The organism is Pseudonocardia sp. GCM10023141 (assembly GCF_042653605.1).
The window spans coordinates 1-54,611 of the sequence record NZ_JBHSIR010000089.1 but is presented as its reverse complement, the minus strand read 5'-3'; the positions used below and the strand labels follow the sequence as shown (position 1 = coordinate 54,611).

The window sequence follows — 54,611 nt, the reverse complement described above, 5'->3', positions numbered from 1 at the left end:
GATCTCGTCGATCTCCGGTGGCCGACCACTACGAGACATGTCCTGCAACGCCGCGATCCCACCAGCGTCGTAACGGGCGCGCCAGTCCACCACCGTCGGGCGACTCGTCCCGGTCCGGCGCGCGATCTCAGCGTCGGGCAACCCGTCCGCGGCCAACAGCACGATCCGCGACCGCAACGCGATCCCAGCCCTGATCGAAGGCGCCCGGGTCAGCGCCTCCAGCCGAGAACGATCACCCTCACGCAGCACCAGTGGCGCAGCAACTGACATACCTCATTCTCTCGCACCATCAACCGTAAACAGAGTTGCGATACGCAACACTAGATCAATGGATAGGGTTGATTTGGTGGGGTTGGAGCATAAATTGGCTCAACTGCAATTCCTGTAAGTGCCTCGAACTCGGATATTGCGGCCTGCGGGTCGGGGTCGAGCGAGATAAAGTCGACTGAGCCGGCTTCGGTGCTCGCCGGTTTGGCGCGCAATGCGAGAGTTCGTCCGGATAGTGAGCGCAGAACGATGATCTCGTACTCGACGCCGCCTCGAACGTAGCTGTCGAACGGACGCTCGATCCTTCTACTCACGACAGGCCCAGACAAGTCTATCCGCCCAATCGCCGGCGAGGTGTCGAGTTTTCTTCGCTCGACTCCGGACCTCAGTTGGTGGAAGTCCAGAGTTGGCCAGGGCTTGGGCGATTCGAGAAGGGTGAGTACCTTTCTGAAGAATTCGCGAATTCCAGTATCGCTATGGTTTTCGTCGAATCCAAGGTTGTTGTCCGAGTTGAGAAGGTTGCGCACCTCCTGCCGGTGCTCTTCTGGTGATCCGCGATAGACGCGACCATCGAGCATTGCCTCTGCCGTTCGTCTCGGGGCTTCAGCATCGTCAAGTTGGACGTGCATTAGTGCATAGGTCAGGCTGGTAAGATTCGAGGGTGACCAGTCATTTGATTCGGTCATTGGTGGCCCACTTTCTAAAATCCATCTGACCAGTCGATCTTGGTAATATCGACTCCCCGCTCGCGAAGCATATTGGCGACCTGCTCAAGGTGTTCGATCCCGGGTTGGTAGTGACCGCTCCGTCGAGTAATCGCCTGCGGTACTCCTTGAATGGATTCGATCTCGCCGGCGGAAGCCACCGGACCGCCGCTGAGAAAGCTCGAATGATGCCACCTCCCCTTCTCCTGTTCAAGCGATGAGTAGAGGTTCCCATGCTCGTCCATGACGAACATTGCCTTGTCCGAGGGGCCGTCCCACAGCATGGTGGTCGAGGTGTCGAAGAGCTCGCCCGTTGTCGCCCAACGAATCTGCCCGCCCTCGATGGTGAGTCGGGCGTCTTCAAGGCGCAATGGGCTGAAGTACTCGACCAGGTCTGGAAGGAACGGGCCACCCGTCCCGTCGTGCTCTCCCTTGAACCTGATGTCAAGCTCCCGCTTCTCCAGGAACGGCTGCGCACGTCGCAGCGGCGGAGGCACGGCCCAGGCTGCCGGGTCCGCGGCCGCCACCGGACTGCCTGAACTCGCCGCTCCAGCCGCAGGGGCGATCTGACCGTCGATCGGTCCGGAACCATGAATCACCGGCGCGCGACTCACCGGCGCTGTCTCCCCAACCGCCGTGCGAGCCGGCAGCACCCCAGCCTCATGCACCCGTAACGGATCGATCGCTCGCTCGACCGCCCCCAACCCCTGCCCCGATGCCTGCACCGTATGAGCGGCACTGACGTCGGCCTGTCGCAGTTCGGGCGGCGGCGCGACGGCCGGCTCCGGAGCGGCTGAATGCGGCGCGGGCTCCGGCGGGCGGACCGGTTCGGTCACCGGCGCCACCGCAGGCTCCGCCGGATGCGGTTCGGCCGCAGCGGGCGGCGCGGGCTCCGCGGGCCGCGGCTCGATCGGGGGAGCGGCCGGCGCAGGTGGGTGGGCCAGTCCGGCCTCCCCACCTCGCGCGGCTGCTCCTCGTTCGGCGGTCACGGCGGCATCGCGCGCGGCCGCACCGGCGCCGCGGGCAGCCGAACCACCCGGTACCAGCCCCAGCAGGAGGTTGGGGATGAGGTGGCCCGTGGCCTTCGCCGGGTCCGAGCCCCATCCGGTACCGACGACGTCCTTCACGAGCTGGACGGGGTGGACCACCGTGTGCACGAGGCCGGCGGCCACTGTGGACACGTTGTCGACGTACCGCGCGGGATGGGTCAGGTTGTAGGGGTCGACCGGGTTGACGCTGCGCAGCAGCTTGGCCAGTCCCTCTATGCCCTCGCCGACACCGCCGAGGAGGTGTTCGGTCTCGGTGAGCTGCGATGTGAACCCGTCGGCGAGGTTGGAGCCGAGCCGCTCCCAACCCGACGGCAGCGGCGGGGCAGTGGTGGTGGCCGCGGTCAGCGCGCGGGCGGTGTCGGCGCCGGCCGCGTCGCGGGTGTAGCGGGCGTCGTCGAGGATCTGTTGCGCGCGGGCCATCGCCGGCCCGCCGGGATCGGTGAACGGCGGCGGTGCCGTCGCGCTGGTGCCGGCCGCGGCGGCTGCGTTGTACGCGTCGACCTGCTCGTTGTAGTTGCTGCGCGCCGCCACCGACGCGGCGCGGCCCTGCCGGTAGAGCGCGGCGGCCTCACCCGCCTGGCTTTGAGCCCAGCTCAGGGTGCCGTGGAACCCGTTGAGGCTGGCGGCGGCGGCGCGGAACGCGGTGGCGGCGTCGCTCCAGCGGGCAGGCGAGTCCTGGAACGTGGAGCGGAACGCATCGGCTGCCACCCCCTGCCAAGCACCGAGGTCGATGCGCTGGAGGCCGGAGGCGGTGTGGCCGAACGCCTCGCCGAGCCTGCCGAGATGGCTCGACGTGGACGCGATCCGCTCCGGATCGCCGTGCACCAGCGCGCGCGGATCGTCGGTGTCCTCGAGCGTCGATTCGGTGGCCATCGCGATCAGTCGCCGATCTCGGCGAGGCCGTGGATGTCGTCCACCATGGGCTGAAGCGGGTTCTCGCCGTTCAACGCGCGGCTGATCATGCCCGGCACCGCGGCGTTGCCGGCGTCGGCCACGGTGCTGCTCCAGGTGCTGCCGATGTGATCGCCCGCGTCCGCGAACGACTGTGCCGAGTAGTCCGGGCCGGTGGTGAGGGCGTCCTCCCAGTTGAGGGTCGACGCCGCCGCCGAATCACCCATCGGGTTGCCGGACAGATCGAACAGCGCCCGCTTCATCAACCCCGCCGCGCCGTTCTCCGCCTGGAGGTACGCCACGCCGGAGTCGTTGAGCCCGTCGACGATCTTCTGTCCGGCCTGGACGAGGCCGCGCACGCCCCAGTCCCACCGCTCGCAGAACCCGTTGAACGCCCCGACGACCGCGGCATCGCCCAACGTGGCCTCGTCCAGCGCCAGCTGGGTGATGCCGCGACCGGCCGCAGCCATCCCGACCGTGCCGACCTCGCCCAGCTCGGCGAGCGCGTCCTGGATCCCCAGCGCCGCCTCGGTGAGGGCTTCCGGAGCCGTGCGGAAGCCGTTCGGGTCGGTCATCGGACACCCTGCCCCGGCGCGGGCGGGAAGAGCATGGGCTGCTCACCCGCGAGATCGACCGCCACCCCGAGCGGCGCGTTGCCGCGGCTGTCCTGCAGCGCGGCCCCGGCTGCGCGCCGGAAGGACCACGAGCGGTCGCCGGCCTCGCGCGCCACGGCGAACCGGGCCAGTGCCTCGGTACTGGTGAAGGCGCACAGCCACTGGACGCCCCTGTCGGTCAGCGCCAGCATCGCATCGTCATCGGTGAGCGCGACCACGAGTTCGGCGCGCCGGAAGGACCGCACGAGCGCATCCGGATCACCCCTGCGGGCGTACATCGCCGCGATCTGCTGTCGGAGCTCCATCTCGACCACCCCCGGCGACGAGGTTAGAAGGGCAGCTCGCCGCTGTGGGCCGAATGGAGAAACTCACACGTGGGACGGCTGCGGACGGCGGGATGGGAGGATGTTCTGCGACTCATCCCCCAAAGGCGGAGGTAGGCGCGTGGCTCGCGAGTTCCGGACGGTCGGCGTTGTCGGCCTGGGCACCATGGGTGCTGGCATCGTCGAGGTATTCGCCCGCAACGGCCTGCAGGTGATCGCGGCCGACGTCGATGCCGAGGCCGTCGAGCGGGGACGCGCGCACCTGCAGTCATCACTCGCCCGCGCTGTCAAGCGCGGCAAGCTGTCGCAGGAGGATTCCGACGCGCTGACCGCTCGGGTCACCACCACCACGTCGCTGTCGGACATGGCCGATGCCGATCTGGTGATCGAAGCCGTGCCGGAGAGCCTCGACCTCAAGGCCGGTGTGTTCACCGAGCTCGACAAGGTCTGCCGACCGGATGTGATCCTCGCGTCCAACACGTCGTCGCTGTCGGTCACCGAACTGGCGGTGCGCACCGGCCGCCCCGGCAAGGTCATCGGCATGCACTTCTTCAACCCGGCACCGGTGCAGAAGCTCGTCGAGGTGGTGCGCACGGTCGTCACCGAGCAGGACGTCGCCGAGGACGTGCAGGCGTTCGCGGCCACGCTGGAGAAGGTGCCGGTGGTGATCGGCGACCGCGCCGGGTTCATCGCCAACGCGCTGCTGTTCGGCTACCTCAACCACGCCGCGCGCATGTACGAGTCGCGCTACGCCAGCCGCGAGGACCTCGACGCCGCCATGCGCTTCGGCTGCGGCTACCCGATGGGCCCGCTCGCGCTGCTCGACCTGATCGGGCTCGACACGAGCTACGAGATCCTCGACACGATGTACAAGCAGTCGCGCAACCAGCTCCACGCGCCCACCCCGGTGCTCAAGCAGATGATCACGGCGGGGCTGCTGGGCCGCAAGAGCGGCCGCGGTTTCTACACCTATGCCAAGGCGCACAGCTCGGAGGTCGTGGCCGACGCGCTCACGCCGTCCGGCTCGATCCCCGAGGACGTCGCTGTGCGTGACGTCCAGCGTGTCGGCGTGGTCGGCACCGGCACCATGGCCTCGGGCATCGTCGAGGTGTTCGCGAAGGCGGGCTTGGACGTCGTCGTGCGCGGGCGCAGCGACTCCAAGGTGCAGGGCTCGATCGCCGGGGTCCGCAAGTCCCTCGAGAAGGGCGTGGTCCGCGGCAAGCTCACCGAGGAGCAGCGTGACGAGGCGCTGGCCCGGATCACCGGCACCACGCGCCTGGAGGACTTCGCCGACGTCGACCTGGTCGTCGAGGCCATCGCCGAGGAGCTCGACGTCAAGCGGGCCGTGTTCGCCGCGCTCGACGAGATCTGCAAGCCCGGCGCGATCCTCGCCACCACCACGTCGTCGCTGCCGGTGGTGGAGTGCGCTGCCGCCACCACCCGGCCGCAGGACGTGGTCGGCCTGCACTTCTTCAACCCCGCACCGGTCATGAAGCTCGTGGAGGTGGTGTCCACGATCAGCACCGCCCCCGAGGTGACCGCCACCTCGATCGCGCTGTGCGAGCGGCTCGGCAAGGTGCCGGTGTCCTGCGGCGACCGCGCCGGGTTCATCGTCAACGCGCTGCTGTTCCCGTACCTCAACGACGCCGTCAAGATGCTCGAGGCGCACTACGCCACGGCCGACGACATCGATGCCGCCATGAAGACCGGCTGCGCGCTGCCGATGGGCCCGTTCGAGCTGCTCGACGTGGTCGGTCTCGACGTCTCGTTGGCGATCGAGCGGTCGCTCTACCTGGAGTTCCGCGAGTCGGGCTATGCCCCGGCACCGCTGCTCGAGCACCTGGTCACGGCCGGTCGGCTCGGTCGCAAGACCAGCCACGGGTTCCGGGACTACGCGGCCCGCTGATATGCGTTGACCCTGTCGTGCCTCGATCCTCGCGTCCGCAGCGGCCGTCCCATGTGCCGCTGCGGTCTGCGACGTTCACCCGCGCCGAGAGCAGCACCGACGGCGAGTGGGTGGTGCGCAACGTGCCCGGCTCGGCTTCGGAGCGGACGTACCGGTGCCCGGGCTGTGACCAGCTGATTCCGGGCGGCACGCCGCACGTGGTGGCGTGGCCTGCGGCCGAGTACGGATCCGTCGAGGACCGGCGCCACTGGCACGCTTCGTGCTGGTCGGCCCGCCACCGTCGCCGACCCGGCTGACCCGACCGGCTGACCCGGCTCGGATCAGTTCCGGGCGGCCGTGCTCGCCCCGGTGCGCTTGCGGGTGCGCCTGCGGGCCGGCGGGTTCTGGCCGGGCTCGTCCGACGCCGTCTCGCTGTCTGCGGTGGGTGCCGGCGTGGCGGGCACGTCGACGGTCGCGCCGGACACGCCCCTGGCCGGGCGCGCGGTGGGTGTGGGCTTCGCCCTCGCCGTGGGGCGCGGGCGCGGTGCGGACGTGGGCCGGACCGGCGGGGTCGGGTTCGTGACCGGCGACGCGGCAGGTTCGGCCGGGGTGGCCACCGCTGGCGCCGGAGCTGCGGCGGGCGCGACCGCAGGCGGCTCTTCCGCCGCCGCAGGAGCCGCGTTCGGCGGGGACTGCGTTGCGGCTGCCGGGGTTGCGGTTGCAGGCGTCGCGGTTGCCGGGGGCGGGGTTGCAGCGCTGACCGGCGGGTCTGCCTCCGAGGTTGCGGGCAGCGGGATGGCTGCCGGTCGGGCCGCTGCCGGAGTGACGTCCGCGGGTGTGCGGGACTCCTCTGGCAGCGGTGCCAGCCCCCCGACCACGCGCTCGAGTTCGGCCCGAATGCCCTGCAGCTGCTCGGCGAGCCGACCGCGCAGCGCCGTGAGATCGACGATGCTGCGCTCGGCCTCGCCGACGATGGCCTGGGCCTGCGTCTTCGCCTCGGCGATCTCGGCACGGCTGCGATCGGCGGCCGTCTGGCGGATCGCCTCCGCGGCATCGCGGGCTTCGAGCCGCTCGGCGGTGAGGGACCGCAGCGCTTCCGTGCGGCGCTGGTTCATCGCGATGGTGAAGTCCTCTTCGACCAGCGCCCGGCGGGACTCGGAGTCGGCCCAGACCAGCGAGCGCTGCAGATCGGCCTCCGCGTCGGCCGAGGCGATCTTGAGCGCGGCCGAGCGGCGCTCCTCCTCCAGCAGCTCGCGCTGGACGGCGAGCTCATGCGCGGCGGTCTGGGCATCGGCGGAGGCCTGCGCGCGGTCGTGTGCCGCGGTGGCGTGCGCGGTGGCGATGATCTGGCCGGCCTCGGTCTCGGCCTCCTGGGTGCGGCGCGCCGCGTCGCGCTCGGCCGTTGCCAACATCTCGGCGACCTCGTCCTCGGCCAGCCGCAGCATCGAGCGCATGCGTTCGCTCATGCCCTGCACGCTCTGTGGCGGGCTGACGAGCGTGCGCACCTGCGTGCGCAGCCGCTCGGCACGGGCCCTGGCGTCGTCGAGCTCGCGGCTGAGCTGGGTGGACTGGCTCACCGCAGCGTCGCGATCGGTGGCGAGGATGCGGATCTCGGCATCGATCCGGCGCAGGTGGGCATCCACCTGACCCTGGTCATAACCCCTGCGGACAACGCTGAAACCGGCGTCGGACGGGGGTGAAAAAGGGTCTCCGGCCATGTACTCACCGTACCGGCCTGCCCCGATCGATGACCCTGACGGTGGGGCGTGGTGGGCAGCCTCACGCTCTGCGGAGCCGAACGGTCGGCGCCGTTGGGCCTGGTCCGGGAACCAGGCGCCGAACGGTCGCCGACAGACCGTCAGATGCCGCGGAACCTGTTGATGCCCTCGAGGTGGCGCTCCCGCAGCTCCGGATCGGTGACGCCGAGGCCCTCGCGGGGAGCCAGGGCCAGCACTCCGACCTTGCCCTGGTGGCTGTTGGTGTGCACGTCCATGGCCGCCTGGCCGGTGTCGGCGAGCGGGTACACCTTCGACAGCGTGGGGTGGATCAGGCCCTTCGCGATGAGCCGGTTGGCCTCCCACGACTCGCGGTAGTTCGCGAAGTGCGAGCCCACGATGCGCTTGAGGTTCATCCACAGGTAGCGGTTGTCGAACTCGTGCATGTAACCGGACGTGGATGCGCACGTCACGATCGTGCCGCCCTTGCGGGCCACGTAGACGCTCGCGCCGAACGTCTCACGGCCGGGGTGTTCGAAGACGATGTCGGGGTCGTCACCGCCGGTGAGTTCGCGGATGCGGCCGCCGAAACGCTTCCACTCCGAGGGATCCTGGGTCTGCTCGTCCTTCCAGAACCGGTAGCCCTCCGCGCTGCGGTCGATGATCAGCTCGGCGCCCATCTTGCGACAGATGGCTGCCTTCTCCGGCGATGAGACGACGCAGACCGGGGTGGCGCCGCCGTTGAGCGCGAACTGCGTGGCGTAGGAGCCGAGCCCGCCGGACGCGCCCCAGATCAGCACGGTGTCGCCCTGCTTCATGCCCGCGCCGTTGCGCGAGACGAGCTGGCGGTAGGCCGTGGAGTTGACGAGCCCGGGGCTGGCCGCCTCTTCCCACGTGAGGTGGGCGGGCTTGGGCATGAGCTGGTTGGACTTCACCAGCGCGAGCTCGGCCAGGCCACCGAAGTTGGTCTCGAAGCCCCAGATGCGCTGCTCCGGATCCATCATCGTGTCGTTGTGACCGTCGGGGCTCTCGAGCTCGACCGACAGGCAGTGCGCGACGACCTGGTCGCCCGCCTTCCACCTGTTCACACCCGGTCCGGTGCGGAGCACGACGCCGGCCAGGTCGGACCCCACCACGTGGTAGGGCAGATCGTGGCGCTTGGTCAGCTCGGACATGCGTCCGTAGCGCTTGAGGAAGCCGAAGGTGGACATCGGTTCGAAGATCGACGTCCAGACGGTGTTGTAGTTGATGGCGCTGGCCATCACGGCGACGATCGCCTCGCCCGGGCCGAGCTCCGGGGTGGCGACGTCATCGAGATGCAGGCTCTTGCGGGGGTCCTTGTCGCGCGTCGCCATGCCCTTGAACATGTCGGCCTCGTCGGCATGGACGGTGACACCGCGGTAGTGATCGGGTAGGTCCAGCCCGCTGATCTCGCTGAACTGCTCGGCGAGGATTGCGTCGAGGATCTCCTGCACGGCCGGCCTCCGATGGCTCTAGTCGTGGTGCGCTTGGTATCCCGAAGGTTACTGCGCAGTATGGTACCCGCTCGACGCCGGCTCCACCAGCTCTGCCAGAACGCCGCCCGCGTCCTTCGGATGCAGGAAGTTGATCCGCGAGCCCGCGGTGCCCCGGCGCGGCTCGTCGTAGAGCAGCCGCAGGCCCTGCGCGCGCAGCGCCGCGCAGGTGGCGTCGATGTCGGCGACGCGGTAGGCCATCTGCTGGATTCCCGGCCCGTTGCGCTCGAGGAACTTGCCGATCGGGGAATCCGGGCGCAGCGGTGCGAGCAGCTGGATCGCGGCGCCGGTGTCGCCCGGCACCGACAGCATCGCCTCCTGGACGCCCTGCTCCTCGTTGATCTCGGTGTGCGTGGCCACCATGCCGAAGGTGGCGGCGTACCAGGCGATGGCCTCGTCCAGATCGGCGACGGCGATGCCGACATGATCGATCCCGATGACGGTGTGTTCTCCCATGGCGGGGAATCTAACCCCGGGCCGCGCTGACATGGGGTTGTGCGACGTATCACGACGCCGATCGGGTCTCAGCCCGGCAGCATGACCCCTACCGGCGGGTATCGTCGGGCAACCCTCGCCACCGCAGTCGCTGGAGGAAACGTGTCCGGATCCGTCATCGTTGCAGGAGCTCGCACGCCGATGGGGCGGCTCCTGGGACAGCTCAAGGACTTCACCGGGGCGCAGCTGGGCGGCATCGCCATCAAGGGTGCGCTCGAGCGCGCCGGGGTGGCGCCCGAGCAGGTCGACTACGTGATCATGGGACAGGTGCTGACCGCAGGCGCCGGGCAGATCCCGGCCCGCCAGGCCGCCGTGGCCGCCGGCATCGGGATGAACGTGCCCGCGCTCACCATCAACAAGGTCTGCCTCTCCGGCCTGAACGCGATCGCGCTGGCCGACCAGCTCATCCGGGCGGGCGAGTGCGAGATCGTGGTGGCGGGCGGCCAGGAGTCGATGACGCAGGCACCGCACCTGCTGTCCAAGTCGCGCTCCGGCTTCAAGTACGGCGACGTGACGATGCTCGACCACATGGCCTACGACGGCCTGCACGACTCGTTCGACCAGGTCTCCATGGGCTCGTCCACCGAGAAGCACAACGCCCGCTACGAGCTGACGCGTGCTGAGCAGGACGAGTTCTCCGCGCGGTCGCACCAGCGCGCCGGCCGGGCCGTGGCGAACGGCATCTTCGCCGACGAGATCACCCCCGTGCACGTGCCGCAGCGCAAGGGCGACGCGATCGTGGTGGACAGCGACGAGGGCATCCGTCCCGAGACCACGGCCGAGAGCCTCGGCAAGCTGCGGCCGGCGTTCTCCGCCGACGGCACCATCACGGCCGGCTCGTCGTCGCCGATCTCCGACGGTGCCACCGCGGTGATCGTGATGAGCAAGGCGAAGGCGGAGGAGCTCGGGCTCACCTGGCTCGCCGAGATCGGCGCCCAGGGCATGGTGGCCGGCCCTGATGACTCCAGCCTGCACGAGCAGCCCGCCAACGCCATTGCCGCGGCGTGTGCCAAGGAGGGCATCGCGCCCACCGACCTCGACGTGATCGAGATCAACGAGGCCTTCGCGGCGGTCGGCGTGGTGTCCACCCGCAAGCTCGGGGTGGACCCGGAGAAGGTGAACCCCAACGGCGGCGCGATCGCGCTCGGACACCCCATCGGCTCTTCCGGGGCGCGGCTCGCGCTGCACCTCGCGCTGGAGCTGCAGCGCCGCGGTGGTGGCGTCGGTGCCGCCGCGCTGTGCGGTGGTGGCGGCCAGGGCGACGCGCTGATCCTCCGTGTCCCGGCGGCGGGCTGAGCAGCACCGATGGCACGGCGGCTCGACGTACCGGACCTGGTGGAACGGGCCCGGCGCGGCGAGCCGCTCGCCGTGGGTCGGCTGCTGTCGCTCGTGGAGAGCGATGGCCCGGCCGGCCGGGAGCAGCTCCGTGAGGTGGCTGCTGCGCTCGCGCCACACGCCGGGCGGGCCCACGTGGTGGGCTTGACCGGGCCGCCCGGCGTGGGCAAGTCGACCACGACATCGGCGCTGGTGGGCGCGCTGCGCGCGCAGGGGCGGCGCGTGGGCGTGCTCGCCGTGGACCCGTCGTCGCCGTTCTCCGGCGGCGCGCTGCTCGGTGATCGCGTGCGGATGGGTGAGCACGCCACCGACGACGGTGTCTTCATCCGTTCCATGGCCACCCGCGGCCATCTCGGCGGGTTGGCCTGGTCGACACCGCAGGCCTTGCGGGTGCTCGACGCGGCCGGGTGCGAGGTGGTGGTGATCGAGACCGTGGGCGTGGGGCAGTCGGAGGTGGAGGTGGTGGCGCTGGCCGACACCACCGTGGTGCTGCTGGCCCCCGGCATGGGCGACGGCGTGCAGGCCGCCAAGGCCGGCATCCTCGAGGTGGCCGACGTCTTCGTGGTGAACAAGGCCGACCGTGACGGTGCCGCCCAGACCGTGCGCGACCTCACACACATGCTCGCGCTCGGTGGGAGTGTCGGGCCGCAGGTCTGGCGCAAGCCCGTGGTGCGCACCGTGGCGGCCCGCGGCGAGGGGATCGACGACCTCGTGGCGGCGCTGGACTCCCATCGGGCGTGGCTCGACTCCAGCGGTGAGCGTGAGCGCAGGCGGCTGGCCAGGGCCGAGGCGGAGATCGAGGCCATCACGCTGGACCGGATCCGCTCCCGCATCGGTGACCTGCGTGGGAGCAGTGGGCTCTCCGGCCTCGCAAAGCGGGTGGTGGCGGGCGACCTGGACCCCTACCGGGCCGCCGACGAGTTGGCGGGCAATGTCGGGTCGTAGTGTCGGCGCCGCTGCCGCATGATCAGCGCGCACGGGTTCCCTCTCGATCATGAGCGGGTGGGCGCTCGGCCCCGGTGAGGCGGGCCTCCAGGCGCTTCGCGCCGATCCGGGTGGCCAGCTCCCTGGCCTCACGCCGGTGCCCCGTCGCCGAAGCCGGATCGGACCGCCGCAGCGCTACGGCCAGCTCGGTGTGCAGCGCAGCGCGGTGGCGGATCGACGCCGGTCGGGCCGCCAGCGACCTCTCCAGCAGGCGGGCGCCGGCCTCGTGATCCCCGATCGCCACGAGCGCGCTGCCGTGCCAGCGGTGCAGATCTGCCAGCTCGACGGGCGTTGCGGGCGGCTCGACCACCTCGATCGCGCCCACCTCGATCGCGCCCGGCAGGACGAGCCCGGCCGCTGAGAACGCCGCCCGCGACCGCTCGGCATCGCCGATGGCGGCCTGCGCCGTGCCGCGAGCCGCTTCCCATCGGATGTGCGCCACGGGCCCGGGGGGTGGTGCGGCGGCGAGCAGCGTGAGCGCGGCCTGCGGTTCGCCGGCGTCGACGAGCACCGCGGCGAGGCCGGTGGCGGCCTCGGCTTCCGCCGCGGGGGCCACCGCGACGGTGGCGGCGGCGCGGGACTGGTCGAACCGCAGCCAGGCCTGCTCGTGGTGGGCGCCGTCGAGGGACTGGTGGCCCGCGAGCGCGGCGGCCGCGGCGAGCACACGCGCCACGCCGGGACGTCGCTCCGCGGCGACGGTGTGGACGAGGGTGGTGGCGAGCTGCTCGACCAGTGCGTGCACCACGCCGGCGGCCCCGGCCGCACCGAGCTCGTCGTCGAGCCTGCGAGCCACCGCGAGCTGCTCCCACCAGAGCTCCAGCGTGGTGTCGCCGACGGCGGCCGCCGCCGCGATGCCGGCGCGGAGCCCGCCCGCGGCGGGAGCCTCCTCGGCGAAGCCCAGCTCGGCGGGGGTGCGCTGGTAGAGCTCGCACAGCAGCTCCCGATACTGCGGCTCCGGCACCGCGTGGCCGTTCTCCCATCGCGACAGCAGCGTCTTCAGGCTGGCCGCCGCGGCCACCGGCACCTCTCGCCCGTGGCCGAGCGCGGCGATCTCGCGAGCGGCATCGGACTGGGAGATGGCCCTGATCAGGCGGGCCGATCGCAGGGCGCCGGCGGCCGATGTCGGGGTGGGTGGAGCGGTCATGGATCCAGAATGTCGGTGCCCGGACCTAGTGTCAACGGAGGTGACGCAACAGTGCGTCAACACCGGATCGACGGGGGCAGAAGTGGATCTGACGACATGCTCGGTGTGCGCGCTGGCGGCAGCGCTCGCGGGCGCGGTCGGTGGTTACGGCGCGGCGCGTCGCGAGCGATCGCGGCGCCGGTCGGCGGCGCGTGGCACCCGGGGGCGCACCATGCGCAGGTGGCCGGGCGGGCAGGGGCGCGGGCACCGCGGCGGTCCGCCGGGGCGGCCCACCGACGATGGCGGTCCGTCGTGAGCGTGCGAGGTCAGTCGAAGTCGCCCGCGGAACGGCGCACCCGGCCCAGCAGGTCGGTGAGCTGCAGCTCCTCGTCCGGGGTCAGCCCGCTCATCCCGAACTCGATCGAGGTCACCGACTTCGTCGCCGCGTCGAGGAGAGCCGATCCGTCCTCGGTGATCTCCACCAGCGTGGCCCGGCGGTCGGTGGGGTGCGGGATGCGGCGCACCAGCTCGTCGGCCTGCAGGCGGTCCACGATGTTGGTCACACTCGTCGGGTGCAGCTGCAAGCGCTCACCCATCACCCGCATCGGCAGCCGGCCGCTGCGCGCGAACGTGAGCAGCACCAGTGCCTCGTACCGGGCGAACGTCAGGCCGTGCGGGCGCAGCGCGCCGTCCACGGCGGAGAGCAGGATCTGCTGCACGCGCATCACGCTGGTCACGGCGGCCATCGTGCGGGCCGGGCCGATCCGCTCGTCCCACAGCGCCGCCGCCCGCATGATCGGGTCGAACGGCAATGGCTTGCGGGAGACCATGAAGCACGACGCTAGCAGTGCCGCCCGTGGAGTCGCGTCCACCGTGGGTGCTGAGGCAGTGTGTCGCTCATGCTCATCGCCTTCAGCGTCGCTCCGTCCGGGATCGCGTCCGACAGCGTCAGCCACGCCGTGGCCGACGCCGTCCGGGTGGTCCGCGAGTCGGGCCTGCCCAACGAGACCACCTCCATGTTCACCACCATCGAGTCCGAGAGCTGGGACGAGGCGATGGACGTCGTGAAGCGCGCCGTCGAGGCTGTTCAGGCGCACGCGCCGCGGGTGAGCCTCGTGCTCAAGGCCGATATCCGCCCCGGTTTCACCGGCCAGCTGCAGTCGAAGGTGGAGCGGGTGGAACAGGCATTGGAGGGCTGACCCGTGACACTCGTCGTACTGGTGCACGGTGCGTGGCACACCGGATCGTCATGGGCGCCGGTCGTGCAGGCGCTAGCCGAACGCGGCCGCGACGCGGTGGCGATGGACCTGCCCGGCGACCGACCCGGATCGGGGCTGCTCGACCACGCCGCGGCGGTGGAGGAGTCGATCGCGGCGGCGATCCCGCGGGATTCCCCGGAGCGTGTCGTGCTGGTGGGCCACTCGCTCGGCGGGCTCACCGTGCCCGTGGTCGCCCAGCGGCTCGGGCCGGATCGGGTCGCGGCGATGGTGCTCGTGGCGGCGCTCGTCCCGGAACCGGGTCGGTCCTTCCGCGAACAGAGCCGGGCCGATCCGCACATCATGGCTGCCGGGTTCGGGCCCGGTCAGGTGCGTCACGACGACGGCACCACCTCGTGGCCGGTCGAGGTCGCACCCGCCACGCTCTACCGCGGCGTCGCCGAGGAGAGCTCGGCGGCCGAGGTGGCGGCGGCGATCACCGGCCTGCGGCCGCAGGCGTGGGATCTCCACCGCGATGTCACCCCGCTCGTGCAGTGGCCGGGGATCCCCACCACGGTCGTCGTCTGCGCGGGCGACCAGGTGGTCTCGGCCGACCGGCTCCGCAGCCGCGCGGCCGAGTTGCCGAACACGCAGGTGGTGGAGCTGCCGGGCGGTCACTTCCCGATGCTCACCCGGCCTGCCGAGCTGGCCGCGGTGATCGAGTCCGTGGTGGAGGAGGTCAGCGGCGCCGCGACACGGTGAGGTGGGGAGCCCATGACGTGCACGGGGCGGACGCGCCTCGGGGGGCCACCGCGTCAGCGATGACCCCCCGAGGTGTTGAGCTCCGATCGTCGACCGGGGCTCAGGCCCGGCGGTGCCGGCTCAGCGGTGGGCGACGTTCAGGGTGAAGAAGAAGACGCCGACCAGGATCGCGACCACACCGAGGGCGATGGCGATCTTGGCCATCTTGGCGGCGGCCGGGCGACGGACGGCAGCGCCGCCGACGCCGATGGCACCGGCCCCGACGATCCAGCCGAGGATGGAGATCGGGCTGACGAGGAGCGCGATCACGCCGACCGTCAGCGCGATCTTGCCCAGGCCCGCGCTCTCCTGCTTCGCGGTCTTCTTGCGTGCGTCGGTGAGCAGGCGGTCGGCGACAGTGTTCTCCGTGCTCATGCAGGTTCCTTCGGGTGAGGGATGCCGCAAACGCGGCCGAGTGAATGTCTACAGAGAGCAACGGGCGCGTCACTCACACATCATCAACGAATGGGGTGCGCGAGTGGTGCTCCGCCAGTTCGGTGATCGATTCCGGGCGGTTGGCCGCTCTGGGCCGTCGACGGCTGCGGGCTGTCACCGAAGAGCACCGGATCGGTTGAAGCTGGCCGAATGTAGTTGGACGTCCTACTGTTTTGAGGCATGAGCGCAGTGCAGGAACACCGGGCCCGGCGGATGTGGCGAGCGGTCGAGCCGGTGCATGCCGTCACCTACTTCGCGCCGGAGCCGAAGGCGGCGTGCGAGGAACTGGGCACCAAGGGTTACTGGATGAGCTACTTCGCCCAGCGGGCCGCGCCGCTCGGTGCCGCGCCCCCGGAACTGATCACGGCGCTGTTCTACAACTTCTCGCTGGGGCTGGTCGCCCGAGCGGTGCCCGATGTGTGGGCGCTGGCCGGCCCCGAGCAGTACCTGGAGGTCCGGCTCCGCGCGATGGACGCGGCACTGCACCGGCTCGCGGGCGCGGAGCTGCTGACATCGGCGGGCGTCGCGGAGGCCGCCGAGATCGCGCGGGAGGCCGCGACGGCCGCGCCCACCTCCGGGCGGGCCCTCGGCGCGGCCAATGCGGCGCTCGACTGGCCGGAGGCTCCGCACCTGCAGCTGTGGCACGCGCAGACGATCCTGCGGGAGCTGCGCGGCGACGGGCACGTGGCCGCACTGCTGCTGGCCGGGCTCGACCCGGTCGAGACGCTGGTGGTCTTCGCCGCCGACAACGGCATGGACGGCACCTGGCTGCGGGAGCGCCGGGGCTGGTCGGAACCGGAGTGGGAGGCGGCCGTCTCCCGCCTCACCGAGCGCGGTCTGGTCGAGGACCGGCAGCTCACGGCCGCCGGTGTCGCGCTGCGGGCCGAGGTCGAGGCGCACACCGATGCGCTCGCCGACGCCCCGTGGCTCGCGATCGGCGCCGACCGGGCCGAGCGGCTGGTCGAGCTGGTGGCCCCGCTGGTCCGGGCGATCATCGCGGGCGACGGCGTCAACACCGTCAACCCGATGGGGATGCGTCCGCTCGTCGCCGCCACACCCTGAGATCACCTTTCGGTCCCGCGGGTGGGCATCGGAACGATCACATGCGGACAATGGGCACATGACGCAGGAACCGCCACCGTCCTGGCCGCACTCCGGTCAGGACGGATGGGAGCCGTTGTCGGTGGATCCGATCACCGGCGAGCCGATCACACCGGCCCGTGGTCCGGCGGAGGCCGAGCAGCCGTCGCCCTTCGGTGTACCCATGGAGCCGACATCGCAGAATCCGGCCCCCTACCCGGCCCCTTATCCGGCGGCCCCCTACCCGACCCAGAACCTGCCGGCGCAGGAGCAGGCGGCGCCCTACTTCCCGGCCCCGCCGCCCGGCCAGCAGCCCTACGCCCAGCAGCCCTACGCCCAGCAGCAGTACGGCGCGCCACCGCCGGGATGGGGCTACCCCGCGCCGCCGCCCTACGCCTGGGCCGTCCCGCGCGCCACCAACGGGATGGCGATCGCGGCGATGATCCTCGGCATCGTCTGGGTCTACTGGATCGGCAGCCTGCTGGCACTGGTGCTCGGCTACACGGCGCGGGCGCAGATCAAGCGCACGGGTGAGGGCGGTGACGGCATGGCGCTGGCCGGCATCATCCTGGGCTGGATCGGGATCGGGGTGCTCGCCGCGATCCTGATCTTCAGCGGAGTGCTGTCTGCCACGCGTTATCGCTGATCGGCCTACCTCCGGCCGCGCGCCATGGCGATGAGCCGGTCGAGGATCCGGCCGCCGTCGGCGCGCAGCCCGTTGTGCTCGTACTCGTTGGTGACCCAGCCGCGCAGCCCGCGGACGGCCGCGGCGGTCTCCACCGAGAACGCGTGCTCCACGTACAGGTCCTCGGCGTAGATCGCGGCCGCGCTGGGAACCTCGTTGCCGCCGAGGACGTCGGCGTCGTAGAGCCGTGGCCACTCGTGCTCGGCGAGCAGGTTCGCGGCTTCCCGCAACGGCGCCAGCTCGCTGAACTCGTCGAACATCCAGGGGAACACGTGCTCGCCGGTGAACAGCTCCGGCCGCTCGGCGAACGCGGCGGGCCGCACGCGCTCGGCCGACCACCGGGTGGCGTGCCCGTCGGCGTAGCTCGACTCGTGGATCACCGCGTAGAGCGGGTTGCGCCCGTCGAAGGGGGCCATCGACTGCGCGTCGTGCCGGAACGCCGGTGAGTCGAAGGGCCGCTCCAGCAGGTAGTGCAGGTGCTCGAAGCCGTCGCTCGTGCCGAGGATGTTGCCGATCTGACGCAACCGACGCGACGTCAGCCTGTCGCCGTTCGGGAGCCGGACGTCCTCGGCAGCGAGCCAGGCGTGCAGGTCCTGCACCCGGGGCAGGTCTCCGGGGTAGCGCGCGAAGTAGCGCCGGTTGCGCTCGAGCATGCGGTCGAACGTGGCCGCGTACACCTCGTCGGGGTGGCGTCCGATCGGCGGGAGCCCGCCGGTGAAGAACGCCTCGCGCAGCCCGTCGGGCGCCGTGCTGAGGTAGGCCAGCGTGGTGAAGCCGCCGAACGACTGGCCCAGCACGCTCCAGCGGTCGACGCCGAGGCTGCGACGGATGTGCTCGGCATCGGCCACGATCGCGTCGGCCCGGAAGTGGGTCAGGTACTCGGCCTGCTGCTGCGGCGTCATCCCGGGCAGCGTGCCGACCGGGGTGGACCGGCCGGTGCCGCGCTGGTCGAGCAGTAGTACCCGGTAGTCCTGCAGCGCCCGCTCCAGCCATCCTGGCGCCGACGGGAAGCGCGTCGGTCGCGCGGCTTCGTGGCCGGGCCCGCCCTGCAGGAAGACGAGGAACGGTCGATCCGTCCCACCCGGATCGGCCACCTCCCTGGCGAACACCGAGATCTGCTCGCCCCCGGGCACGGCGTGGTCGAGCGGGACGTCGAACGTGTGCTCGGTCAGGACGAGCCCATGGGTGTGGGTGCGCAACGACATGGCGCCCACTCTGCCTCCCCCACCGCGACGGGTCACCCGGGTGGTCCAGCGCACCTCCGCACACCCGGCCCGGGCACGCCGCCGGGTGCATCCGTGCCAGGATGAACAGCGTGTCTCGACCAGATCCGCGCGCCCGCGCCCAGACGGCTGCCCAGACGTCTGCCTTGTCATCCTCGATGGCAGGCGCGGTCGACCTCGCCGCCCTGAAGGCCCGTTCCGAGGCCGCCGCCCGCCCGCAGGCCACCACCGCCGCCGCGAACGCCAGTGCGTTCGTCATCGACGTCACCGAACAGACGTTCCAGACCGACGTGCTGGAGCGCTCGCTGCAGGTCCCCGTCGTGGTGGACCTGTGGGCCACCTGGTGCGGCCCGTGCAAGCAGCTCTCGCCCGTGCTCGAACGCCTCGCCACGGCGGCCAACGGGGCCTGGATCCTCGCGAAGGTCGACGTCGACGCCAACCCGCGGATCTCGCAGGCCTTCGGTGTGCAGTCCATCCCGATGGTCGTCGCCGTCGTCGGCGGGCAGCCCGTCGACGCGTTCAACGGCGCGCTTCCGGAGCCGCAGGTGCGGCAGTGGATCAGCGCGCTGCTCGACCAGTTGCGCGAGCGGATGCCGGCCATCGCCGAGGCCGAGAAGGGCGCTGGTGGCGCGCCCGAGCCGGAGGAGGAGCCCGACGACCCGCGCTTCACGGCGGCCGAGGATGCGCTCGAGGCCGGCGACTATGAGGCCGCCGAAGCTGCCTACCAGCAGATCCTCGCTGTCGAGCCGGCCAATGAGCAGGCCGCGGCCGCGTTGGCGCAGGTGCGGTTCCTCGCCAGGGCCGAGAACGTCGACCCCACTGCCATCGCCCGCGCGGACGCGGCACCCGACGACGTCGACGCGCAGCTGGCCGCTGCCGACGCCGAGGTGGCCACCGACCAGGTGGAGGCCTCGTTCGCTCGGCTCGTCGCCACGGCGGGCCGGGTGTACGGCACCGACCGCGACCGTGTCCGCGAGCACCTGGTGGGGCTCTTCGAGCTCTTCCCGGTGGACGACCCGCGGGTCATGGCATCGCGCCGCGCACTCGCGCGCGCCCTGTACTGAGCCCATCGCGGCTGCTCAGGCGGGCGGGAAGCAGCTCTCCGGCCCGCCGAGCAGCCCCGAGCGGAACTGCGCCACGCGGTCGTAGCCGCGCTCGTCGGCTTCGGTGTCGCCACGGGCGTCGCGCGCTGCCCAGTCGTCGGCGAGCAGCACCTGCACGGCCTCGTCCAGATCGCCCGGTGAGAGCGCGAAGCCGCCGTTCGGATCGATGAGCCGCCCGGTGTACGCCCCGGCCATGCAGGTGGCGGCGTCGCCGGCAACCGATCCGGTGGTGCGCTTGCCGTCGGCGGCGAGCACGGCCAGGCCGTAGCGGCTCGCCACGAGTACGGCGTCGGCGTAGTCGCCGAGCTTGTCGTGCACCGGCGCCAGCGTCGCCGGGTCCACGGCCACCGAGCCGTCGACGGGGCAGAACGAGGCCGGTCCCTGCGCCGTCAGCTGGCCTTTCGGACAGGCCCCTGTCGGTGACGGGCGCAGCAGTGGTGCGGTCCATCCGGGCGATCGGGCCGCGCCGACGGAGCCGAACCAGGTGCGCGCGTCGGCCTCGACGGCGGCGAGCAGGGTGGGCATCGACAGGTTGCCCTTGCGGGCCTGGTCGGCGGCCGATCCGAAGTGGCGCTGGGTGAAGCGCTGGTTGTCCAGGCTCATCGCCGCGCATCGGTTCGCGTCGCCGGAGAAGCCGTCCTGGAACGCCGAGACGCGGTCGAACGCATTGCCGTGCGCGCTCTGGTCGTTCGCCTCCACACCCAGCGGATCCCGGAACCCGACCAGTGCGGCCAGCGCCGCGTCGCGTTCGGCAGGCCCGAACGGCAGCCCGGCCACCGGATGCTGCATCAGGTTGGCCAGCGCGACGCCCGCGTCGCAGTCGGCCATCGCCTCCAGCAGGATCGTCGGGTACCGCGCGGGGTCCTTGACCTGCGCCTCGTCGACGCCCAGCCGGGTCTGCACCGCGTGGCCCACCTCGTGGGACAGCACCACGATCGGTCCGGCGGGACCGTAGTCGCGCTGCAGGTCGGGCAGCAGGCCGTCGGCGTCCCAGACCACCGCGTCGGCCGCGGGGCAGTAGAACGCCTGGCCGTCGAGGTCGGCAGCGCGCCCGACGCACGGCGGGGGCGGCTCGGTGGCGTCACGGGTGGGCACGGGCACGAACTGCGCGATGTCGCGCCACGGCCTGCCGAACGCGGCCGGGAAGGTCGCGCGCCAGAACCGCTGCAGCTCGGCCGTGATCGCCCCGGTGACGGCGCCCGCCGGACCGGTGGCCACCGCGACGGCGGCCGGAGCCGGCACGGGGGCGGCGAGCTCCCCGGTGATCGCGGAGGCACGTCCGGGCACGGTGGTGGCGCACGCGGTACCGGCCACCAGCACCACGGCGAGCGCCAGCACCGGCACGGCACCCCGGCGCAGTCGCACCGCGTCATCATGCCCCCACCGATGGTGTCGGGGGAGCGGTTCGGAGCGATCCGACGGGTACGGATAGCGTCGGGAGCCGTGTCACCGGTATCGGAAGTGCAGTCGATCGCCCCCGGCGTGTCCCAGCGATGGCGCTGGGCGGTGGCCGGCGTGCTCGTGCTCGCCTCACTCGTGGCTGCCGTGGTGCTGACCGTGCGCCATCCCGATGCGCTGGTGACGTTCCTGCCGTCCACCGACATGCACGAGCTCCACGTCGACTTCGACACCTTCTGGAACTCGGCCGTCGCGCTCGTCCACGGCACCGACATCTACGAGACGCCGGCCAAGCTGCACAACCTCAACCCGCCGCTGCTCTCGGTGCTGCTCGCACCGTTCGCGGCGCTGGACGTGGTCACGGCCTACCGGATCTGGGCGGCGCTGACGCTGCTCATGGTCGTCGCTGCGCTGATCGCCGTGGCCCGCGAGCTGCGGCTGCGTCCCTTGGTCACGGTGCTCGTCCTGCTGGCCGTGCTCGCGTCCTCCCCGCTGCACGGCACGCTGGTGCTCGGCCAGATCTACCCGCTGCTGCTGGTCGGGCTCGTTGCCGGCTGGATCGCGCAGCGCCGCGGCCATCCGGTGCTGGGGGCCGTGCTCTACGGCGTCGTGGTGGCCCTCAAGCCATCACTGGCCCCGCTGCTGCTGCTCCCGGCGGCCCAGCGGCAGTGGACGTCGTTCCGGGCCGGCATCGCCGGCGCCGTGGTCGCCACGGTGGTCGGGGTGCTCGGGGCGGGACCCTCCAGCGCGTGGGGCTGGTTGCGCATCGCCTTCTCCGAGGGTGTGCCCGACTCCGTCGACAACGCCTCGCTACCCGGGCTCGCCGTCCGGTTCGGAGTGCCGTCGGTGGTCGGGATGGTGCTGGGCGTCGCGGTGCTCGTCGGCACGCTCTGGTGGTTCGGCAAGCACCGCGACCGCGTCGGTGCGGCCGGGACGGCACCATGGGCCGTGCTCGCCGCCAGCCTGCTGCTCTCGCCCATCGCGTGGCACAACTACCTGATGCTGCTGTGGCCCGGCGTCATGCTCCTGATCGTGCTCGGCCGTGCTCCGATCACGGCCGTCGCACTCGCGGTGGCGATCATCCCGGTGTCCTGGAACGCGGAGTGGCCGCCCCACGGCGTGGCTGCCGCCGTGGCGCGGTCGCTCTACTGCGCGATCCTCGTCGGTTACTGGGTGGTGCTGGTGCGCGGTTCGGCGCTGCCCTTGCCGGGCTCGTCCGGGTCGTCCACCACGGGCGCCGAACCCTCGGTGGCAGGCTCCTCGGTGGCAGCAGGCTCCGCGGTGGTCGCGGGCTCCGCCGGTGAGGCCGGCGCGTCCGCATCCTGAGGTCCGGGTAGCGCCGGCACGGCAGGTTGCGGCTCCGGCTGGACGTGCGGGCCGGGATTGCCCCACCGGGGCGCCACGGGTCCCGCCCCGTAGGCCGACACCGGGGCTTCGGGTGCGGCGAGCTCGTCGTCGTCCACAACGGCCTGGACGGCAGTCACCGACGCCGTCAGCGCAGCGTCCTCGTCGTCCTCGGCCGCTGCCGGCTCCACCGGGGTGGCGGGCGGCTCGAAGAGATCGACATCGGATTCGTCGATATCGGCAGCGACCGCAGCGGGCTCGGCGACCTCGGTGTCCGGTGCGGCGATGCTCTCGTCGTCGACCGCAGCCGCGCCGTCGACCACAGCGCCATTGACCACGGGAGCATCGTCGGCGGACCCCGCAACAGTAGGATCCGGTGCGGCGGCAGCCGCCAGCTCGCTACGGCGAACGGCACCCTCGAACGGCTCGGGAACCAGCCACAGCACCCCAGAGGGGGGCAGCTGCAGCACCGCGGAGGCGGGGCGTCCGTGCCACACCCTCTGGTCGGCCTCGACAGCGCCGAGGTTGCCGACACCCGAGCCGCCGTAGTACTCGGCGTCGGTGTTGAGCACCTCCCGCCAGCGGCCGGCGAACGGCAACCCGATGCGGTAGTCGGGCTTGGGCGTGCCGGAGAAGTTGGCGACGCACGCGAGCACGGTGGTCTTGCCGTCGGCGTCGACGCCGTGGCGCAGGAAGCTCAGCACGTTGCCGGAAGCGTCGTTGGCGTCGATCCAGGAGAACCCGTCGGGTGAGACGTCGCGCGACCACAGCGCCGAATGCGCGCGATAGGCGCGGTTGAGGTCCCCGACCATGTTCTTGATGCCGGCGTGCAGCGGATCCTCGAGCAGGTGCCAGTCCAGCGACCGCGCCTCCGACCACTCCCGTTCCTGGCCGAACTCACCACCCTGGAACAGCAGTTGCTTGCCCGGGTGCGCCCACATGTACGCCAGCAGCGCGCGCACGCCCGCCGCCTTGTTCCAGGCGTCGCCGGGCGCGCGGGTCCACAGTGAACCCTTGCCGTGCACGACCTCGTCGTGCGACAGCGGCAGCACGAAGTTCTCGGTGTAGGCGTACATCAGCGAGAACGTCATCTGGTTGTGGTGGTAGCCGCGGTAGATCGGGTCGCGCCCGGTGTAGTCGAGCGTGTCGTGCATCCAGCCCATGTTCCACTTGAACCCGAAACCGAGCCCGCCAAGGTGCGTCGGGCGCGAGACCCCCGACCAGGCCGTGGACTCCTCCGCGATCGTGATGGCGCCGGGGTGCTCGCGGTAGACGGTGGCGTTCATCTCCTGCAGGAACGCCACGGCGTCGAGGTTCTCGCGTCCACCGTGGATGTTGGGCAGCCACTGGCCTTCCGGCCGCGAGTAGTCGAGGTAGAGCATCGAGGCCACCGCGTCGACGCGCAGCCCGTCGATGTGGAACGACTCGAGCCAGTAGAGGGCGTTGGCGACGAGGAAGTTGCGCACCTCGGGCCGCCCGAAGTCGAACACGAGCGTGCCCCAGTCGGGCTGCTCGCCGCGGCGCGGGTCGGCGTGCTCGTAGAGCGGGTTGCCGTCGAAGCGGGCCAGCGCCCACTCGTCACGCGGGAAGTGCGCAGGCACCCAGTCGACGATGACGCCGTAACCGTGCTGGTGCAGGTGGTCGACGAACCAGCGGAAGTCGTCGGGCGTGCCGAACCGTGACGTCGGCGCGAAGTACGACGTGACCTGGTAGCCCCACGAGCCGCCGAACGGGTGCTCGGCCACGGGCAGCAGCTCGACGTGGGTGAAACCGGTCTCGTCGAGGTAGTCGACGAGCTGCGCGGCGATCTCCCGGTAGCTCAGTCCCTGGCGCCACGACCCGAGGTGCATCTCGTAGATGCTCATCGGCTCGGCGTGGGCCTGGCGCTGCGCGCGGGCCGTCATCCACTCGCCGTCGGCCCATTCGTGGGTGGGGACGTCGACGACCGATGCCGTGGCAGGGGGGATCTCGGTGCGGAAGGCCATCGGGTCGGCCTTGTCCCGCCAGCGGCCGTCGGCGCCGAGGATGCGGAACTTGTAGCGGGTGCCCGGCTCGATGCCGGGGACGAACAGCTCCCAGATCCCGGAGCTGCCCAGCGACCGCATCGGGTGCGCCCAGCCGCTCCAGCCGTCGAAGTCGCCGGTGACGCGAACGCCACGGGCCGTGGGCGCCCACACCGCGAAGCTGATGCCGGTGACCGGTCCGGCCGGGGTGTCGTAGCGGCGCAGGTTGGCGCCGAGCACGTCCCACAGCCGCTCGTGGCGGCCCTCGCCGATCAGGTGCAGGTCCACCTCGCCGAGCGTCGGCAACCAGCGGTAGGGGTCGTCCACGATGTCGACGCGGTCGGCGTAGCGCACGGCGAGGCGGTAGTCGGCGGGCGGCCCGGGCACGACGCCCGAGAACAGCCCGGCGTCGTGCACCTTGACCAGCGGGTGGCCTTCACCGCCCTCGCGAACGACATGCACCTCGTCGGCGTGCGGGCGCAGCACGCGCACCACCATGCCGTTGTCGTGCGGGTGCGCGCCCAGCACCGAGTGCGGGTCGGGGTGCGCGCCCCCGAGCAGTCTGGCGATCGAACGCTGGTCGGGCGGGAAGGGGTCGACGGCGTCGTCGATCGTCTGGGTCAGGTTGTCCTCGCGATCCACCTGGGCACCCTATTGCCCAACCCGCTGCATCGCCGAACCTGGCTGCAACGATCCGGTCGCTCTTGGTGTGCATAGGCGCCGTGGGGCGGAATTGCCGCATGTTGGCGGGCTGTGGCGGCCGCACCGGAGTGAGTGGCAGCCACAGGGTTCCATGTGGATGGAGCGCGGGGTGCGTGAGCAGCCAGATGGTTCCATGAGGCTGCTGCGCGGGGCGCCGGGACAGCCACATGGTTCCATGAGCCCGCGCAACAGGGCCGGCGAGCTACCACCTGCAACGCCGAGCCGCGATCACCTCCACCAGCACCCGCCGCAGAGCTCGCCCTCGCCGCGGGCGCGAGCAGGCCGGTGCGCTCAGCGCGCCGAGCCCGCCCCCGCCACCAGCCGCTTGATCGACGCCAGCGGGATAGGAGCCCAGCTCGGACGGCTGCGGGTCTCGTAGACCACCTCGTAGACGGCCTTGTCCAGCTCGAACGCCCGCAGCAGCACGATCTGCTCACGCGGATCGGCGCCCGCGCGCAGCGCGTACCCGTCGCAGAACGCCGAGCGGTTGCGCTCCGCCCACTCGTTGGCGCGCCACATCATCTGCGAGTCGTGCTCGGCGTGGGTCCAGTCGCTGGCCGGTTCCCACTGCGAGAGCTGGTGGTAGGCCGCGTAGTCGAACGAGCGCAGCATGCCGGCGACGTCACGCAGCGCCGAGTCGGGACGCACCCGGTCGGCCAGCGCGCTCGCCGGCTCCCCCTCGAAGTCGATGACCAGCCAGCCGTAGGGGGTGCGCAGGGTCTGTCCGAGGTGCAGGTCGCCGTGCACGCGCTGGGCCGGCACCTCCGCACCGAGCTGCGCCACCTCGTCGTAGACGGCGCCGATGGCGGGCAGGTGCTCGGCGAGCGCGGGCACCTGGTCGGCCGCGGACGCGAGGCGCTCGCGCCAGGTGCCGACGAGCTCGGCCGCCGACAGCGTGCCGGTGCCCAGCGCCTCGCGCAGCTCGGCGTGCACGACACCGATCGTCTCACCCAGCCGCGACGCCTCCGCCGCGAAGTCGCCGCCGACCTCATCGGCCCGCAGGTCGCCCTCGGCCAGCAGGTCGCGGACGCTCGCGAGCGCCATGGCCCAGCCGTCTGCGGAGTTGGCGGCGAAGTCCTGCAGCATCCCGAGTGTCACGGGCTGCCCGTCGAGCACCCCTTCCACGGCGCCCTGCAGCGCGGCGACCTCGTTGCTGCCCACCGCGCGCAGCGCCCGATGCAGCTCCAGGTCCGGGTTGACGCCCGGCAGGATCCTGCGGAAGACCTTGAGGATGGACTGCTCGCCCCAGGACACCGACGTGTTGGACTGCTCCACGCCCAGCACCCGGCCCGGTGCGCCCTCGGCGATCTCGGCGCCGGGCTCGGGCACGAACCGGATGTCGTCGACCGTCCGGCCACTGCGGATCGACTCCAGCAGCCATTCGGTGACGCGCGGATCCCACAGCCCGTCGTAGGCGACGAGCCCGTCGACGTGGCCGAACGTGGCGTGCTCCAGCTCGCCGCGCGGGGACTCGGCCCGCGCGACGAGCAGCTGGTAGTGCTGGACGGGCGAGTCGTCGTCGAACGTGACGGCGAGCAGGACCGCATCGAGCAGCGGATCCCCTTCGGTGAGCAACGGAGTGCTCGACGCGATGGCCACCGAACGGACCGGCCGCCCCTTCGCGGCGAACCACCGCTGCTGGGGCAGCCACTCGGGCAGCAGCTGGGGAAGCTCCTCGACCAGGGTCATGCAGTCTCCTCCGCCGGAGTGATCGAGAACCAGTAGAAGCCGTGCCCCGGCAGCGTCAGCAGGTAGGGGAGCTCGCCGATCTTCGGGAACGGGACCCCGCCGGTCAGCTCGTGGGGTGCACGACCCTGCCACGGCGAAAGGTCCAGCTCAACGGGCTGCGGGAACCGTGACATGTTGTTGACGCAGAGCACGACGTCGTCCTCGTGGGTGCGGACGTAGGCCAGCACCGACGGGTTGGTGCCGCCGAGCTCGCTGTACTCGCCGAGCCCGAACGCCTGGTGGCGCTTCCGGATCTCGATCATGTGCCGGTTCCAGTGCAGCAGCGACGTGGTGGAGTTGGACTGCGCCTCGACGTTGACGGCCTGGTACCCGTACAGCGGGTCCATGATCAGCGGGAGGTACAGCCGGCCCGGGTCGGCCGTGGAGAACCCGGCGTTGCGGTCGGGCGTCCACTGCATCGGGCTGCGCACCGCGTCGCGGTCGCCCTGCCAGATGTTGTCGCCCATCCCGATCTCGTCGCCGTAGTACAGGACCGGCGATCCGGGCAGCGACAGCAGCAGCGCGGTGAACAGCTCCAGCTGGTTGCGGTCGTTCTCCAGCAGCGGGGCCAGCCGGCGGCGGATGCCGATGTTGGCCTTCATCCGCGGGTCCTTGGCGTACTCCGCGTACATGTAGTCGCGCTCTTCGTCGGTGACCATCTCGAGCGTGAGCTCGTCGTGGTTGCGCAGGAAGATGCCCCACTGCGCGCCCGAGGGGATGGGCGGGGTCTGGGCCAGGATCTCCGAGATCGGGAACCGGTTCTCCCGGCGGACAGCCATGAAGATGCGCGGCATCAGCGGGAAGTGGAACGCCATCTGGCACTCGTCGCCGCCCACCTCGGCGTCGCCGAAGTACTCGACGACGTCGGCGGGCCACTGATTGGCCTCGGCGAGCATGACGCGGCCCGGGTACTCGTCCTCCATCACCTTGCGGGTGCGCTTGAGGAACGCGTGCGTCTCGGGGAGGTTCTCGCAGTTGGTGCCGTCCCGGGCGAACAGGTACGGCACGGCGTCGAGCCGGAAGCCGTCGATGCCCAGGTCCAGCCAGAAGCGCAGGACGTCGAGCATGGCCTCCTGCACGGCCGGGTTGTCGTAGTTCAGGTCGGGCTGGTGGGAGAAGAACCGGTGCCAGTAGAACTGGCCGCGCACCGGGTCGTAGGTCCAGTTCGACTGCTCGGTGTCGACGAAGATGATGCGCGCCTCCGGGTAGCGCGAGTCGTCGTCCTCCCACATGTAGAAGTCGCCGTAGGGCCCCTCGGGGTTGCGGCGCGACTCCTCGAACCACGGGTGCGTGTCGGAGGTGTGGTTCATCACGAGGTCGGTGATGACCCGGATGCCGCGCTTGTGGGCCTCGTCGAGCAGCGTGACGAAGTCGTCGACCGTGCCGAACTCCGGCAGCACGGTGCGGAAGTCGCGGATGTCGTAGCCGCCGTCGCGCAGCGGCGAGTCGTAGAACGGCGGCAGCCAGAGGCAGTCGACGCCGAGCCACTGGATGTAGTCCAGCTTCTCGGTCAGCCCGCGCAGGTCGCCGGTGCCGTCGCGGTTGGAGTCGGAGAAGGCTCTGACCAGAACCTCGTAGAAGACGGCCCGCTTGAACCAGTCGTGGTCGACGTCGAGGGTCCGCGCATGGATGTAGTCCTCCGCGGAGTTCTCGGCGAGCTGGTCGTCGGCGGCATTGGAGGCGGCCGCAGCCGAGGTGTCGATCGACATGGGGGTATCGCGTTCCTACCGGGCGTGGATGGGCGAAGGAGGCGGCACCCGGCCAGTCTTACCGGGCGGAGCGCCGGCTTGCAGGACGTGGCGGAGTGACCGGGCAAAGGGTAGCTGCCCGGGGCGTGACGTCGAGCACCGCCGGGACGTGTCGCGGGTGACCCCGTCGAGAACGTACCTGCTGTGATCAACAGGCCTCGATGATCGCAGCAACCGCGTTCTCGACGGTTCTGGCAGACGGGATACTGCACCGGTGAACGGGTTGGAGATGCGGTTCCTCGGGCACTCCACCGTGCGGTTGGAGCTGGCCGGACGCGTGGTGCTGACCGACCCCGTCCTCACCGCCCGGGTCGGGCCGCTGCGCCGGACCGGCCCGTCACCGGCACCGTCGGCCTGGGCCGACGCCGACGTCGTCCTGCTCTCCCACCTGCACGGGGACCACCTGCACCTGCCGTCGCTGCGGTTGCTGCGCGGCCGCCCGCGCGTCGTCGTGCCGCGCGGGGCCGGTGCCTGGTTGCGGTCGCGGGGGATCGAGCGGGTCGAGGAGTTGGCGCCCGGCGAGGAGTTCGTCGACGGCGACCTGCGCGTCGTCGGACTCCCGGCCACCCACAGCGGGCACCGCTGGGGCCCGCGCTCCACGCGCGGCCCGCAGGCCCGTGCGATGGGGCACCTCATCGAGAGCCCGCAGGCGCGGGTGTACAGCGCGGGCGACACCGACCTGTTCGACGGCATGCGCGAGCTCCCACCACTGGACGTCGCGCTGTTACCGGTGTGGGGCTGGGGTCCGACGCTGGGGCCGGGGCACCTGGACCCGGCCCGGGCCGCGGCCGCCGTGGGCCTGCTGGCGCCGCGGATGGCGGTGCCGGTGCACTGGGGGACGCTGGCGCTTGCCGGGCTCACCGGTGTCCCGGGTGGACCGGGCGCGCGCATGCGGTCGTTGCTGGTCGAGCCGCCGCGCACGTTCGCCGCCGCCGTGAACGCGGCCGGTCGGCCGGTCCGGGTGCTCGTCACCGAGCCCGGTGAGCGCGTCGCGCTGCCGGCGAGCCTCGGGGAGGCCCGACCGTGACCCTGTTCGGCATCGACTGGGCCGACCCCGCCGCCATCGGGTACCCGGCGCTGGGCATCGGTGTGCTCGTCGGCTCGATCGTCCCGGTGGTGCCCACCGGCGCCGTCGTGGGCGCCGCCGCCGCTATCGCCATGACCACCGATCACCTGTGGCTGCCGTTCGTGATCGCGCTGGCCGCCGCGGCCGCGCTGGTCGGTGACCTCGTGACGTTCGCCGTCGCGCGGGCCGGGAGCGCGGCGGCCGTGCGCTGGGTGGCGCGGGGGCAGCTGCCCGAGCGGCTCGATTCGGTGCGCGCGCAGTTCGGGACGCGCGGCTGGCAGTTGATCGTGATCGGTCGCCTCGTGCCGGCCGGGCGCATCCCGGTCCTGCTCGCCGCGGGTGCACTGGAGTACCCGTGGCGCCGGCTGGTGCCCGCCACCGCGGCCGCGTGCGTGCTGTGGGCGGGTGCCTACGCGGTGCTCGGGGTCGTCAGCGGCGGCCTGTTCGACAACCCGCTGGTCGCCTCGCTGATCGCCGCCGCACTCGTGTTGCTGGTCGGAGCCGTCACGGCGCTCGTGTCGCGATGGCGGGCCCGCCGCAAGGCCGAGGTGTCGGGGGCGGCCCGATGAGGGAGCAACGCGGGGGAGGACGGTTGCTGCGCGGCGGTCGCGTGCTGGCACGCGTGTTGCTGGTGTGGGTGCTCACGGTCGTCGCGCTGCGCCTGCTCGATGCGTGGCTGGCCGGGTTCTCGATGCCGCAGTTCTGGCAGCCGACGGTGGTGGCGCTGCTGTTCGGGCTGCTCAGCGCCGTGGTGTGGCCATTGCTGCTGAGGATCGCGCTGCCCGTCGCCCTGTTCACCCTCGGGCTCGGCTCCTACCTCGTGCTGGGCGCGGGGATGCTCGCGATCTCGTTCGCCGTCCCGGGTGTGGTCATCGCCGATCTCGGCACCGCCGTCGTGGTGACGGTCGGGATGTCGATCGTCGCGGCCGTGGTGAGCAGCCTGCTCGCCATCGACGAGGACGAGATCTTCTTCCGGCGCGCCGCCCGCCGCGCAGGCCCCGACGGTCACGACGACCGGCCACCCGGGGTGCTGTTCCTGCAGGTCGACGGGTTGGGGTTGGACACGCTGCGGCGCGCGGTCCGCGACGGCGACATGCCCACCTTCGCCAACTGGCTCGCCGAGGGCAGCCACGTGCTGACCGAGTGGCACACGGACTGGAGCTCGCAAACCGGCGCCAGCGTGTGCGGCCTGCTGCACGGCAGCAACGACGACATCCTGGGTTTCCGCTGGTACGAGAAGGACCGCGACCACGTCATGTACTGCGGGCACCCCGAGGACGCCGCCGAGATCGAGCGGCGCCATTCCGGCGGGTGCGGCCTGCTCGCCGTCGACGGGGCGGCGCGCGGCAGCCTCTTCACCGGCGACGCGCCGCACGTCAGCCTGACGATGAGCGCCGTCCCGCTGCTCACCGGGCGCAACCGTCGCCGGCACGGCCACGACCGGGTCGGCACCGGCTACTACGCGTACTTCGCGAACCCGGTGAACTTCCTGCGCACCTTCGCGGGGGCACTCGTCGACGTCCTCCGGGAGATCTCGGCGTCGACGCGGCAGCGCCGGGCCGGGGTGCGGCCGCGGGTGAACCGCGGCGGCTTCTATCCGTTCGCCCGGGCCGCCACCACGGTGATCGTCCGCGACGTCGTCGTGTCGGCGATCCTCGAGGACATGCTGGAGGGGCGGGCCTGCGTGTTCGCCGACTTCCTCGGCTACGACGAGGTCGCCCACCACTCCGGCGTGGAGCGGTTCGACGTGCTCGCGGTGCTGCGCGGGATCGACCAGCAGATCGGCAGGCTGCACCGGGCGACCCAGCTCGCCCCCCGGCGCTACCGGATCGTCGCCCTGTCCGACCACGGCCAGACGCAGGGCTGGGCGTTCGCCGACCGCTTCGGGGAGTCGGTCGAGGAGTTGGTCGGCAGGCTGTGCGGGGCGCCGCAGCCGGGCTCGGACCGGCGGGAGGAGAAGGCCTCGCAACGTCGCCCCGCCGCGGGTTGGCAGGTCGGCGCCGCGCTCGCCGAGGCGGCGTCGACCGGCCTGATCGCGGGTCGGCTGCGGGCCAGGGTCGAGCGGTCCGGGATGGCGCCCGATCGTCCTCGCACCGCAGAGGGCAGCCCCGGCAAGGTGGCGCGCGCCGCCCCGGGCGTCGTGGTGCTCGGGTCCGGGCACGTCGCGATGGTGTCGCTGACCGAGCACGTCGGCCGCGTCGACTTCGAGACGATCGAGCGGGAGTTCCCGGACCTGCTGCCCGGGCTCGTCGACCACCCCGGCGTCGGGTTCCTGCTGGTGCGCAGCGCCGAGTACGGGGCAGTGGTGCTGGGCCGCGACGGTCTGCGCAGGCTCGCCACCGACACGGTGCTCGGTGCGGACCCGCTCGCCGCGTACGGGCCGCACGCCGCCGACCTGATCCGCCGGGTCGACACGTTCCCGCACTGCCCCGATATCATGATCAACAGCGCCTACAGCGCCGCGACCGACGATGCGTCGCCGTTCGAGCCCCACGTCGGATCGCACGGCGGGATGGGCGGGGCGCAGTCGCGCGGCTTCCTGCTCCACCCGTCCGACCTGCCGGGTCCCGGCGAGGTGGTGGGGGCAGAGGCTCTGCACCAGGTGCTGCGCGGCTGGCTGACGCACCTGGGGCATCCGGCGCCGGAGCCCGATCCCGGTGCGGTGGCGCACACGGCCGCGAGCTGACGGCGCCCACCAGTTGGCCACTGCGCCGATGTCGGGACGTGGGCGCGGTGGCTGCTTGGTTGGCGCGGTGGGGCTTACGCTCGGTGTACGGCGCGGGATCGGACCGGCGGAGGAGGAGCGCGATGTCGGGCGAGTCCGAGGCCGAGGTCGCCGCGATGCTGGCCGCCAAGCTCCGTCCGGCCTGGCAGCCGGCTCCACCCGCGCCGGGGGAGCACGTGTACGTGTCCTTCGGGGTGCGCACGTCGCCTGCCTCGGCTGACGTCATGCCGGCACTGCCGATGGCCGAGGCGATGCGCTTGGTGGACGGGCTCTGGGAGGGTACACCGGAGGTGGAACTGCGGCTGGTGACCACGGGCGACTTCGCGCAAGGCATCCGGCACCCGGATCGGCTCGTGGATCGGCCGGCATGGGTCTTCACCTATCGCGGCACCACGGTGGTGCCGCGTGGCCGGGTACCGCGGAACTTCTCGCCGCCAAGAGGTGTCTCCACCGTCATGATCGACGCCGATACCGGCGCGCACATCCTCAACTGCCAGTCGGGGTACGGCCCCGACATCGGCTAGCCGGCCGCGCCGACCGGTTGGTCACGGCACCGATGCCGGGACGTCGGCGCGGTGGCTGCTGGGTTGGCGCGGTGGGGCCCGCCGCCCCGATGCCGCCCCCGCACCCCGCCCGGAGATTGCAGGAAGGCCACCTTGCCGCATGGATCTTGCGGCAAAGTGGCTGTCAGGAGAATCCCCATCCGCACGCGGCCTACCAGCGGGACCTATGGGAAGCGCACCCGACGCCCCGCGCCGGCCCCGTTGCAGGAAAGCCACTTTCCTGCCATGTCGTTGCGGGAAAGTGGCTTTCCTGCAACGCGACAGCCGGCCGCGCGCCGGTCGAGTGATCAACGCCCACAGGTTCCGGTTCGATCATGAGCCAGTGCGCGCTCGGCAGCGAACGCTGTGATCAACGCCCACTGGCTCATGGTCAACACCGAACCAGTAGGCGTTGATCATCGAATCGCACCGCTGGACCCATGTCGGGCCCTCCAGCGCTCCCGGAGCCTGATCCCGCGCGAACTGCGCCACAGCGCTGTCGCGGGGACCGTGGGGTGCGGCTTGTGCACGCCGGGTGGGCACGACCCGCCTCCTGTTGATCTGCCGGCCCGGCGAGGGCGCCCTGAAGCCGGGGCACATTGCCCCACCGCACCCGACAGCGCCGATTCTCATCGTTCATGGCGGCCGCAGGCCATGACGGACTTCCTGCAATGCGGGTGACGCCGGGCGACCTAGCGCTCCAGGCGCAGGATGTGGGCCACGTGGTTCCAGGGCTCCAGTCGCACGTAGTTGAACTGGCCCCATTCCCACGTCTCGTCGCTGACCTCGTCGTGGACCGTGACCCGGTCGTTCCAGTCCAGTCCGAGTGCCGCCATGTCCAGGGACGTGGTGCCCTGCTGCGCCTCGAAGGGGTCGAGGGTGCAGATCACGAGCACGGTGTCGCCCGTGAGCTTGTCGGTCTTCGAGTAGGCGATGATCGCCTCGTTGTCGACGTTGTGGAACGTGATGTCACGCAGCTGCTGCAGTGCCGGGTGGGCGCGGCGGATCTCGTTGAGCCTGGTCAGGTACGGCTCCAGCGACTCGCCCCTGGCGGCCGCAGCGGCGAAGTCGCGCGGGCTCAGCTCGTACTTCTCGGAGTTGTTGTACTCCTCGCTGCCCGGCTTGACCGGGGTGCCCTCGTAGAGCTCGAAGCCCGAGTAGACGCCCCACGTGGGCGCCATCGTGGAGGCCAGCGTGGCCCGGATGGCGAACATCGCCGGACCGCCGGTCTGCAGGTGCTCCGGGAGGATGTCCGGGGTGTTGACGAACAGGTTGGGCCGGCACTCGTCGGACCGCCCGGCGTGCATGAGGGCGAACTCGGTGAGCTCCGCCCTGGTGTTGCGCCAGGTGAAGTACGTGTAGGACTGGGTGAACCCGAGCCGGGCGAGCCCGAACAGCCGGGCCGGACGCGTGAACGCCTCGGCGAGGAACAGCACCTCGGGATGGCGGGCCTTGACCTGCCAGATCACCCAGTGCCAGAAGTTCGGCGGCTTGGTGTGCGGGTTGTCGACCCGGAAGATCTTGACGCCGTGCTCGACCCAGTGCAGCAGGACCCGCAGCGACTCCGCGTAGATCCCGGCGGGGTCGTTGTCGAAGTTGATCGGGTAGATGTCCTGGTACTTCTTGGGCGGGTTCTCGGCGTAGGCGATGCTGCCGTCGGCGCGGTGGGTGAACCACTCCGGGTGCTCGGTGACCCACGGGTGATCGGGCGCGCACTGCAGCGCGAAGTCGAGTGCCACCTCCATGCCGAGGTCGCCTGCGCGCTGCACGAACGCGTCGAAGTCCTCCAGCGTGCCCAGCTCGGGGTCGATGGCGTCGTGGCCGCCCTCGGCCGACCCGATCGCCCACGGCGAACCGACGTCGCCGGGGCCGGCGTTGACGTTGTTGTTGCGCCCCTTGCGGTGCTTGGTGCCGACCGGGTGGATCGGCGGCAGGTAGACCACGTCGAAGCCCATGGCGGCGACGCGGTCGAGCTCCTTGGCCGCGGTGACGAACGAGCCGTGCACGGCGCGGCCGGTCTCGTCGCGGCCGCCGGTGGAGCGCGGGAAGTACTCGTACCAGGAGCCGAAGAGCGCGCGGGTGCGGTCGACGTAGACCTGCTGCGGGCGCCCGCGGGTGATGAGCTCGCGAACCGGGCGCTCCGACATGATCGCCTCGACGGCCGGGAACAGCGCCGGGGCGACGCGCGAACGCAGCGGCATCGCGGTGTCGCGCAGCGCGTTGGCGGCGCCGAAGAGGAGATCGCGGTGGGCGCGCTCGGCGGGACGGCGGCCCACGCGCTGCAGCAGCCGGGCGCCGGCTTCGAGGTCGTTGGCGACCTCGGCGGCGTCCTGCCCGGCGTCGATCTTGACGGTGACGTTGTGGCGCCAGGTGGCCCACGGGTCGCTCCACGCGTCGACCCGGAACGACCACAGTCCCGGCTCGTCGGCGACGACGATCGCCTCGAACCGGTCGGTCTCCGGGCCCGCGGAGGTCATCCGGATGTGCTGGGCGGGCTCGCGGCTGCCGATGCGCTTCCACACGACGTTGGCGGCGACGGCGTCGTGGCCCTCGCGCCACACCGTGGCGACGACGGGGACGACCTCACCGACCACGGCCTTGCCCGGATAGCGGCCCGCGCCGACCGCGGGGCTGACGTCGTCGATTCCCAACCGACCTGTCATCGGCACACCCCCATCAGCGGCACCCGTCGCGTATGTCACAAACCTACCTACCCGCTTTCGCCACGATCGGAACGGGTGGCGCGCCGTCGCCGGGCGTTCACGTGATCGTTACGAGACTCCTCCGACCCGGTCGGGTCTGCAAGCATCCACCCGGTCGAGCAGGACGTGATCAGGCCTTCAGCGTTCGGACGAGTCCCATGACGTCCTCGGCGACGCCGCGTACCCCGGGAAGGCGGGTCAGCCGTACCAACCTATCGACAAGTGCGCCTCCCCGCTGGACGAGCAGCCGGGTGCGCCGCTGCCCGTCGCTGGTGTCGTGCACCCAGAACAGGACGTACCCCATGTGCATCAGCCACAGCAGTTCCGGGAGTTCGATGAGGATGGCGGCGGGCGCCTTGAGGTCCGAACCGACCACGACCTGACGGAAGATCGCGATGCTGGCCTCGCGGGCGGGCTCGGACTCCGGGCTGAACGGGGAGAGCGGGCTGGCGGGCTCCGCGGCGTTCTTGAAGAACTTGCCGGCGAACTCGTGGTAGGGCGCTGCGACGTCGAAGAACGCCTCCTGGACGCCTGCCAGCCGGCGCAGGAAGGTGGTCTCGTCGGCGAGCACGATCGCCGCCTGCGCCTCGTGCTCGACCTGCATCCGGTCGTAGAACGCCTGGATCAGGTGTTCCTTGCTGGCGACGTAGTAGTAGGCGTTGCCCAGCGAGACGCCCGCGGAATCGGCGATGGCCCGCATCGTCGTCTTCTCGTAGCCGCGCTCGCGGAACAGTTCCAGCGCCGCCGTCACGATCGCGGCCCGGGTCTGCTCGCCGCGGGCGGACTTGGGGCTGGCCGGCTCTGGCACGGCAGGCAGGCTACCCGCGCCGGGCGACCCGCCATCGGTCGTGGTCGAGCGGTTCATCGGGTCGTCGTCGGCGGTACGGCGCTGAAGGTGGGGTTCGGGCTGAAGGCGGGGTTCGGCGGGAAGTACGGGGCCTTCGGCTGGTTCTCGCCGTCGAGGTGGCGCCGCCGCATCGACGTGAACACCCGCACGTTGATCATGTGCAGCGCGCCGAGCACGAGCATCACCACGCCGAGCTTCGCGCTGAGCTGCTCGATCAGGGACTGCAGGTTCTGCACCTCGCTGCTGGCGCGCAGGAACAGCGTCATGAAGCCGAGTGTCACCAGGTAGAAGCCGACGACGAGCAGCCGGTTGACGGCCGCGGCGAGGTCGGCGTTGCCCGCGAAGACGTCGAGCAGGAACAGGCTGCCGTTGCGCCCGAGCGTGGTGGCGACCCAGATCGTGAGCGGCACGCAGATCAGCAGGTAGGTCAGGTACATGGCGACGGTGAGGGTCATGACGGCTCCCAGATTGAACGTGTTCAAGTATCGGCACGAAAGCTAGCACGGGACTTGAACACGTTCAAGTAAGACGCGAACGGCTTGCTTGACCGATCCCGCCATCGATTCATCTACGCTCTCTGCCCGTGAGAGCTCTTCGGCGGTTCACCGTCCGCGCCCAGCTGCCGGCGTCGCTGGCCCCCCTTCAGACGTTGGCCACGAACCTGCGGTGGAGCTGGCATGCGCCCACCCATGACCTGTTCGCGACGCTCGATCCGAAGGCATGGGAGCGGGCCGGCCAGGATCCCGTCCGGCTGCTCGGCGAGATCTCGACCGGGCGGCTGGCGGAGCTCGCGGCCGACGCCGAGACGGTCGTGACCGTCCGCGAGCTCGCCGACGACCTCGCCACCTACCTGGCCCAGCCGCGCTGGTACCAGACCGAGCGCGAGGACGACCCGACGCTGCCGGCCGCCATCGGCTACTTCTCGATGGAGTTCGGCGTCTCCGAGGTGCTGCCCAACTACTCGGGCGGCCTCGGCGTGCTGGCGGGTGATCACCTCAAGGCGGCGTCGGATCTCGGGCTGCCGCTGATCGGCGTCGGCCTGCTCTACCGCTCGGGCTACTTCCGCCAGTCGCTCTCGCTGGACGGCTGGCAGCTCGAGACCTACCCGGTGCTCGACCCGCAGGGCCTGCCGCTGCAGCTGCTCACGGGCGCGGACGGCGAGCCCATCCTCATCGAGGTCGCCATGCCTGCCGGGCGCACGCTGCGGGCACGGGTGTGGCAGGCGGCCGTCGGACGCGTCCCGCTGCTGCTGCTCGACTCCGAGATCGAGGAGAACGAGCCCGACCTGCGCAGCGTCACCGACCGGCTCTACGGCGGCGACCAGGACCACCGCATCCGGCAGGAGATCCTCGTCGGCATCGGCGGGGTCCGCGCGGTGCGCGCGTTCTGCGCCATCACCGGGCACCCCCAGCCCGAGGTCTTCCACACCAACGAGGGCCACGCGGGCTACCTCGGCCTCGAGCGCATCCGGGAGCTGTCCGGGCTGGGACTCACTGCCGGCTCCGCCGGCGGGAGCCTCTCCTTCGACGAGGCAGTCGCCACCGTCCGCGCCGGCACCGTGTTCACCACCCACACCCCGGTGCCCGCCGGCATCGACCGGTTCCCCGTCGACATGGTGCAGCACTACTTCACCCCGCAGCTGCTGCCCGGAGTGCCCACCGACCGCGTGCTCGCTCTGGGTTCCGAGGCCAACCCCAGCATGTTCAACATGGCCCACATGGGGCTGCGGCTGGCCCAGCGGGCCAACGGTGTCTCGAAGCTGCACGGTGCGGTCTCGCGCGGCATGTTCGGCAGCCTCTGGGAGGGCTTCGACACCGACGAGGTGCCGATCGGCTCGGTCACCAACGGCGTGCACGGCTCCACCTGGGAGGCCCGCGAGGTCACCGAGCTCATCGGGGAGCCCGACGGCAGCACCGCCGACGTCTCCGACGACACGCTCTGGCAGCTGCGCAACGGGCTGCGCGCCCGGCTCGTCGACGAGGTGCGCCGCCGCGTTCGCGAGGCGTGGCTGCAGCGCGGCGCGTCGGTTCCCGAGCTGTCGTGGACCGACCACGTCTTCGACCCGAACGTGCTCACCGTCGGCTTCGCGCGCCGCGTGCCCACCTACAAGCGGCTCACCCTGATGCTGCGCGACAAGGACCGGCTGCGCGACCTGCTGCTGGATCCGCACCGCCCGGTGCAGCTCGTGGTGGCGGGCAAGAGCCACCCGGCCGACGACGGCGGCAAGGCGCTGATCCAGGAGATCGTCCAGTTCGCCGACGACCCGGCCGTGCGCCACCGCATCGTTTTCCTGCCCGACTACGACATGTCCATGGCCCGCTACCTCTACTGGGGCTGCGACGTCTGGCTGAACAACCCGCTGCGCCCGCTGGAGGCCTGCGGGACGTCCGGGATGAAGTCGGCGCTCAACGGCGGGCTCAACCTGTCGATCCGCGACGGCTGGTGGGACGAGCTCTACGACGGCTCCAACGGCTGGGCCATCCCCACCGCCGACGGCATCGACGACCCCACGCGCCGCGACGACCTCGAGGCCAACGCGCTCTACGAGCTGCTGGCCACGCAGGTGGGCCCGGCGTTCTACGACCGCACCGACGAGGGCGTGCCGAGCCGCTGGGTCGAGCTGGTGCGCCACACGCTCACCACGCTGCGCCCGCAGGTCCAGGCCACGCGGATGGTGCGCGAGTACGCGGAGAACCTCTACGCGCCCGCCGCGCGTGCGGCCGCGGGGGTCATCGCCGACGGGTTCGCGGGTGCCAAGGAGGTCGCGGCCTACCGGGCGCGGCTCAACAGCGCGTGGACGCGCGTCGCGGTGCTCGGCGTCGACGCGTCCGGGCTGCCCGACACGCCGGTGGTCGGCGCGCCGATGACGGTGCGCGCGTCGGTGGCGCTCGCCGGGCTGAGCCCCGACGACGTCGTGGTGCAGGCCGTGGTGGGCCAGGTCGACGAGACCGACGACCTGCGCGACGCCGAGACCGTGGCGATGCAGCACGTGGGCAGCGCCGACGGCGACGGCGACCGGTTCGAGGCCGTCGTCCCGCTGCCGTACGCCGGGCTCACCGGCTACACCGTGCGCGTGCTTCCCCACCACCCGCTGCTGGCCTCGGCGGCGGAGCTGGGCAAGGTCGTGCTGGCCGGGTAGCGCACGCAGCGTCACACCGGCATCGGGTCCGGAACGTCAGGAAGGCCACCTTCCCGCAAGGATCTTGCGGCAAGGTGGCCTTCCTGCAATGCGGGCGGAGCCGGACGAGCTACTTGTTGTAGCTGTTCGGCGACCAGAGAACGGCACCGTCACCGTTGTAGAGCACGACGTTGCGGTCGTCCTGGACCTTGAGGTACGCGTTGGTGCCCGAGGTGTTGGACGCCCAGCGCACGCCACCGTCCTCCTTGTAGAGGACCAGGTTGCCATCGGCCTGCACGTCGAGGCGCGCACCCGGGGCGTCGTGGATGTCGGCATCCCACTCGGCGCCGTCCGGGCCACCGACCGCGAGGTTGCCGTCCGGCAGCACACCGAAGTGGTACTGGCCGTTCTCGGAGTCGATGCGCTGGTCGCCAGACAGGCTACCGCCGACCTGAACCGTGTCGCTCATGCTTGTCCCCTCGTTCCTCAAAGCCGGCTCGCCACGCCCACGTCGGACGTGGCCGCACGGCAGGGGGCGAGAATAGGGCCATCCACCGATGGCGGCATTTCAGGGGCCACCGATGTCACTCTTCCGACAACCGGTGGTCACCTTTCGGCCATCCGAGGGACCGTCGAATCGGGATTCCCCCGGACAGACGGGCCCGAACGGTCCTACGAGCAGCACCCGCCGCCGCAGCAACCACCGGCCCGCGCGGGCGGGGCGCCGCTCATCCCGCCGACCGCCACCGTGGTGAGCAGCTTGACGGTGTCGGCGTGGCCCTCCGGGCAGCGCGCAGGCTCGCTCGAAGCGCTCATGGGGCGGCTGACCTCGAAGGTCTCCGAACATTCGCGGCAGCGGAAGTCGTAGCGGGGCACGGGAGGAGACTACGCGTCCCGCCGCGGTGATGGGCCCCGGTCAGCCGGCTGGGGTGTGGCGCAGCAGGAGCAGGGAGCGCGGCGCGAGCGTGATGGTCGTCGCGCCCGGGAGGGGACGACAGCCGGCAGGCGCGCCGTCGGGGCGCGTGCTGTCGAGCACCGTGGTGAACGTGCCGTCGGGCGGGAGCGTGGCGGGGATCGCGTCGGTGCCCGCGTGCAGCAGCAGCAACCACTCGCCGCGCAGCAGCCCCAGGCTGTGCAGGTCGGCGTCGTGCCAGTCGCCGCCGCTGATCAGGCGCCCGGCCGGGTGCCACCACAGGACGTCACCGTCGCGGTAGAAGCGGTCCCGGTGCAGCGCGGGGGAGCCGCTGCGGATCGCCGTGACGCGCGCGGTGAACGCCGTGAGCGCCTCGGCCTCCGGCCCGTCGGTCCAGTCCAGCCACGACGTCTCGTCGTCGCGGCAGTAGGCGTTGTTGTTGCCGCCCTGGGTGCGCCAGCGCTCGTCGCCCGCCACGAGCATCGGCGTGCCCGTCGACAGCAGCATCGTGCCCAGCAGCGCGCGGGCCGTGCCCAGCCGCCGCGCGACGATCACCGGGGAGGACGTCTCACCCTCGACGCCGAAGTTCTGCGAACGGTTGTCGTCGGTGCCGTCGCGGTTGGACTCGCCGTTGGCCTCGTTGTGCTTGCCCTCGTAGGAGAGCAGGTCGCGCAGGGTGAACCCGTCGTGCGCGGTAACGAAGTTGACCGAGGCCCACGGCCGTCGCCCCGAGACCTTGTAGAGGTCCGAACTTCCGGTCAGGCGCGAGGCGACCTCGCCGATCCCGCCGTGGCCGCGCCAGAAGTCCCGCACGGCGTCGCGGTAGCGCCCGTTCCACTCCGACCACGCGACGCCGAACCCGCCGACGCGGTAGCCCTCACCGGTCGCGTCCCACGGCTCCGCGATCAGCTTGGCCCGCGAGAGGATCGGATCGATCGCGATGGCCGTCAGCAGCGGCGCGTGCGGGTCGAACGTGCCCGACCGGGGGCGTCCCAGCACGCTGGCGAGGTCTATCCGGAACCCGTCCACGCCGAACGTCGTGACCCAGTGCCGCAGCGCGTCGCAGACCAGCCGGATCACGGTGGGTGAGCCCGAGTCGAGGGTGTTGCCCGTGCCGGTGATGTCGGCGTCGTGGCCGTTGCCCCCGAGCGAGTAGTACGCGGGTGCGTCGAGCCCGCGGTAGCTGATGGTGGTGCCCCCGACCCCGCCCTCGGCGGTGTGGTTGGGCACGACGTCGAGGATCACCTCGATGCCGGCGCCGTGCAGCGCCCGCACCATGGTGCGGAACTCCTCGATCTCCGCTCCGGGCACGCTCGCGTAGCCGGCGTGCGGGGCCATGAACCCGAGCGTCGCGTAGCCCCAGTAGTTGCTCAGGCCGCGCTCCAGCAGCGGCGGCTCGTCGGCGATCGCGCACACCGGCAGCAGCTCCACCGCCGTGACGCCGATGCGCTTGAGGTGGGCGAGGACGGCCGGGTGGGCCAGCCCCAGGTAGGTCCCGCGGTGCTCGGGCGGCACCTCGGGGTGGCGCATCGTGTAGCCGCGCACGTGCAGCTCGGTGATCACCGTCTCCGACCACGGGACGTCCGGACGGTCGGCCGGGGTGAGCACGTCCGGCGCGGTGACGACCGAGAGCGGAACGTGCCCCAGCGAGTCCAGCGTGCTGGCCGGGCCGGTCATCGGGTCCTCGGTCCAGCCGCGGGCCGCGAGCAGGTCGGTGACACTCCCGGTGATGCGCCGGGAGTACGGGTCGACGAGGATCTTCGCCGGGTTGGCGCGCAGCCCCTCCCACGGACGGTACGGACCGTGCACCCGGTAGCCGTACCGCTGGCCGGGCCGAACCCCCGGAACGTGACCGTGCCATACCCCGAACGTGCGGTCGGGCAGTTCCACACGGCGTTCGACCAGATCGGCGCCTGCGCCGTCCACGAGGCACACCTCGACAGCGTCGGCGCTGGTGGAGGCGACAGCGAAGCGGACCCCACCGGTGTCGGCATGGGCACCCAGCGGGAAGACAGACACGATCGGCGAGGATAGGCCCCGTGGCCGCTCCTGGATCATCCCGTGAGTCCATCCTCACCGACCCCGCCCCTGACCTCACCGACCTCGTGGTGCGCATGGACGGGGTCGCCGTCCGCCGCGGCACCTCCACGCTGCTGCACGACGTGAACTGGGCCGTCGAACTCGACGAGCGCTGGGTGGTGCTCGGACCGAACGGCGCCGGGAAGACGACGCTGCTGCGGATGGCTGCGGCGGAACTGCACCCCACCGAAGGCACAGTGCACGTGCTCGGCGAGCGGCTCGGCCGGGTCAACGTCTTCGAGCTGCGCACCCGGATCGGGCTGTGCTCGGCGGCGCTGGGCGTGCGCGTGCCGCCGGAGGAGATCGTGCGCGACGTCGTCGTCAGCGCGGGGTACGGGGTGCTGGGCCGCTGGCGCGAGGAGTACGACAGCGCCGACACCGAGCGCGCCGAGTACCTGCTCGACGCGCTGGGCGTGCGGGGGCTGGGCGAGCGCACGTTCGGCACGCTGTCCGAGGGCGAGCGCAAGCGCACCCTGATCGCCCGCGCGCTGATGACCGACCCCGAACTGCTCCTGCTCGACGAGCCGGCCGCCGGGCTCGACCTCGGTGGCCGCGAGGACCTGGTCGGGCGGCTCACCGCGCTGGCGGCCGATGCGGATGCGCCGGCGTCCGTGCTGGTCACCCACCACGTCGAGGAGATCCCGATCGGCTACAGCCACGGGATCCTGCTGCGCGAGGGCGGTGTGGTGGCGGCGGGGCTGCTCGACGACGTGCTCACCGACGAGAACCTGACCACCACCTTCGGCGTCCCGCTGGCCGTGCAACGGCGCCGCGGGCGCTACACGGCCTGGTTGCGCTGAGGACTACTAGAGTCCGACCTGTGACCGAATTCGTGAAGCTCGAGGTCGACGGCGGCGTGGGCACGATCCGGCTGGACCGGCCCCCGATGAACGCCTTCAGCCGGCAGGTCCAGGAGGAGCTCAAGGAGTGCGCCGAGGAGGCCACCCGCCGTGCCGACGTCCGTGCGGTGATCGTCTACGGCGGCGAGAAGGTGTTCGCCGCGGGCGCCGACGTCAAGCAGATGGCGGCGATGCCGCCCGCGGAGATGTCGGCCGTCGCGCGCCGGCTCAACGCCTGTTTCGGGTCGATGTCGGAGATCCCCAAGCCGACGGTCGCCGCCATCACCGGCTACGCCCTCGGCGGCGGCATGGAGGTGGCGCTGAGCTGTGACCGGCGCATCTGCGGCGACAACGCCCGCCTCGGCCAGCCCGAGATCCTGCTGGGCGTCATCCCCGGTGGCGGTGGGACGCAGCGGCTGGCCCGGCTCGTCGGGCCGTCCCGCGCCAAGGACCTGATCTACACCGGCCGCATGGTCAAGGCCGACGAGGCGCTCGCGATCGGGCTCGTCGACGAGGTCGTCGCCCCCGACGACGTCTACGCCGCGGCCCGGCGCTGGGCCGAGCAGTTCGTCGACGGGCCCGCTGCCGCGCTCGCTGCCGCGAAGCGCGCCATCGACGGCGGCCTGGACGTCGACCTGCGCACCGGTCTCGACATCGAGGCCGACGCTTTCGCGGCGCTCTTCGCCACCGAGGACGGCCGCACCGGCCTCACCTCGTTCGTCGAGAACGGGCCGGGGAAGGCGAAGTTCGTCGGGCGGTGAACGCCACGTCCGGCGTCGTCGCGGCTGGTGGTGCGGCGGTCTAGGGTTGCTACCCATGAGTACGGACCCGGCCCCGAACCCGCACGCCACCGCCGAGCAGGTGGAGGCCGCGCGCCACGACCGCAAGCTGGCGAACGTGCTGTACCACGACTGGGAGGCGGGCTCCTACGACGAGAAGTGGTCGATCTCGTACGACGAGCGCTGCATCACCTACGCCGCCGACCGGTTCCGGCTCGTCGCGGGTGATCACGACTGGCCCTACGAGCGGGCGTTGGAGCTCGGGTCGGGCACCGGGTTCTTCCTGCTCAACCTGATGCAAGCGGGCCTGGCGAAGTCCGGCTCGGTCACCGACCTGTCGCCCGGCATGGTGCAGGCCGCGCTGCGCAACGCCGAGCACCTCGGCCTCGATGTCGACGGCCGGGTCGCCGACGCCGAGCGCATCCCGTACGAGGACGACACGTTCGACGTGGTGGTCGGCCACGCCGTGCTGCACCACATCCCCGACGTCGAGCTGGCGCTGCGCGAGGTGCTGCGGGTGCTCAAGCCCGGTGGCCGGTTCGTGTTCGCAGGCGAGCCCACGAAGATCGGCGACCTCTACGCCCGCCGGTTGGGCGCGCTGACCTGGAAGGCCACCACCGAGCTCACGAAGCTGCCGCTGCTGGCGAGCTGGCGACGTCCGCAGGCCGAGCTGGACGAGTCGTCACGGGCCGCGGCGCTGGAGGCGGTCGTCGACATCCACGTCTTCGACCCCGACGAGCTGGAGGCCATGGCCGAGCGGGCGGGCGCGCGCGACGCGCAGGTGCGCACCGAGGAGTTCAGCGCCGCGATGCTGGGCTGGCCGGTGCGCACGTTCGAGGCGGCCGTTCCCGCCGGCAAGCTCGGCATGGGCTGGGCGATGTTCGCCTACCGCAGCTGGCAGCGGCTGTCCTGGTTGGACGAGAACGTGCTGTCGCGGGTGGTTCCGCGCGGCTGGTTCTACAACGCGCTCGTCACCGGCACCAAGGCGCGGCCCACCGACACGGCCACGTAGTCCTACCGATTCGATCCCGCCGGTGACGCGCGACGATGGCCAGATGACCCCGACCCGACTGGTGGTGCGCCGGACACTGACGATCTCAGTGGCCGCACTCGCCGCCGTGCTGGCGGCGTTCGCCGTCCTCCTCGCCGTGCAGTCGCGCCCCACCGAGACGGTGGCGCAGGTCCGGGCGTCGCTGGAGCGGGACGTGTCGGCACTGCCCGGGGTGGCCGCCGCACCCGGACCCGACGTGCCGTGCTCGTGGTTCGGCGTCGACGGGGCACCCGCGAACGGCAAGGTGCGCCCGCACGTGCTGCTCTCGGGGCTCGAGCCGATGGCCGCCGGGGCGCCGAGCGACCTGGACGCGGTCGCCGCGGGGCTGGCGGCCAGGGGCTGGTACGTGGAGCGTCCCGCCGGTGGGCTGGAGGCGACCAACCCCGACGGGCGCCGCATCACCGCGCAGGCCGGGGGCGACCTGAACGTCGAGGGACCGTGCGTGTGGCCCGAGGGCGAACGGAAGCCGTTGCGGTGACGGCACCCGGCCCGGGGCTCTCGACCGCCGACATGGAGCAGCCGCTCGAGCCGCTGTGGCGCGGGCTGATGGTCTACCGCGTGCTGACGCTGATCAGCGCGATCGTCGTCACGCTGGCCAACCTGCAGTCCTACGCCTCGCCCGCCGGTGCCGTCGGGGTGCTGGCCGTGATGGCCACCTGGACGGTGCTCACCGGCTACGTCTACTTCCCGTCCGCCGCCACCGCCCGCGACCGGCGCGGTCGCGTCGCGCTCGCCGACGCCGTCGTCACCGCGGCGGTCATGGCCACCACGCCGCTCGTGCAGACGGTGGCCCAGATCAACGCCGACGCGCCCGTCATGGGCTCGATCTGGACGTCGGGCGGCGTGCTGGCGTGCGCGCTCGCGTTCGGGATCCCGGGAGGGCTCGGGGCCGCTATCGCCACGTCGGTCGTGCTGGTGGCGGTGCAGGCGGAGGTCGTGACGGAGCTGGGCGACATCCAGCTGCTCGTGCTCGTCGGGCTCACGATCGGGTTCGCGTCGATGGTGCTGCGCCGGTCCGGGGACCGGCTGCGCCGCGCGATCATGCACGAGGCCGCGATGATGGAGCGCGAACGGCTGGCCAGGGCGGTGCACGACGGTGTGCTGCAGGTGCTGGGCTACGTCCGGCGCCACGGAGCCGAGCTCGGCGGTGCCGCCGGGGAGCTCGGCAAGCTGGCGGGCGAGCAGGAGTACGCGCTGCGGTCGCTGCTCACCACGGGTCCGGCGCCCGTCGACCTCAACGGACGGCGCGATCTCGCGGCCGCGCTGCGGATGCTGGGCACGTCCCGGATCAGCGTCTCCACGCCCGCACATCGGGTGGAGCTGCCTGCCCACGCCGCCGACGAGCTGGTGGCGGTGGTGGGGGCGGCGCTCGCGAACGTCGCGCTGCACGTCGGGCCGGAGGCGCCGGCGTGGATCCTGCTCGAGGAGGTCACGATGGACGCCGGTGTCCACGGCGTCGAGATCAGCGTGCGCGACGCGGGGCCCGGGATCCCGGCGGGGCGGCTCGACGCGGCCGCGGGCGAGGGGCGGCTCGGGGTGGCGCGCTCGATGCGGGGGCGGGTGCACGATCTGGGCGGCACCATCGACTGTGACACCGGACCGGACCGCGGCACCGAATGGATCATCCGGCTGGCTCGGCAGGACCGGGCCTGAGCGTGCAACACCAACGGGAGACGCACCAATGACCGACGAGATCACGGTGATGGTCGTCGACGACCACCCGATGTGGCGCGAAGGCGTCGCCCGCGACCTCACCGAGCGCGGGCTCAAGGTGGTGGCGACCGCCGCCGACGCCGCTGCGGCCGTCCGCATCGCCCACGCGACCCGGCCGCAGGTGGTGCTGATGGACCTGCACCTCGGCGAGACGTCCGGCGTCACGGCCATCGAGGGCATCCTCGAGAAGCAGCCGGCCACGAAGATCCTGGTGCTGTCGGCGAGCGGCGAGCACACCGACGTCCTCGACGCGGTCTAGGCGGGCGCCACGGGGTACCTGGTGAAATCGGCCGGTGTCGAGGAGCTCATCGCGGCCGTGCGGCGCACCGCCGACGGGTTCCCCGTGTTCACGCCCGGGCTGGCCGGGCTGGTGCTCGGCGAGTTCCGCAGGCTCGCCGGGGAACCGGCCGCGGCACCGGGCCAGCCGGCCGTCCCGGTGCTCACCGACCGGGAGACCGAGGTGCTGCGCTTGGTGGCGAAGGGGCTCACGGCCAAGCAGATCGGGGAGCGGCTCGTGCTGTCGCACCGCACCGTCGAGAGCCATGTGCAGAACACGCTGCGCAAGCTGCAGCTGCACAACCGCGCCCAGTTGGTCCGTTATGCCATCGAGCAGGGCCTCGCCGACGACGACTGACAGTGATCTTGATCAGCCGTCCGGGTGGTGCCTGCCCCAGACAGGTTCGCCGGGCCGTCGACTCCGGGAGTATTCCGGACAAGATCGCAACGGGCGGGGGGCGGATGGCCGAGTCGACGGCTGCGGTGACGGTCGTGCTCGTCTGCTCCGGAGCCGCGCGTACCGCGGAGGCGCTCGGGATGGCCGACGTCACGGTGGTCGGCCGCGCGACGCAGGCGGTCGAGGCGGCGCGGCTCGTGGGCCGACACCGCCCGGACGTCGCCGTCGTCGACCTGGACACGGCGGGGGCCGAGGGGTCGGCCGCGATCGCCGCCGTCGCCGACGTCCTGCCGCCCACACCGGTCCTCGCTGTCTCCGCGCACGCCGACCACGCCGCGGTGCTCGCCGCCGTCAGCGCGGGCGCCGCCGGGTTCCTGGTGTGGTCGGCCGGGGCGACCAGGCTGGTCGCCGCCGTCCGTCGGGTGGCGGCGGGGGAGGCCGTCTTCAGCCCGGGGCTCGCCGACGTCGTGCTGGAGGCGCACGGGCGGCTCAGCGGGCCCGAGGCGGCCGCGCGGCTGACCGATCGCGAGGCCGACGTGCTGCGGCTGGTGGTGGAGGGCCTGACGGGCCGGCAGATCGCCTCCCGGCTGGTCCTGTCGCCCCGCACCGTCGAGAACCACGTGCAGCACCTGCTGCGCAAGCTGGGACTGCCCAACCGCGCCGCCCTCGTCCGCTACGCGATCGAACAGGGCCTGGCCTGACCCCGCGAGTCGGGACGAACGGCCCCGCGAGTTGCGCCAGAACGTCCCGCGAGTTGCGCTCAACGGCCCCGCGAGTTGGGCCAGAACGTCCCGCGAGTTGCGCTCAACGGCCCCGCGAGTTGGGCCAGAACGTCCCGCGAGTTGCGCTCAACGGCCCCGCGAGTTGGTCAGAACGTCCCGCGAGTTGGGCTGCCCAACGCGGTGATCTCATGTTCCCTCACGCCGAAGTGGTATCGCTCGACCAGCTGAGCGCAATTGCACCCGAGACGCTCGCGCAACTCGCGGGGCGTTTGAGCGCAACTCGCGGGGCGTTTGGGCGCAACTCGCGGGACGTTTGGGCGCAACTCGCGGGACGGTTGGGCGCAACTCGCGGGGGTGGGGGGAGCCAGGCGCGGGTGGGGCGGGTCGGTGGGGGACCTCGGCATAGGGTCAGGTGCATGACCAGCATGTGGGGGTCGCCGCTGCGGGACAGGTGGGGTCGGTCCGGCCGTCGCGATCCGCAGCAGGCCCGCTTCCTGACGATGGCGTCGCTGCGGTGGGTGCTGCGCAACCGGGCCTACACGCCCTGGTACCTCGTGCGCTACCTGCGCCTGCTGCGGTTCCGGCTCGCCAACCCGCACGTCGTGCTGCGCGGCATGGTCTTCCTCGGCAAGCGCGTGGAGCTGCATGCCAGGGCCGGTTACGGGCGCCTGGAGATCGGGCGCTGGGTGCACATCGGCGACGGCAACTCGCTGCGCTGCCACGAGGGGTCGCTGCGGATCGGGGACAAGGTCGTGTTCGGCAAGGACAACACGGTCAACTGCTACCTCGACATCGAGATCGGGGCCACCACGATCGTCGCCGACTGGGTCTACGTCACCGATTTCGACCATCGCATCGCCGATGTCACCATCCCGATCAAGGACCAGGGCATCGTGAAGACGCCGGTGCGGATCGGGCCCGACGTCTGGGTCGGCACGAAGGTCAGCGTGCTGCGCGGCACCCGCGTCGGGCGCGGTTCCGTGCTCGGCGCGCACGCCGTGGTGCGCGGTGACATCCCGGAGTACTCGATCGCCGTCGGGGCGCCGGCGAGGGTGGTCCGCAACCGCCGCGCCGATTACGATGCGGCCGCGCAGGAGCGCGCCGCGCTCGCCGACATCGCCCGGAAGACCGCGGCGGCGGTGCAGCGCAGCCTGGAACGGACTGAATCGATGTGAGCTGGGTCTGGTTGGGTAACGCGGCCGCTCGGAACGACGTTGGAACCTGTGTAGGAACCATCGTCTCCGAGAGGACGTGCCCGATCATGAAGGACGCCACCGTCCACCGCCTCAACGCGCTCGACGCGCTCGACGCGGAGTACACCGCCGCGGTCAACGCGGCTGTGGAGGAGGACCGCGACGACCTGATCCAGCAGCTCGTCGCCGACTACCCCGTGGCCGTGCAGCAGCTCATGACCGGCGACGCCGCCTGAGCGGTTTCGCCTCCTCGCGGCCGAACACGTTGCCGGTCGGGATCTTGGGCCGGCCCAGCGTGATCGGGCCGCGAACGGCGGCACGGGCGTAGACCTGCGCCGTGCCCGCCGCGATCGCGCTCCAGTCGAACGCCGCCCCCAGCCTGCCGCGAGCCGCCTCGGCACGTCGGGCCGCAGCGCGGGGGTCGGCCAGCACCGACGTGACGGCGACGGCCAGCGCCTCGACATCACCGGGCGGGAAGGACACCCCGGTCGCCCCGTCCAGCACCACCTCGCCGAGTCCCCCCGCCGTCGAGGACACCAGCGGCGCCCCCGCGGCGGCGGCCTCGAGCGCGACGATGCCGAACGGTTCGTAGCGGCTCGGCAGCACCACGGCGTCGGCGGCTGCCAACGCGGCCGTCAGGTCCTCGTCGGGCAGGTGCCCGAGGAACCGGACGCTGCGCCGCACGCGGTGGGTGCGGGCGGTGGTCACCAGCATGTCGGCAGCCGTGCCGGTGCCGGCCACGAGCAGCACGGTGCCCGGGTGCGCGGCCCGGATGCGCGGCAGTGCGGCGATCAGGTCGTGCACGCCCTTCTCGTACTCCAACCGTCCGAAGTAGAGCAGCAGTGGCACGCCGGCAGGCGCGAACCGCGCCCTGGCCGCGGCGACGTCGGCGGGCGCCACCCGCCACTGCCGGGGCGTGATCCCGTTGTGCAGCACCGTGATCGGCGCCGCGTCCAGCTCGAAGAGCTCGGCCACCTCATCGCGCATGGCGGCCGAGCAGGTGATCAGCGCGTCGGCCCGGTTGGCGAGCCACCACTCCACCGAGTGCACCTGGCGGGACAGCGGCGACGACAGCCAGCCCGCGTACCGGCCGGCCTCGGTGGCGTGCAGGGTGGCGACGAGCGGCACATCGAGCATGTCGGCCAGCGCGATCGACGGGTGCGCGACCAGCCAGTCGTGGGCGTGGATGACGTCGGGCCGCCACCCGGGCAGCAGCCCGGTCAGCGCCGCGCGCAGCAGTGCATGGCCCATCGCGAGCGTCCAGGCGACCATGTCGCGCTCGAACTCCAGGTGCGCCGGGTCCTCGGCGACGGCGAGCACGCGGACCCCGTCGACGACCTCGTCGAGCGTGGGGTGGGTCTCGGCATCGGTGCCCGCCGGGCGCCGGGAGAGCACCACGACGTCGTGGCCCGCGGCGACCAGCTCGGTGGCGATGGCGTGCACGTGCCGGCCCAGGCCGCCGATGACGACCGGGGGGTACTCCCACGAGACCATCAGCACCCGCATCGACTGATCCTCGCAAACTCCCCCGATCGGGTTACCGAAGGGTAGGTAGTTGGTGCGAGAGCGTGTGGGCCTGCTGTGAAGAGCGGCCCCCGAGTGGTGACACGGACGTGGCGTCCCTGATCATGGGAGCATCACGACCGGGACGAGGTAGCAGTGCAGAAGCGGACAGGGATCGTCGCGGCCGTCGCCGCGGTCGCGATACTCGGCGCCGTTGCACTGGTGCGCACCACCTCGCCGGTGGAGGTGGAAGCGACCGCAGGGGTGGCGCGGCCGGCCACCCAGCAGGCGACCCCTGCCGCGGGAGCGCCCGCGGCCACCGCGGTGGCGCCCCAGCAGGCTGCCCCGTCGCCCGCTTCGACCCCGGCGGCCCCGGCCCCGCGCTGGTCGGCGGCTGGCGCGCTCTTCGACGGCGCCCCGGACGCGCTGGGCGCCCACTTCTGCAGCGCGTCGGTGGTCGACAGCCCGCGCGGTGACACCCTGATCACCGCCGCGCACTGCGTCACCGACGGCGACGGCACGCCGCCGCGCACCGGCATGCTCTTCGTGCCCGGCTACTCCGACGGCGTGGCGCCGTTCGGGGCCTGGACGGTCACCGCCGCGGCCGTCGATCCGCGGTTCGTCGCCGACGCCGACGTCGAGGCCGACGTCGCGTTCCTGACGGTCAGCAGGCCGGACTCGCCGCCCATCGAGGCGGTCACCGGCGCGTTCCGGCTGGCCACCGACCCGGGTGCGGTCAACAACGTGGAGGTCTACGGGCTCCCCGACACCGACGAGGCGCCGACCATCCGTGCGGGCACCACCTCGCAGCCGTCCGAGCACCAGTTGCAGCTCGACGCGCTCGGCCTCTACGACGGCGTCAGCGGTGGCCCGTGGGTGCGCGACGGTGACCAGGTCATCGGCGTGACGGGCGGCTACGAGCAGGGCGGCAGCACCCCTGACGTCTCCTATGCCACCTACCTCGGTCCCGACGTCGCGGGGCTGCTCGCTCGGCTCGACTGAGCGCCGCGCGCCGACCACCGCGAGGTGGCCGGCAGTGCGCTGAGCCGGATGTGACCGAACGGCACGGGTGGGCCCGGTCGGGGACGGGTGTGGCCGGCTCGCAGCTGTGCCGCCAGCTCTTCGACGCGGGCGGCGTGGCCGTGGGCCCGCTCCCGCGCGTAGCCGGCCGCCGAGTCCTTGCTGACCATGAACGCCCAGTCGCTCGACAGCGCCAGCAGCGCCTCCTGGGCCAGCGCGTCCGCCACCGCCCCGGTGGCAGGCGCGGCGTCGATGAGCGTCTTCTGCACCCGTTCGTTCAGCTCGATGAGGTCGCTGACCAGGTCGCCCGCCCAGACCCGCCAGTCCTTGCCGGAGCCCCACGACGACGGTGGCACCTCGACGGGGCCGGCCACCAGCCCGGCGTCGACGGCGCCGCGCAGCGTGGTGACGCGCACCCCGGCCGCCGGCAGCGCCCGCAGCACCGCCTCCAGCCACGCCGGACCCTCGTGCCACCAGTGCCCGAAGAGCTCGGTGTCGAACGCCGCGACGGTCAGCGCAGGGCGTCCGTGCTGCTCACGCAGGTCGACGAGCCGTTTGCGGACGACTGACACGAAATCGGCGGCGTCCCGGGCGACCGCGGCGGCGGCCCGGTCGGGCTCGTAGGGCCGCTTGTCCTGCGGTGCCACCGACCGGCCGGTCACCCGGGCCGGTTTGAGGCCGGACTCGTGGTCGAAGGTGTGGAAGTCGCGGTAGTCCCGACCGCCCGGATAGCCCGAGCGCGGCGACCAGACGCGGTAGGTGACGTCGAGGTCGCGGCCGAACGTCACGACGTCCGACGTCCCGACGGTGCGGGCGAACCCCGTATCACCGTGCAGCGCGGGCCCGTCGACGAGGAAGCGGGCCACCCCGGCCGCGGCGTAGCCGTGCTCCATCCCTGGTTCGTAGCCGCACTCCGGTGCCCAGATCCCGGACGGTCGGGAGCCCAGCCGGATCGTGGCGTCGGCCAGCCCCGCCTCCAGGGCGAACGCGCGGACCTCCGGCTTCAGCAGCGGCCCGAACGGGTGCGTCGCCGGTCCGCCGAGCAGTTCCAGCACGCCCTCGTCGGACAGGCCGCGCAGCATCGGCGACGCCCCGTGGCGCCAGTGCGTCTCGAAGTCGGCGATCGCGGCGCTCGCGAGCCGGTGCTCGTGGGCGGCCAGCGCGGGCAGCCGGGGTGCGGCGTCGTGGGCGCGCAGCAGCCAGCCGCCGAGCCAGTGGTGCAACCCGGTGAGGCAGTGCGGGTCGTCGAGCTGTGCCGCGAGCACTGGCGTGACGCCGAGGGTGAGCAGGTTGCGCCTGCCCTCGTCGGCGAGGCGCCGCACGACGTCGAGCACGGGCAGGTAGGCGTGCGCCCACGACTGGTAGAGCCACTCCTCGCCGACCGGCCAGCGGCCGTGGTGCGCCAGCCATGGCAGGTGGCTGTGCAGTACCAGGCAGAACGTGCCGACGGGCTCCTGCCCGAGCGTCGGATCGCCGGTCACCGGACGGCCAGCGCGACCAGGTCGAGGCTCGTGTCCACATCGGCGGGGGAGAGCATGAAATCGGCGCTCGTCACCGACTCCACATCGGACAGCAGCGCGGCCGGCCAGGCGGATCCGTCGAGCGCCACCGCCACCTGGGCGTCCACGATGGACCCACCGTGGCGGGCGTCCAGCTCCCGCAGCGCAGGGCCGTGGTGGAGCCCGAGCACCTCGACGCCGGTGAAGCCGGCGTCGGCGATCAGCCCGCCCAGCTCGGCGCCCGCGAGCTCGCGCGTGTGGAACGGGTTGAGCGGGGTGTCGCGCCCGGGGGAGAACGTGATGCGGTTCGGGGTGGATACGAGCAGCGCGCCACCGGGGCGCAGGACGCGGTGGCACTCGCGCAGGAAGCGCTCCTGCTCCCACAGGTGCTCGATGACCTGCAGCGACACGACGACATCGCAGCTCGCATCGGCCACGGGCAGCGCGACGAGGTTGGTGCGCGCGACGCCGATCCGCGGGTAGCGGCGGGCCACGTACTCGGCGGTCGGCTGGTCGTAGTCCAGCGCCAGCACCCGCTTCGCGACGCCCGCGAGCAGGTCGGCGCCGTAGCCCTCACCGCAGCCGGCCTCGAGCACCACTGCGCCCGCGCACCGCGGCGCGAGTTCGAGGTAGACCGCCTCGTGGCGGCGGAACCAGTAGTTCTCCTCCGGGATGCCGGGGAGCGTACGTTCACCCGTGAGCAACAGATCAGCCACGTGACCAGCGACGATCGGTTCGTCGCTCACGTTGTGCCGCCCTCGACCGGTTCCGCACAGCGCTCGTTGGCGACGAAACCATCGACGAGGAGGGATCCGATGGATGAGCTTGTCGAGCTGGCCGAATAGTGGGATCTCACGCTGGGTACGGTCTCAGAAGAGACCAGGACCGTGTGCGGGCGGGCTGTCCGACAGTTCGACGCCTGGCTCGGGCAGGCCCATTCCCGGCGTCCGTGCGATGAAGGACATCGAGTGTCGCCACATCGACGGCTGGATGAGGTACCTCGACGAGACCCTGAACCGGAGTGGTGCGACCCGGCGGGCTCGGCTCATGGCCTTGCCTGGTGCGGCGACCACGAACGTCCACCGGGTCCCTCGCGCGCCCAGGCGGCCCTCGCGGCGTTGCCGACCTTGCGAATACCCCGGTATGAGCTGCGGCCGGCGCGAGGAGCCGCCTGGATCACGCGATGAACCCGGCAACGTTCGTGGCCGCCGCACTAGAGCCTGTCCCGTGGATCATGGAACAGGGTCGCGTAGCCAGATCCGGATCGATGCAACGTCGATGG

General features: G+C 71.8%; 47 protein-coding genes and 2 pseudogenes. 24 read left to right on the top strand and 25 right to left on the bottom strand.

Annotated features, from left to right (window positions below; genetic code table 11):
- The 5 genes from ACFPFQ_RS48080 to ACFPFQ_RS48060 all read right to left on the bottom strand — a co-directional run.
- A partial coding sequence (locus ACFPFQ_RS48080) for a helix-turn-helix domain-containing protein (protein ID WP_379630029.1) occupies nucleotides 1-270 on the bottom strand: 270 nt, incomplete at its 3' end.
- A gap of 50 nt (nucleotides 271-320) precedes the next feature.
- A complete protein-coding gene (locus ACFPFQ_RS48075) occupies nucleotides 321-953 on the bottom strand; it encodes a hypothetical protein (protein ID WP_379630028.1) in 633 nt (210 codons plus the stop codon).
- Between the two features lie 14 nt (nucleotides 954-967).
- The gene (locus ACFPFQ_RS48070; protein ID WP_379630027.1) at nucleotides 968-2,893 is read right to left on the bottom strand and encodes a putative T7SS-secreted protein; all 1,926 of its coding nucleotides are present in this window, start codon (nucleotides 2,891-2,893) and stop codon (nucleotides 968-970) included.
- Between the two features lie 5 nt (nucleotides 2,894-2,898).
- Complete coding sequence (locus ACFPFQ_RS48065) at nucleotides 2,899-3,486, bottom strand: hypothetical protein (protein ID WP_379630026.1); 588 nt, start codon at nucleotides 3,484-3,486, stop codon at nucleotides 2,899-2,901.
- A complete protein-coding gene (locus ACFPFQ_RS48060) occupies nucleotides 3,483-3,830 on the bottom strand; it encodes an SseB family protein (protein WP_379630025.1) in 348 nt (115 codons plus the stop codon). The genes ACFPFQ_RS48065 and ACFPFQ_RS48060 overlap by 4 nt, the downstream gene beginning before the upstream one ends.
- 139 nt (nucleotides 3,831-3,969) lie before the next feature.
- Between ACFPFQ_RS48060 and ACFPFQ_RS48055 the strand changes: the two genes are divergently transcribed.
- On the top strand, nucleotides 3,970-5,754 hold the full coding sequence (locus tag ACFPFQ_RS48055; protein ID WP_379630024.1) for a 3-hydroxyacyl-CoA dehydrogenase family protein: 1,785 nt from the start codon (nucleotides 3,970-3,972) through the stop codon (nucleotides 5,752-5,754).
- 320 nt (nucleotides 5,755-6,074) lie between these two features.
- Here the strand turns inward: ACFPFQ_RS48055 and ACFPFQ_RS48050 are convergent, their stop codons facing one another.
- From ACFPFQ_RS48050 to mce, 3 genes are all read right to left on the bottom strand, one after another.
- Nucleotides 6,075-7,451 carry a hypothetical protein gene (locus tag ACFPFQ_RS48050; protein ID WP_379630023.1) on the bottom strand — a complete coding sequence of 459 codons (1,377 nt, stop codon included), beginning with the start codon at nucleotides 7,449-7,451 and terminating at the stop codon, nucleotides 6,075-6,077.
- Nucleotides 7,452-7,591: 140 nt separating this feature from the next.
- The gene (gene ccrA, locus ACFPFQ_RS48045; RefSeq protein WP_379630022.1) at nucleotides 7,592-8,923 is read right to left on the bottom strand and encodes a crotonyl-CoA carboxylase/reductase; all 1,332 of its coding nucleotides are present in this window, start codon (nucleotides 8,921-8,923) and stop codon (nucleotides 7,592-7,594) included.
- A gap of 48 nt (nucleotides 8,924-8,971) precedes the next feature.
- Complete coding sequence (gene mce / locus ACFPFQ_RS48040; protein WP_379630021.1) at nucleotides 8,972-9,418, bottom strand: methylmalonyl-CoA epimerase; 447 nt, start codon at nucleotides 9,416-9,418, stop codon at nucleotides 8,972-8,974.
- 141 nt (nucleotides 9,419-9,559) lie between these two features.
- Between mce and ACFPFQ_RS48035 the strand changes: the two genes are divergently transcribed.
- Nucleotides 9,560-10,753 carry an acetyl-CoA C-acetyltransferase gene (locus ACFPFQ_RS48035; RefSeq protein WP_379630020.1) on the top strand — a complete coding sequence of 398 codons (1,194 nt, stop codon included), beginning with the start codon at nucleotides 9,560-9,562 and terminating at the stop codon, nucleotides 10,751-10,753.
- A 9-nt stretch (nucleotides 10,754-10,762) separates the two neighbouring features.
- Complete coding sequence (gene meaB / locus ACFPFQ_RS48030) at nucleotides 10,763-11,737, top strand: methylmalonyl Co-A mutase-associated GTPase MeaB (RefSeq protein ID WP_379630019.1); 975 nt, start codon at nucleotides 10,763-10,765, stop codon at nucleotides 11,735-11,737.
- A gap of 22 nt (nucleotides 11,738-11,759) precedes the next feature.
- Here meaB and ACFPFQ_RS48025 read toward each other — a convergent pair whose 3' ends face one another.
- Nucleotides 11,760-12,920: a hypothetical protein gene (locus ACFPFQ_RS48025; RefSeq protein ID WP_379630018.1), complete on the bottom strand. Its 1,161-nt coding sequence runs from the start codon at nucleotides 12,918-12,920 to the stop codon at nucleotides 11,760-11,762.
- A gap of 305 nt (nucleotides 12,921-13,225) precedes the next feature.
- Nucleotides 13,226-13,729 carry a MarR family winged helix-turn-helix transcriptional regulator gene (locus tag ACFPFQ_RS48020; RefSeq protein WP_379630017.1) on the bottom strand — a complete coding sequence of 168 codons (504 nt, stop codon included), beginning with the start codon at nucleotides 13,727-13,729 and terminating at the stop codon, nucleotides 13,226-13,228.
- 69 nt (nucleotides 13,730-13,798) lie between these two features.
- Here ACFPFQ_RS48020 and ACFPFQ_RS48015 point away from each other — a divergent pair, with 69 nt between their 5' ends.
- Nucleotides 13,799-14,098, top strand: coding sequence for an MTH1187 family thiamine-binding protein (locus ACFPFQ_RS48015; RefSeq protein ID WP_379630016.1), 300 nt, complete (start codon nucleotides 13,799-13,801; stop codon nucleotides 14,096-14,098).
- 3 nt (nucleotides 14,099-14,101) lie between these two features.
- Nucleotides 14,102-14,857 (top strand): alpha/beta fold hydrolase, encoded by a 756-nt coding sequence (locus tag ACFPFQ_RS48010; protein WP_379630015.1) that lies wholly within the window; start codon nucleotides 14,102-14,104, stop codon nucleotides 14,855-14,857.
- A gap of 120 nt (nucleotides 14,858-14,977) precedes the next feature.
- Here the strand turns inward: ACFPFQ_RS48010 and ACFPFQ_RS48005 are convergent, their stop codons facing one another.
- A complete protein-coding gene (locus ACFPFQ_RS48005; RefSeq protein ID WP_379630014.1) occupies nucleotides 14,978-15,271 on the bottom strand; it encodes a hypothetical protein in 294 nt (97 codons plus the stop codon).
- A 240-nt stretch (nucleotides 15,272-15,511) separates the two neighbouring features.
- On the opposite strand from ACFPFQ_RS48005, the gene ACFPFQ_RS48000 reads away from it, so the two are divergent.
- On the top strand, nucleotides 15,512-16,393 hold the full coding sequence (locus ACFPFQ_RS48000) for an SCO6745 family protein (protein WP_379630013.1): 882 nt from the start codon (nucleotides 15,512-15,514) through the stop codon (nucleotides 16,391-16,393).
- Nucleotides 16,394-16,451: 58 nt separating this feature from the next.
- The gene (locus ACFPFQ_RS47995) at nucleotides 16,452-17,057 is read left to right on the top strand and encodes a DUF4190 domain-containing protein (RefSeq protein WP_379630012.1); all 606 of its coding nucleotides are present in this window, start codon (nucleotides 16,452-16,454) and stop codon (nucleotides 17,055-17,057) included.
- A gap of 5 nt (nucleotides 17,058-17,062) precedes the next feature.
- On the opposite strand, the gene ACFPFQ_RS47990 is transcribed toward ACFPFQ_RS47995, so the two are convergent.
- Nucleotides 17,063-18,301 (bottom strand): alpha/beta fold hydrolase, encoded by a 1,239-nt coding sequence (locus ACFPFQ_RS47990; RefSeq protein WP_379630011.1) that lies wholly within the window; start codon nucleotides 18,299-18,301, stop codon nucleotides 17,063-17,065.
- A gap of 176 nt (nucleotides 18,302-18,477) precedes the next feature.
- Here ACFPFQ_RS47990 and ACFPFQ_RS47985 point away from each other — a divergent pair, with 176 nt between their 5' ends.
- Nucleotides 18,478-19,383: a tetratricopeptide repeat protein gene (locus tag ACFPFQ_RS47985; RefSeq protein ID WP_379630010.1), complete on the top strand. Its 906-nt coding sequence runs from the start codon at nucleotides 18,478-18,480 to the stop codon at nucleotides 19,381-19,383.
- A gap of 15 nt (nucleotides 19,384-19,398) precedes the next feature.
- Here ACFPFQ_RS47985 and ACFPFQ_RS47980 read toward each other — a convergent pair whose 3' ends face one another.
- Entirely contained in the window at nucleotides 19,399-20,787 is a 1,389-nt protein-coding gene (locus ACFPFQ_RS47980) for a neutral zinc metallopeptidase (RefSeq protein ID WP_379630009.1), read from the bottom strand.
- A gap of 78 nt (nucleotides 20,788-20,865) precedes the next feature.
- Between ACFPFQ_RS47980 and ACFPFQ_RS47975 the strand changes: the two genes are divergently transcribed.
- On the top strand, nucleotides 20,866-22,146 hold the full coding sequence (locus ACFPFQ_RS47975) for a glycosyltransferase family 87 protein (protein ID WP_379630008.1): 1,281 nt from the start codon (nucleotides 20,866-20,868) through the stop codon (nucleotides 22,144-22,146).
- A 443-nt stretch (nucleotides 22,147-22,589) separates the two neighbouring features.
- Here ACFPFQ_RS47975 and glgB read toward each other — a convergent pair.
- The 3 genes and pseudogenes from glgB to treS all read right to left on the bottom strand — a co-directional run.
- A pseudogene (gene glgB, locus ACFPFQ_RS47970) lies at nucleotides 22,590-24,779 on the bottom strand (1,4-alpha-glucan branching protein GlgB); the annotation flags it as partial.
- A 381-nt stretch (nucleotides 24,780-25,160) separates the two neighbouring features.
- The gene (locus ACFPFQ_RS47965; protein WP_379630007.1) at nucleotides 25,161-26,558 is read right to left on the bottom strand and encodes a maltokinase N-terminal cap-like domain-containing protein; all 1,398 of its coding nucleotides are present in this window, start codon (nucleotides 26,556-26,558) and stop codon (nucleotides 25,161-25,163) included.
- The gene (treS, locus tag ACFPFQ_RS47960; protein WP_379630006.1) at nucleotides 26,555-28,306 is read right to left on the bottom strand and encodes a maltose alpha-D-glucosyltransferase; all 1,752 of its coding nucleotides are present in this window, start codon (nucleotides 28,304-28,306) and stop codon (nucleotides 26,555-26,557) included. Before treS ends, ACFPFQ_RS47965 begins: the two co-directional genes overlap by 4 nt.
- A 253-nt stretch (nucleotides 28,307-28,559) precedes the next feature.
- On the opposite strand from treS, the gene ACFPFQ_RS47955 reads away from it, so the two are divergent.
- The 4 genes from ACFPFQ_RS47955 (at nucleotide 28,560) to ACFPFQ_RS47940 (ending at nucleotide 32,660) form a co-directional block, all read left to right on the top strand.
- The gene (locus ACFPFQ_RS47955; RefSeq protein WP_379630005.1) at nucleotides 28,560-29,372 is read left to right on the top strand and encodes an MBL fold metallo-hydrolase; all 813 of its coding nucleotides are present in this window, start codon (nucleotides 28,560-28,562) and stop codon (nucleotides 29,370-29,372) included.
- An 11-nt stretch (nucleotides 29,373-29,383) separates the two neighbouring features.
- Nucleotides 29,384-29,980: a DedA family protein gene (locus ACFPFQ_RS47950; protein ID WP_379630031.1), complete on the top strand. Its 597-nt coding sequence runs from the start codon at nucleotides 29,384-29,386 to the stop codon at nucleotides 29,978-29,980.
- Nucleotides 29,977-32,097, top strand: coding sequence for a phage holin family protein (locus tag ACFPFQ_RS47945; protein WP_379630004.1), 2,121 nt, complete (start codon nucleotides 29,977-29,979; stop codon nucleotides 32,095-32,097). Before ACFPFQ_RS47950 ends, ACFPFQ_RS47945 begins: the two co-directional genes overlap by 4 nt.
- Nucleotides 32,098-32,219: 122 nt before the next feature.
- Nucleotides 32,220-32,660: a hypothetical protein gene (locus ACFPFQ_RS47940; RefSeq protein WP_379630003.1), complete on the top strand. Its 441-nt coding sequence runs from the start codon at nucleotides 32,220-32,222 to the stop codon at nucleotides 32,658-32,660.
- A gap of 710 nt (nucleotides 32,661-33,370) precedes the next feature.
- On the opposite strand, the gene ACFPFQ_RS47935 is transcribed toward ACFPFQ_RS47940, so the two are convergent.
- From ACFPFQ_RS47935 to ACFPFQ_RS47925, 3 genes are all read right to left on the bottom strand, one after another.
- Nucleotides 33,371-35,341: an alpha-1,4-glucan--maltose-1-phosphate maltosyltransferase gene (locus tag ACFPFQ_RS47935; protein ID WP_379630002.1), complete on the bottom strand. Its 1,971-nt coding sequence runs from the start codon at nucleotides 35,339-35,341 to the stop codon at nucleotides 33,371-33,373.
- Between the two features lie 169 nt (nucleotides 35,342-35,510).
- Nucleotides 35,511-36,188 carry a TetR/AcrR family transcriptional regulator gene (locus ACFPFQ_RS47930; protein ID WP_379630001.1) on the bottom strand — a complete coding sequence of 226 codons (678 nt, stop codon included), beginning with the start codon at nucleotides 36,186-36,188 and terminating at the stop codon, nucleotides 35,511-35,513.
- A 53-nt stretch (nucleotides 36,189-36,241) separates the two neighbouring features.
- Nucleotides 36,242-36,682: a hypothetical protein gene (locus tag ACFPFQ_RS47925; RefSeq protein WP_379630000.1), complete on the bottom strand. Its 441-nt coding sequence runs from the start codon at nucleotides 36,680-36,682 to the stop codon at nucleotides 36,242-36,244.
- Between the two features lie 128 nt (nucleotides 36,683-36,810).
- Between ACFPFQ_RS47925 and glgP the strand changes: the two genes are divergently transcribed.
- Nucleotides 36,811-39,366 (top strand): alpha-glucan family phosphorylase, encoded by a 2,556-nt coding sequence (gene glgP, locus ACFPFQ_RS47920; RefSeq protein ID WP_379629999.1) that lies wholly within the window; start codon nucleotides 36,811-36,813, stop codon nucleotides 39,364-39,366.
- 109 nt (nucleotides 39,367-39,475) lie between these two features.
- Here glgP and ACFPFQ_RS47915 read toward each other — a convergent pair whose 3' ends face one another.
- The 3 genes from ACFPFQ_RS47915 to glgX form a co-directional block, all read right to left on the bottom strand.
- Nucleotides 39,476-39,814, bottom strand: coding sequence for a hypothetical protein (locus tag ACFPFQ_RS47915; RefSeq protein ID WP_379629998.1), 339 nt, complete (start codon nucleotides 39,812-39,814; stop codon nucleotides 39,476-39,478).
- 203 nt (nucleotides 39,815-40,017) lie between these two features.
- Nucleotides 40,018-40,221, bottom strand: a complete 204-nt coding sequence (locus ACFPFQ_RS47910; RefSeq protein WP_379629997.1) for an FmdB family zinc ribbon protein — start codon at nucleotides 40,219-40,221, stop codon at nucleotides 40,018-40,020.
- A gap of 40 nt (nucleotides 40,222-40,261) precedes the next feature.
- The gene (gene glgX, locus ACFPFQ_RS47905) at nucleotides 40,262-42,316 is read right to left on the bottom strand and encodes a glycogen debranching protein GlgX (RefSeq protein ID WP_379629996.1); all 2,055 of its coding nucleotides are present in this window, start codon (nucleotides 42,314-42,316) and stop codon (nucleotides 40,262-40,264) included.
- Between the two features lie 56 nt (nucleotides 42,317-42,372).
- Here glgX and ACFPFQ_RS47900 point away from each other — a divergent pair, with 56 nt between their 5' ends.
- The 9 genes and pseudogenes from ACFPFQ_RS47900 to ACFPFQ_RS47860 all read left to right on the top strand — a co-directional run bounded on the left by ACFPFQ_RS47900 (nucleotide 42,373) and on the right by ACFPFQ_RS47860 (nucleotide 49,543).
- On the top strand, nucleotides 42,373-43,137 hold the full coding sequence (locus ACFPFQ_RS47900; RefSeq protein WP_379630030.1) for an ABC transporter ATP-binding protein: 765 nt from the start codon (nucleotides 42,373-42,375) through the stop codon (nucleotides 43,135-43,137).
- A gap of 20 nt (nucleotides 43,138-43,157) precedes the next feature.
- Nucleotides 43,158-43,937 carry an enoyl-CoA hydratase/isomerase family protein gene (locus ACFPFQ_RS47895; RefSeq protein ID WP_379629995.1) on the top strand — a complete coding sequence of 260 codons (780 nt, stop codon included), beginning with the start codon at nucleotides 43,158-43,160 and terminating at the stop codon, nucleotides 43,935-43,937.
- A gap of 55 nt (nucleotides 43,938-43,992) precedes the next feature.
- Nucleotides 43,993-44,967: a class I SAM-dependent methyltransferase gene (locus tag ACFPFQ_RS47890; protein ID WP_379629994.1), complete on the top strand. Its 975-nt coding sequence runs from the start codon at nucleotides 43,993-43,995 to the stop codon at nucleotides 44,965-44,967.
- Nucleotides 44,968-45,010: 43 nt separating this feature from the next.
- A complete protein-coding gene (locus tag ACFPFQ_RS47885; RefSeq protein ID WP_379629993.1) occupies nucleotides 45,011-45,484 on the top strand; it encodes a hypothetical protein in 474 nt (157 codons plus the stop codon).
- Nucleotides 45,481-46,659 carry a MacS family sensor histidine kinase gene (gene macS, locus ACFPFQ_RS47880; protein ID WP_379629992.1) on the top strand — a complete coding sequence of 393 codons (1,179 nt, stop codon included), beginning with the start codon at nucleotides 45,481-45,483 and terminating at the stop codon, nucleotides 46,657-46,659. Before ACFPFQ_RS47885 ends, macS begins: the two co-directional genes overlap by 4 nt.
- Nucleotides 46,660-46,687: 28 nt before the next feature.
- Nucleotides 46,688-47,353 (top strand): annotated as a pseudogene (locus ACFPFQ_RS47875) (response regulator).
- A gap of 104 nt (nucleotides 47,354-47,457) precedes the next feature.
- Nucleotides 47,458-48,093 carry a LuxR C-terminal-related transcriptional regulator gene (locus ACFPFQ_RS47870; protein ID WP_379629991.1) on the top strand — a complete coding sequence of 212 codons (636 nt, stop codon included), beginning with the start codon at nucleotides 47,458-47,460 and terminating at the stop codon, nucleotides 48,091-48,093.
- Nucleotides 48,094-48,530: 437 nt separating this feature from the next.
- Nucleotides 48,531-49,289, top strand: a complete 759-nt coding sequence (locus tag ACFPFQ_RS47865; RefSeq protein WP_379629990.1) for an acyltransferase — start codon at nucleotides 48,531-48,533, stop codon at nucleotides 49,287-49,289.
- Between the two features lie 86 nt (nucleotides 49,290-49,375).
- Nucleotides 49,376-49,543 (top strand): hypothetical protein, encoded by a 168-nt coding sequence (locus ACFPFQ_RS47860; RefSeq protein WP_379629989.1) that lies wholly within the window; start codon nucleotides 49,376-49,378, stop codon nucleotides 49,541-49,543.
- On the opposite strand, the gene ACFPFQ_RS47855 is transcribed toward ACFPFQ_RS47860, so the two are convergent.
- The gene (locus tag ACFPFQ_RS47855) at nucleotides 49,521-50,813 is read right to left on the bottom strand and encodes a glycosyltransferase family 4 protein (RefSeq protein ID WP_379629988.1); all 1,293 of its coding nucleotides are present in this window, start codon (nucleotides 50,811-50,813) and stop codon (nucleotides 49,521-49,523) included. The two genes, ACFPFQ_RS47860 and ACFPFQ_RS47855, sit on opposite strands and share 23 nt — an antisense overlap.
- Nucleotides 50,814-50,966: 153 nt before the next feature.
- On the opposite strand from ACFPFQ_RS47855, the gene ACFPFQ_RS47850 reads away from it, so the two are divergent.
- Nucleotides 50,967-51,812 carry a trypsin-like serine peptidase gene (locus ACFPFQ_RS47850; RefSeq protein ID WP_379629987.1) on the top strand — a complete coding sequence of 282 codons (846 nt, stop codon included), beginning with the start codon at nucleotides 50,967-50,969 and terminating at the stop codon, nucleotides 51,810-51,812.
- Here ACFPFQ_RS47850 and ACFPFQ_RS47845 read toward each other — a convergent pair.
- Together ACFPFQ_RS47845 and ACFPFQ_RS47840 are read right to left on the bottom strand one after the other, a co-directional pair.
- Nucleotides 51,767-53,311, bottom strand: coding sequence for a 1,4-alpha-glucan branching protein domain-containing protein (locus ACFPFQ_RS47845; protein ID WP_379629986.1), 1,545 nt, complete (start codon nucleotides 53,309-53,311; stop codon nucleotides 51,767-51,769). The genes ACFPFQ_RS47850 and ACFPFQ_RS47845 overlap by 46 nt on opposite strands.
- The gene (locus ACFPFQ_RS47840; RefSeq protein ID WP_379629985.1) at nucleotides 53,308-54,045 is read right to left on the bottom strand and encodes a class I SAM-dependent methyltransferase; all 738 of its coding nucleotides are present in this window, start codon (nucleotides 54,043-54,045) and stop codon (nucleotides 53,308-53,310) included. The genes ACFPFQ_RS47845 and ACFPFQ_RS47840 overlap by 4 nt, the downstream gene beginning before the upstream one ends.
- Nucleotides 54,046-54,611: the final 566 nt, after the last annotated feature.

What these genes read in the sequence shown, in the direction of transcription:
- ACFPFQ_RS48075 (WP_379630028.1), bottom strand. Translation starts at nt 953, where the DNA reads ATGACCGAATCAAATGACTGGTCACCCTCGAATCTTACCAGCCTGACC.
- ACFPFQ_RS48070 (WP_379630027.1), bottom strand. Translation starts at nt 2,893, where the DNA reads ATGGCCACCGAATCGACGCTCGAGGACACCGACGATCCGCGCGCGCTG.
- ACFPFQ_RS48065 (WP_379630026.1), bottom strand. Translation starts at nt 3,486, where the DNA reads ATGACCGACCCGAACGGCTTCCGCACGGCTCCGGAAGCCCTCACCGAG.
- ACFPFQ_RS48060 (WP_379630025.1), bottom strand. Translation starts at nt 3,830, where the DNA reads ATGGAGCTCCGACAGCAGATCGCGGCGATGTACGCCCGCAGGGGTGAT.
- ACFPFQ_RS48050 (WP_379630023.1), bottom strand. Translation starts at nt 7,451, where the DNA reads ATGGCCGGAGACCCTTTTTCACCCCCGTCCGACGCCGGTTTCAGCGTT.
- mce (WP_379630021.1), bottom strand. Translation starts at nt 9,418, where the DNA reads ATGGGAGAACACACCGTCATCGGGATCGATCATGTCGGCATCGCCGTC.
- meaB (WP_379630019.1), top strand. Translation starts at nt 10,763, where the DNA reads ATGGCACGGCGGCTCGACGTACCGGACCTGGTGGAACGGGCCCGGCGC.
- ACFPFQ_RS48025 (WP_379630018.1), bottom strand. Translation starts at nt 12,920, where the DNA reads ATGACCGCTCCACCCACCCCGACATCGGCCGCCGGCGCCCTGCGATCG.
- ACFPFQ_RS48020 (WP_379630017.1), bottom strand. Translation starts at nt 13,729, where the DNA reads ATGGTCTCCCGCAAGCCATTGCCGTTCGACCCGATCATGCGGGCGGCG.
- ACFPFQ_RS48015 (WP_379630016.1), top strand. Translation starts at nt 13,799, where the DNA reads ATGCTCATCGCCTTCAGCGTCGCTCCGTCCGGGATCGCGTCCGACAGC.
- ACFPFQ_RS48005 (WP_379630014.1), bottom strand. Translation starts at nt 15,271, where the DNA reads ATGAGCACGGAGAACACTGTCGCCGACCGCCTGCTCACCGACGCACGC.
- ACFPFQ_RS48000 (WP_379630013.1), top strand. Translation starts at nt 15,512, where the DNA reads ATGAGCGCAGTGCAGGAACACCGGGCCCGGCGGATGTGGCGAGCGGTC.
- ACFPFQ_RS47995 (WP_379630012.1), top strand. Translation starts at nt 16,452, where the DNA reads ATGACGCAGGAACCGCCACCGTCCTGGCCGCACTCCGGTCAGGACGGA.
- ACFPFQ_RS47990 (WP_379630011.1), bottom strand. Translation starts at nt 18,301, where the DNA reads ATGTCGTTGCGCACCCACACCCATGGGCTCGTCCTGACCGAGCACACG.
- ACFPFQ_RS47985 (WP_379630010.1), top strand. Translation starts at nt 18,478, where the DNA reads ATGGCAGGCGCGGTCGACCTCGCCGCCCTGAAGGCCCGTTCCGAGGCC.
- ACFPFQ_RS47965 (WP_379630007.1), bottom strand. Translation starts at nt 26,558, where the DNA reads ATGACCCTGGTCGAGGAGCTTCCCCAGCTGCTGCCCGAGTGGCTGCCC.
- treS (WP_379630006.1), bottom strand. Translation starts at nt 28,306, where the DNA reads ATGTCGATCGACACCTCGGCTGCGGCCGCCTCCAATGCCGCCGACGAC.
- ACFPFQ_RS47945 (WP_379630004.1), top strand. Translation starts at nt 29,977, where the DNA reads ATGAGGGAGCAACGCGGGGGAGGACGGTTGCTGCGCGGCGGTCGCGTG.
- ACFPFQ_RS47940 (WP_379630003.1), top strand. Translation starts at nt 32,220, where the DNA reads ATGTCGGGCGAGTCCGAGGCCGAGGTCGCCGCGATGCTGGCCGCCAAG.
- ACFPFQ_RS47935 (WP_379630002.1), bottom strand. Translation starts at nt 35,341, where the DNA reads ATGACAGGTCGGTTGGGAATCGACGACGTCAGCCCCGCGGTCGGCGCG.
- ACFPFQ_RS47925 (WP_379630000.1), bottom strand. Translation starts at nt 36,682, where the DNA reads ATGACCCTCACCGTCGCCATGTACCTGACCTACCTGCTGATCTGCGTG.
- ACFPFQ_RS47915 (WP_379629998.1), bottom strand. Translation starts at nt 39,814, where the DNA reads ATGAGCGACACGGTTCAGGTCGGCGGTAGCCTGTCTGGCGACCAGCGC.
- glgX (WP_379629996.1), bottom strand. Translation starts at nt 42,316, where the DNA reads ATGATCCAGGAGCGGCCACGGGGCCTATCCTCGCCGATCGTGTCTGTC.
- ACFPFQ_RS47900 (WP_379630030.1), top strand. Translation starts at nt 42,373, where the DNA reads ATGGACGGGGTCGCCGTCCGCCGCGGCACCTCCACGCTGCTGCACGAC.
- ACFPFQ_RS47890 (WP_379629994.1), top strand. Translation starts at nt 43,993, where the DNA reads ATGAGTACGGACCCGGCCCCGAACCCGCACGCCACCGCCGAGCAGGTG.
- ACFPFQ_RS47885 (WP_379629993.1), top strand. Translation starts at nt 45,011, where the DNA reads ATGACCCCGACCCGACTGGTGGTGCGCCGGACACTGACGATCTCAGTG.
- ACFPFQ_RS47870 (WP_379629991.1), top strand. Translation starts at nt 47,458, where the DNA reads ATGGCCGAGTCGACGGCTGCGGTGACGGTCGTGCTCGTCTGCTCCGGA.
- ACFPFQ_RS47865 (WP_379629990.1), top strand. Translation starts at nt 48,531, where the DNA reads ATGACCAGCATGTGGGGGTCGCCGCTGCGGGACAGGTGGGGTCGGTCC.
- ACFPFQ_RS47860 (WP_379629989.1), top strand. Translation starts at nt 49,376, where the DNA reads ATGAAGGACGCCACCGTCCACCGCCTCAACGCGCTCGACGCGCTCGAC.
- ACFPFQ_RS47855 (WP_379629988.1), bottom strand. Translation starts at nt 50,813, where the DNA reads ATGCGGGTGCTGATGGTCTCGTGGGAGTACCCCCCGGTCGTCATCGGC.